This is a genomic window from Streptomyces sp. NBC_00690 (assembly GCF_036226685.1).
In the GTDB taxonomy this organism is placed as follows: Bacteria; Actinomycetota; Actinomycetes; order Streptomycetales; family Streptomycetaceae; genus Streptomyces.
This window is the reverse complement of sequence record NZ_CP109009.1, coordinates 8,728,017-8,783,990: the sequence shown is the minus strand read 5'-3', so window position 1 is coordinate 8,783,990 and position 55,974 is coordinate 8,728,017. Positions and strand designations below refer to the sequence as shown.

Sequence of the window (55,974 nt, the reverse complement as noted above, 5' to 3'; positions counted from 1 at the left end):
GTCGTCTGAGGGCCGGTGCTCCCTGCTTCGGGAGAACCCGGCTGGACGGCAGGGCCCGTCCGGGGCAGCCGTACGCTCCCAGCGCGGGCCGATCGGGGAAGAAGGGGTCAGGTCAGGTTGATGTTCTCCGCCTGGGGGCCTTTCTGGCCCTGGGTGATGTCGAACGTCACTGCCTGGCCTTCCTGGAGCTCACGGAAGCCCGTGGAGTTGATCGCCGAGTAGTGGGCGAAGACGTCCGGGCCGCCGCCGTCCTGAGCGAGGAAGCCGAAGCCCTTCTCCGCGTGGAACCACTTAACCGTTCCCGTAGCCATGTCTGATGCCTTCCAGTCGATGAACGCCTCCCGCAACGCGCGGGAGGCGGAGGTGATCGCCCTGGTTCCTACGGCAGAGCACAGCAAAACGCCCACGCCGAGGGCGTGGGCAAAAAATGGGGGGTCCGAACCACGACAGCTGCCTTGGACGCTACACGCCCACGCACCCCGTCACCACGAAAAGCCACCCGCACGCCACACCTCGGTATCCGTGCACAGGGGGACCGCGAAACCGTTCTGACAGACCCGCACAAAGGCGCGCGCCGCTAACCGGCGGACACGCGCCACCTTACGCCGCGGCCTGCGGGTTCACCGTTCCGAGTGCGTGGCGGTGGTGTTCGGCGTTGATGCGTTGCGCTTCTTCGAGTTGGTCTTCGAGGATGATGATGCGGCAGGCGGCTTCGACGGGGGTTCCCTGGTCGACGAGTTCCCGGGCTCGGGCGGCGATGCGCAGCTGGTAGCGGGAGTAGCGGCGGTGCCCACCCGCGGAGCGCAGCGGGGTGATGAGGCGGGCCTCCCCGATCGCGCGGAGGAAGCCCTGAGTGGTGCCGAGGATTTCGGCTGCCCGTCCCATGGTGTAGGCCGGGTAGTCATCATCATCGAGCCGGCCGAACGAGTCGTCCGCTGTCATCTGCACCTCTCATCATCGTGAACGCGTGGAGGGGCCCTGGCGCCATTGGCACCAGGGCCCCGAAGGAACTGCTACACCACCTACCGGCCCTGATACTGCGCCGGTCTACTTGTTCCGCACGGCCACCCGGGAGAGGGCTGGCACTGCGGGGATCGCGGTTGCTTGACCGGAGACCACCTCACTCACGATGTCCTGCGGTACCCGGACTCCAACTTCCGCCCGGGCGATCCTGATGGCGCCGAATCCCTCCGTTTCTTCCCTCTGGGATCCATCACTTACCTAACTACTACTGCTGGTACTGCTCTCCTGCGTACTGCTCTGTGACCTGACCAAGCGCCACTCTTCGGCAGCCAGCCCCGTCGCCCATCCTGCGTCTGCTCTGGCTTAGAACCCCACTGCCGAACCTCCTGATGCGCGCGCCCGCAGCCGACGCCTTCACCAAGGTGCTACTCACTGACTTCACTGCTGGTCCTACGAACAGCGCTCACGGGGTACCGCCACTGCGGTCCCGCTGACGGTGGCCCCTCATCACCGCGGGCCACCCGGTCCGGTCGTCAGTCCCGTCGCCGTCCTACAACCGCTCTGGCTTCGAAACTCCACCACCGCACCGTCCTGCGTACTGCAACTACCTGCACTGCTGCTCGGCAGTTCGTCTCTGCCGGGCCTTGCTGATCTCGGCTACGAGAGAAACCATAACCACACCACCACCCAATGTCTACTCCGGCCAAGATAGATTTCTGCGTGCCTGACAAAGAGGTAATCGACCTCGAACAGCAAGGGAGGCACTCCCCTCCCCCCGCCTAGCGCAGGAGATCCTCACCAGCGACCACACAGACGTCCGCCGATGCCTGCCAGCTGGATGCCGCGGCAGAACACAGATCTCCCAGCAGGTGCGCTACCGCTACGCACTGCCTTCCACCGGGCGGGCGCCAGCCGGCGAAGTGGGTACAGGTGAGGCCGTCGGACAACGCGCGGAGTATCTCGTGCGCTTCGTGCGCCGCCTCCGGGCCGGACGCGGCGCGTCATCGTCATCGACCGCGCACCCGCCGGGTGCCGCGTGGTCAGCCACCCGGTGGGCGTTCGTCCTCCGGGTCGTCCGGTGCCTGGCGCGCGACCATGGCGGGGTCGGTCTCCTCGCCCCGGGCCAGCAGACGCAGAGAGGCGACCAGCCCGGTGTCCCGCATGCTCGCGAGCTGCCACGCCCAGGCCATCCCGCAGATCAGGTCAGCGACGACCAAATAGCACAGGACCCGTACGGCACCGAGGTCCGACGGAGCGCGCACCAGACGGACTCCGGCCCAGATCTCGAAGACCACGATGCACAGCAGGCCGGCAGCCAGCCCGTACGGCCGTCCCGCGACGCCGTCCCGAACGCGTAGCGCGGCGAGCGCGAAGGCAAGAACGCAGACTCCCCCGGCGGCGGACCACCAGCCCAGATCGACCCCGGGCACCAGGGACGCCAGGGAGAGCACCAGGGCATCGGTGAAGACCAGCAGGGCCGCCGAGGCCAAGGTGCGGAAACCCGTGCGCCCCGTTGTCCCGGCCACCTGCTGCGCAGGCAGTGAGAGCGCGACGAAGAGCAATCCGGCCAAGGCACCCGTGGCCCCAGCCGCCGCGGTGAAGAAGTCGCGGTACTCCTCCGGCATCATGCGCGCACGCTATCGCCCGCCCTCCTGACCCGCCGGGTGACGCACCCAACAAACGCCCCCGACAAGCACCGCGCCAACACGCCCCACCCACGAACACGCCACACGTTCGATGCGGCAGCAGCCCAAAGAGAGACGCCGTGATCGTGGCCAGGCACCAACAGCCCCAGCTCGCCGTTCACGGGCCGACAGAGCACAGCCGGGACCGTCGCCGCAAGGGCGGTCCGTCCTGTGGAACGCCCGTGACCGGAAACAGTTACCCATCGTCCGGCGGTGGTATCTCTCGAAATTCTGGGCTGCGGTGCTACGCGGGAAGAAGGCCCGGAAGTACCGACCCGGTGTATGCGGCGAGCACGCTTCCCAGCGCTCCGCTGACGACTGGGGAGTTGAGGATGCCGACGATGGATCCGCCCCAGCGCTGGAGTCTGGCCGGGTCGGGAGATCCGTTGGCGGCCTCGGTTTCGAGACGTGTGGCGAGTTGCGTGAACTCAAGGGCGTCGTCTTCCGGCAGCTCCAGAACAGGTGCCGCCTAGCGCAGAGCGCGGGCGAGCATGACGACGGCTGCGGGGTCGCCAGTGGTACCGGCGGCCTGGATCGCGTCGGCGTCCGTTTGAAGGGCCCCTCCCGTCCGGTGGGTAACTGAGGCGGCGGGCCGGCCCGCCCCGGCGGCGACGGTCATCGCGGCAACGGCCACTCCCGTCATCTCCGAACGTCTGCTGAAAGAGCGCCCATTCATGCGCATGTTGCTCCTCGGAAGAAGTTGGCCCTGTCGGCTCGACGCTAGGGCCGGGAGCGGTGCAGGCCCATCCGCCAGCCCGTGGGTCCAGTTGGGGTTGTCCCCCGCATCGGGCCCGCCGCTGGCCGGGGCGGGTCTCCGGGGGGCCTTTGCCGGATCCGCACGCGGCTGGGCAGACTGGGGCGCATGACGACGACTTCCCTGGACAAGGGCGCGAACCTGCCCGTTGACTCCGCTGTGGTGCACGCCGTGCTCTCCTGGGCCGACCACCCCGGCATACCGGCCGCGGACGCCTCAGCGCTCCTGCTTGGCGGCGACGGACGGGTGCGCGACGACGGGGACTTCGTCTTCTACAACCAGCCGGAGCATCCCCGCGGCGCGGTGCGCCACCTGGGGAAGCAGCAGGTGTCCGGCACGGTGTCCGACACCCTCGAAGTGAACCTCGGGCGGTTGGAGCAGGGCATTGAGCGGGTCGTGCTGGCCGCGTCGGCGGACGGCGGGCCGTTCGGCCGGCTGTCCGGGCTGACGCTGCGACTGCTGGACGCCGGGACGCGGAGCGAGCTGGCGCGATTCGCGATGGAGGCGACGACCGAGACGGCTTTCATCGGCGGTGAACTGTATCTGCGGGGCGGGCGGTGGAAGTTCCGCGCGGTGGGGCAGGGGTACGCCTCCGGTCTCGCCGGACTCGCCACCGACTTCGGCATCAGCGTCGACGAAGAGCCCCAGCCCCCCGCCGAACCACCGGCCGCAACCCTCGCCGCTCCCCCTGCCGACGCACCCGTGCCGCCCGCGCCGGCCCCCGGCGCTCCCGGGCTGGGGCGGGTGAACGGAGAGGAGCGGCTGCCCGTCGATATGCGCAAGCGTCTGTCGCTGCGCAAGGAGCAGGTGGCCGTCAGCCTCCGCAAGCACCGCGCGGAAGGGGTGTCGGCCCGCGTCGTCCTGGTGCTCGACGCGTCCGGCTCCATGGCTGCCCTCTACACCAGGGGCACCGTGGCCGAGGTCGTGGAGCGCATGGCCGCCGTCGCCGCGAAGCTGGACGACGACGGCGATATGCAAGCGTGGACCTTCGCCTCGAATCCGGCCCGGCTGCCGGATCTGACGCTGGGAGAGCTGCCGGAGTGGCTGCGGCTCCATGTCCGCGTCGGGCAAATAAGCTTCTTCCGGAGGAAGTCGAGGAAGGGCCTGGAGCCCGGTCAGGTGGACATGCGCGACGTCGGCATCCAGAACGAGGAACAGAAGGTGATCGCCGAGGTCCGTGACTTCGTCCGGCGCAACCCGGTTCCCGTTCCCACCCTGGTGCTGTTCTTCTCCGACGGCGGCGTTCACCGCAACGCCGAGATCGAGCGGGAACTGCGGGAGGCGGCCGAAGAACCGGTGTTCTGGCAGTTCGTCGGGCTGGGACGGTCGGAGTACGGAATCCTGTCCCGATTGGACACCATGCAGGGCCGCCGGGTCGACAACGTCGGCTTCTTCGCGGTCGACCGTATCGAAGACATGCCCGACACCGAGCTCTACGACCGCTTGCTCTCCGAGTTCCCCTCCTGGATCACCGCCGCCGGCCAGGCCGGCGTCCTGTGACGGCCCGCCCGGACACACAACCCCTTCCGGCACAGCAGACCATCAGGTGAGAGCCGACCCGGGCACGGGGGCGGCGCCCGTCTCCCCAAGGTCCGGTACGCCGCCATCCGCAGGAGCCCGGTCGGTGCGGGTCCAGTACGCCACACCCCGACGTCTCCCCCGGGCCCGCCCGGGGCCCCAAAGCGTCATACCCAACACCGATGACCAGCCGGCGCCAACAGATCTCGGCAACGAGCCGGGCGACCACATCGCGGGAGAACCGCAGATGCACCAGCAGATCGACCCGTATCCCCGCGTCGTCGGAGAAAATCTTCGGGATGTGGAGGTAGCGGCGCGGGTCGGTCTGCTCCGCAATCCCCAAAGGCCGCGCGAGCTCCTGGTACAGCAACTCGATCCACTCGCGGCGGCTCCCAGGGCCAGCGTCCGAGAATTCCGTAGGCGATCTCACCCGCGGCGTGGCGGTGATGATGCCGCTCGTCTGAAGAGTTGCGAAGACTCTGGTCCCGCTTGTCCCCCCAGCTCGCGGACAGTCCGCTCTGTGGCGTCGAGGTCCTGGGTGGTCAGGTAGCCGCTTGCAACTGGTGCTCCCACGACCGCATACGGGAGGCCAGACGCTGCCACCCGGTCCGGTAAGAGCGGGGGTGCACCTTGCCCTCGGTCTTCGGCAGGACGCGGGTCCCGGCCCGCCAGAACGTCGCCTCCGTCCTGCGCACCCCGTCCAGATCGCCGGCCCGCCAGAATCCCGATCCCGACCACCAGCGAACCGGCCGTCTGCTTCAGTTCCCTGTCGAACCTGCTCTGCCCCATAGCCGTCGCAACCTCCGCCTGTCCGACGTGTTCCGAGCACACAACGCCAAGAAGCAGACACGACCGTAGAACAGGGCACCTGTGGATAGATCTCATCGACTTCCGGGGCGGTTGTGAATAGGGAATCCGTGTGACGACGCAGCACAGTTGGCAAATCAGCACGCTTATTGGCAAACGACGCCGACGTCACTCTGTGGTTACTTGAGCCGGGACGCGATAGTTGGAACCGGGCCACAGCGGTTGGAACCAAGATCAGGTTGTGGAGCGGTTGGGGCCTGGGATCTCGGGGTTCGCGGGCAGGCAGGATCGCGGCGTCGTGGGCGGCGAGATCTTCTCGGGTTCCGACGAGGGCAGGTCCGCAGTCGGGGGCGTCGGTCGACGACCATCGTGACAGCCTGCTGTGCCATCGCGGCCGGTAAGCCCAAGGTGCTGCGGCAGCCCCCCCCATTACCGTTTTGGTTGCCCCGCAATGGGGCGCCCGGCCTCCGGAGTTGGCATGACTTTCTCCCCCTGTCGATCGCATGTCTTGGGGGGTGGTGTCACCGGCCCCGGAGGCATCGACAGACCGCTGATTAGGGGCATGACCACCGGCCTTTCCGCAGGTCGGGAGGCTCTTCGTAATGTGGATGTGGCGATCGGTGCCGTGGGACGGCCGGGCGGCAGGGACGACCGGAGGACGCACGTGATCGACATCAGCGGCATCGGCGCCTTCCTCGGCCTGGACGTCGGTAAGGGCGAACACCACGCCACCGCCGTCACCCCGGCCGGGAAGAAAGCCTTCGACAAGCGGCTGCCCAACAGTGAGCCCAAGCTCCGCGAGGTGTTCGGGAAACTGCAGGCCAAGCACGGAACCGTGCTCGTCGTGGTCGACCAGCCGGCCTCCATCGGCGCACTGCCGCTGGCCGTCGCGAGAGACATGGGCTGCCCGGTCGCCTATCTGCCGGGGCTGACGATGCGGCGGATCGCCGATCTCTACCCGGGCGAGGCCAAGACCGATGCCCGCGACGCGTTCGTCATCGCGGACGCGGCCCGCGTCATGCCTCACACGCTCCGCTCGGTCGATCTCGAGGACGAGACCATCGCCGAGCTGGAGATGATCGTCGGCTTCGACGACGACCTGGCCGGTGAAGCGACGCGGATCAGCAACCGGCTTCGGGGCCTGCTGACGCAGATCCATCCGTCGCTGGAACGGGTTCTGGGGCCGCGAGTGCAGCACCCGGCCGTGCTCAGGCTGCTCGACCATTTCGGCTCGCCCGCCCAGATACGCAAGGCCGGACGGCGTCGGCTCGTGACGCTGATCCGTCCGAAGGCCCCGCGGATGGCCGAGCGTCTTGTCGATGACATCTTCACGGCACTGGATGAACAGACCGTCGTCGTTCCGGGCACCGACGCGGCTGCACTGATCGTTCCCAGCCTCGCCAACTCGCTCCAGGCAGTTCTTGACCAGCGCAAACTCCTCGCCGCCCGGATCGAGGAGCTGCTGGAGGACCACCCTCTTTCCAAGGTCCTGACGTCCATGCCGGGGATCGGCGTCAGGACCGGAGCACGCATCCTCATCGACGTCGGCGACGGCAGCTCGTTCCCGTCCGCCGCCCACCTCGCCGCCTACGCCGGCCTCGCCCCAGCGACCCGCAGCTCGGGCTCGTCAATCCGTGGTGAGCAACCGTCCAGGAGGGGAAACAAGCAGCTCAAACGGGCCTTCTTCCTCTCCGCGTTCGCCGCCCTGGCCGACCCGGTCTCCAGGGCCTACTACGACAAGAAGATCAGCCAGGGCAAACACCACACCCAAGCTCTCCTCTGCCTCGCCCGACGACGAGCCGACGTGCTCTTCGCCATGCCCTGCGACGGCACCTTCTACGAACCCCAACCCGCCCCATCAGCTTGACCAAACCCATAGGGGCACCCCCCGGCAGGGGGGCTGCCGCAGCCAGGAGTAGTGGGCACGCGCGAACCGACTAGCTGTGGAAAGTCGTGATCGCTTCGAGCGCAGCCCTCTCGGTCCTGATGTGGTTGACGGGTGCCGTTCCGTCGGCGTAGCCGAAGGAGATGCCCACGAGTAGTTGCCCTTCGCCGACTGCGAGTTCGGCGCGGACTGTGTCGGCATAGAAGCTCAGCAGCCCCTGCGGACAACTCGCCACGCCGTAGGCGGTCATTGCCAGGAGCAGGGTCTGCATGTAGGCACCGACGTCAGCGGCCAGCCGGGCCCCGCCGTCCCCGGTGACGAACAGGAACGCGGCGTGCGGCGCGCCGTAGAAGCGCAGGCTTTCCGCGTTGTAGGCCGCCCGCGCCTCGTGATTGTCGGCTGCGATGCCCAGCGCTCCGTACAGCTGGGTACCGAACGCCGCCCGGCGCGCCTGGAGGACCCTCCGGACGGAACGCGCGGGTCGAGTGACGGCCACGTATCAGCTTCTCCGCACAGTCACTCAGTTCGGTGGGGGCCAACAGGCTCACGAAAGACTCCTCGACAGCGCTCGATGTAAACGCAGCCGTTTACATTGCGTGAACCTAGCAGGCGTCACCTCTCGAAGTAAACGCTTCCGTATACTTGATGCATGAGTGCGACGACTACGGAATCCGCGAGGGGGCGGGGGCGGGGCGGACGGGAGCGCATCCTGGCCGCCGCCGCCGAGCTGTTCGCGACCCACGGCATCAACGCGACCGGAATGGAGCAGGTCGCGGAGGCGGCACCCGTGTCTAAACGCACGCTCTACGCGCATTTCCGGACCAAGAGCGACCTGGTGATCGCCCACCTCCAGGACCTCACCGCGTCGGGTGCCACTCTGGAAGACGTACTGAACCGCGAGGACATCCCCCCGCTGGAGCGGATCCTCGGGCTGTTCGACCCCGTGCCGGATGCAACACCGGTACGAGGATGCCCATTCATCGACGCCGCAGCGGAGTTCCCCGACCCCGAGAGCGCGGTCCACTCCTACGCCCGCGAACAGAAACTGCAGATGGTACGGCTGGTCACCGCGCTGGTGACGGAACTGGGCTGCTACGAACCCGCCGCGCTCGCCGAACAACTGGTCACCCTCGCGGACGGGGCGGCCAGTCGCGCCATGGTGCTCGGCGAAGCGGACTACGGCCGACACGCACGGACGGCAGCAAAGACCCTGCTCGCGCACGCCCTGCCGAGCACAGCCCGACGCGGAGGAGCCGACAAGGCCAGCAGCGACGTGGACTTCTGAGTGCGAGACGGTTCCGCCCCGGGCCCGCGCGCCTTCGATCCAGCCGGCGTCGACGTACTTCTCTTGCCCGAAGATGAGGCGGTGCCGGCCCTGGCGAAAATGCTGGCTTCAGCGCTTCCGGTTGATCAAGTGGCACCCACGACGTCGATCTTCTTGGCGAGTGGGTCACCTTGCTGAAAGGAGCTCTCGTAGAGCTGCGTAGTCGTTCACAGGGCCCGGGCGTAAGAGCTAGAACCAGCTGTCCGCCCGCCGCCGTCGCCACCGCCCCACCCGCGGCCCTGCGCACGCGCTCGCTCGGTTCCGTACCTCTCGGGAAAGCGACTACGGATGCTACATGCCTGCGATGCCCGGAACTGGTCCCAACATGACTGGCAATTCACCGAAGCTTGCAAGAAGTCTGACCCGATGGTTCCAACATGCTCGCCCCAGCAGGTCAAAACTGCCAGGTCACCTCGCCGCACCGATTCCAACTACCGCGTCCCGGCTCATTGCTCTGCGAAGTGATCAGTTGTGATCAACCGCTGCGGGGTGCCGTACGAGCTGGTGGTCTGGTGCGGTGAATCCGAAGGCTGTCCCCCAGGTCCGTTCCGATTCGTGCGTCCTGGACGGGCTGATGTCGTCGTACGGGAGCCTGGATGAGGCCCGTACGCGGCTGGTGATGCGGGACAACTGGGCGAGTCGCTGGACGGCCGCTTGGCAGATCAACGGGTCGGAGGTCGTCTGGCAGGTCCGGGATCTGGGTTCGGTGCCGGTGCTGTCGTCGAAGCCGGTCCATGGTTTCACTTGGAGGACGAAGCAGAGGCATCGTCCGCGGCTGGAGTTCCTGGTCTCGACGGGGCGGAAGCACGGCTTCGAATCGCTGGAGGAGAGGGCGCAGCGAGATCTCCCGCGGCACATAGGAGCGGACATCCTGCACGCCTGGATGGCGCAGCAGCCCGGTCAGGTGCGGAGTGGTGTACTGCGGATAGCCGAGCTCGGTGCCCAGTTGGTAGAAGTAGGGGGTAAGGGGGTCGAGGGACTGGTCGGTGTAGACCGGGAGCGCGGTCACCCGGTCGATCCAGCTGAACAGCGCGTCGTCATCGGTCGCCATCGTGGGCACGAAGTCGCAGCGGCCTGTCGGCTGGTGCATCCAGAACATCGCCGGCAGCCGCAGGACGGCGAGTTCGAAGGCGCGGTCCGTGCTGCCGATGGTGTGGAAGGTTTCCCCTCGGCCTCGGCCCAGCGGTCGTACCGCTCGGTCATCGCTGCGCGCCGGCTCAGCGCCGCACGCTGGACGGACTTGAGCGCGGCGCCGCCGGTGGAGATCCAGGGGGCGCGGTACACCTTCTTGAGAGCGGTGACGATCCGGTGATGATCGTCGGCCGCCTGCCGAATGGTGGGCCTGGACCAGTCCGGCTTCTGGGGCCGGGAGTTCCCGAAGTACCGGTGCTCGGTGGTGATCTGGTTGGCGTCCAGCAGTACGGCCGGTTCGGACCGGCGCTCCGGTGACGGGCCGAGGTCGTAGCCGCCGGAGTAGAGCACCATGGGACGCCAGGTCGACCAGTGCACCAGGGGCAGCCGCTGATCGAAGGAGCCCTGACGGGGGTGCCCGTGGTCGACCGGCTGCCGGTAGGCGAGATCGAGGACGATCTGCCCCGGGGCCGCGGGCCGTTCACCGAGTACCCGCATCCCGGGAATGGCCGCGATCCGGGCTCGGACGTCGTCTCCGGGAGCACCGGACCGGCTCGGAGCCGTACTCTCGCCCCGAGACTCGCGCCGGGCCCAGGAGGCCGAGGCGGACAGCCCGGACACCGCAAGCGCGGTCAGCAGAGCCGGTGCGAGCAGGCGCTTCATCGTGTCTTTCATACCTCCCAGAGAACTGCGGACACCCGAGCCGTACATCCCCCGGGCGCGGCAGGCACCTCCCCCACGGGAGGGAGAGGAAACCAACCGGCTCCCGCGCAGAGCAGGCAGATCGAACCGTGCCCGGCGCCGCGCGCAACCTCAGCGGCCGGTTGGCGCCGGAACAGATCCGGGTGCGCGGCGCAGGCCCCTCAGAAATGATCACTATATGTAGTGACATTGTCACTAAACTGACGAGCGGTCGGGCAGTCTCCTCGCGGCGTCTCAGGAGAGGCGTCAATTGTCCGGCACTGCGGGTGGGTTCAGGCCCGGACGCGGTGGCCGGTCTTCGAGAGGTGGATGACCATGAGTCTGATTCAGACGGGCAAGCTGCAGTTGAACTCCACGCACCCCGTCGCCGTCACGGGCGGCGACACGTCGACCTTCACCCAGGTCACCTTCCCCACCCCGTTCCCCGCCGGGTCCACGGTAATCGTCACCCCCTTCGTCCAGACGTTCAACGGGCCCGAGACACCCGGGCTGCGGATCGCGGACGTCACCGTCAGCGGATTCAAGATCCGCATCAACGAGCTCCACGCCGCCGGCAAGGTCACCTCCGACGGCACACACGCCGAGGAGACGATCGGCTGGATCGCCGCCACCGTCTGACCCTTCTCCGTGTCCGGGCTGTGGACGGAGGCCGTTCGCAGCCCGACCGGGACCCCTCTCGCACTCACGAGGCATGCGGGACGGCACCCTCGCCGTATCACCGGACGCCCGCAGTGGTGCCGTGCGACAAGGTCGTGCTTGCGGGTGAGGCGCCTTGTCATGAAGGTGGTGAAGGCCCAGTGCAGGTGGGCTTCGGCATGCTGGGCAGACGTGCTCGTAGTCGCGGACATTGCGGCGGGCCCACCTGATAGGCCCAGTTTCACTGACGGACAGTCCGGGCGGGGATTCGGGCTGAGCGGCAAGAATCGCAGCATAGGCGGCATGCCGTTGGGCGCGGCCAGGCTCTCAACGAGATCGCGCATGTCGTCTCAACTGCCGACGAAAAGATGGGCACGACCGGGAACGGCAGCCGCTGCGTGGCTATCCGCGAAGTCCGCCGACACGCCCCGGGCGGCCGTGGCTCTCCCTCGGGCCGTCGCGCCTGGTCGGGACAGGGACATCTCCCTCATCGGTATGGGTGGTATGCCGCACGTAGCGAACCCGGTCAAGGGACAACGCGCTCCTGGCCGAACCTGGACAAGTGGCGGCTGGTGCGCACCCGGACCGAACAGGTGCGCGCCGGGCGCGGTGCGCACATTGGGTGTTGAACTTCGTGGTGCGCACAAGAGTGCGCGACATCGTCGCCACAGTTCGGCGGTGAAGTGCCGCATCCGAAACAGGGCGCGCGCATCACGTCACGACGCAGGGCGGCACTACTGGTGCGGTTCCGCCGGGGACGGATGCCCGCCGGGTGGACCTGGCGAGGGGTTTGCTGCCCGCCCGGCGGGAGAACGGGCAAGGGTTGTGGTCTCCCTGCCTGTACGGGGCCAGCGGATCGGTGACGCTGCCGGGGAAGTCCCCCCTCAACGTTGGAGAGTGTGTGCCCGTGCTGGATCCCGAGTGGAGATGCTGGTCGAGTCGGACGCGTCGGCCTATCTACTGTGGCGGGCTGGGGCCGAGGCGGTCACCACCGATCCGCTCACCCCGCGGCCCGTACGGGAGGACACCGCGGTCGCGTTCCTGTCCGTCCAGGACGCCGGAGACGTCCTGTTCCGGGTCCGTGTCCCGATCCCCTGGGACTGGCCGAGCGAAGACCAGTTCGCACCGCCCAGGTCAGTCCACGCCGCAGTACCGGTCGCGTGCGGTCTCCTCGCCGGCTGGTGGTGGAGACCGGCCGGAACGTGACGGTCACGACCCTCCACCGTCTCCGGGACGCGCGTTGTGCGCTCGGCCGCCGGGGCAACCTCCCGGGCCCGCTCGCCCTCTCCTCTCCCGAAGGACCACCGGGCGGGACTCCGAGCGTCATCTCGTAGATTCGGTTCGCGGGTTCGGTTCGTCGGGGTTGTTGGCAGGTTCTATAGGTCGGTAGATGACATATGTCGCTGGTCGACCTATAGTGCTGTCATGACAGACCGACCGATGCAGGAACCGACCCTGCTGCTGCTCACCGCCCTGGCGGACCAGCCGCGGCACGGGTACGCCATCGTCAAGGAAGTCCTCGGCATTTCCGGCGGCCGGGTCCGGCTGCGCACCGGCACCCTCTACGGCGCCCTCGACCGGCTGGTGCAGCAGGAGTTGATCCAGGTGCACAGCGAGGAGATCGTCGACGGCCGGACGCGCATCAGCTACGCCCTCACCGCCGCTGGGCGCGACGTGCTCGGCGCCGAGGCGGCGCGGCTGCGCTCCACCGCAGCCGAAGCCGAACGCCGCCTCGGGCTACTCTCCCTCCGCCCCGGCCCGAACCCGAAGGGGGCACTCGCGTGACCCGGTTGCTGTCGTTCTACCCCGCCGGCTACCGGCGCGCCCACGGCGACGAGATCGCCGCGCTCTACGCAGAAGCCACCGCCGACGCCGACCGTCCAGCCCGACTGCGGGAGGGCGCCGACCTCGTCGCGCACGCCTTGCGGGTACGGCTGCGGACCACCTCGGCCGATCAGGGAGGCAGGGCGCTGGCCGCAGCCACGCCGTACATCCTGGCGGGGACGGCGGGGTACGCCCTGTTCATCCTGCTATTCCTGTTCCACTCCCGGAACATGGTGACCGAGCCCGTCTGGATACTCGCGGCGGCGGAGAGCGCGCTGATGGCGCTCGCCGCGCTGTGCGCCATGGCCGGCCGCTGGCGCACAGCGAAGGTCCTGGTCGCGGTCGCCGCGGTGGTGGTGGCAGCGGAGTTGCTGATGTTCGGCTTCGGCTGGACCCGGGGGCCGGCCGGTCTGCTCGTCGCTCTGGTCGTACTCGGCTGCCCGCCGGACCTGCCGCCCGTCTCGGCCAAGGACCGCAGCACGCTGACCTGGCTTGCGGCGCTCACCGCGGTTCCGCTGCTCGCCATGGATCTGCTGGGGGTCCAGCCGGAATTCGGCGGCGCGGTCGTATGGCCGTCCGTCGTCCTGGCAGGGGCGCTGTCCGTCGCCGTTGTCCGCGGCGGCCCGAAGGACGTACGGGTGGCAGGCGCGCTGATCGCGACGCTGCCCTGGCTGCTGGTGTACGAGTTCGCCATCCACGAGGCGCGTGAGCTGCTGCTGTTCACGGGGGTGCTGGACGCCGCGGTGTTCGCCGTCGCCTACGCGGTGCACCGCGTCCGGGGCAGGGCACCAGGCCAGGCCTGACCTGAGGGTCTGCGGGGCTGCCGCTTCGGCCAGTACCAGAGCGGTTCGTCCAGCAGGCCCTCGCGCCCCGCCACGCCGATCTCGCCGAGGTCCTTGGCCAGTTCGACGGTACGCAGATCGAGGCGCCGGTCACGGGCGCCGCGTCCCAGCACCTCGGGCGTCACGACGACCAGCCGGATGTTGACGCTCGCGGTAAGGATCCGACGTCATCCGCTGGTGCTCCCGTCGTACGGCGGGAGCACCAGGCGAAGTGGACCCGGACCCGCCGCAGGCCCGTCGTCCCGGCCCGGCTCGTGTCCGCGACGAGCCGGGCGTGCCGAAGGGGCCTCGAACCGGCGCACAGTTCGAGGCTCCTTCGGCACGGCGGACAATCACAGCTCGATGTCGAGCCGCTCCACGTCGGTGAACTCCACGCTCGTCGGTCGACGATGCCCGGCATCGTTTCCACAGCCAGGCGTTCGAGTGCCGCAGCCGGGATAGGGCGCGGGGCGCGGCCGCGTTGCCGATCCGGTTCTGCTGGGACCGACGGCCGGCGCGACTGCCCGGCGAAGAAGCGTCGCTGTCCTGCCATTTGGAGTCGCTTGCGTTGCCTGCCGGGCTCCGCCTTCTTCGCTGCTTTCGACTTCGGATTCCGGGTCCGCTTCCAGATCGGCTCCCAGAGCGACGCCGGACCGTATGTATCAGCGCGCTCCTGAAGGTCCTTCCTCAACCGGGCGGCGATGACTTCGATGCTCGAGTCCGGGGACCGCATGGTCATCCGACTCCTCCCGTAGGTGTCGCCCCACCGGACCGGGCAGGGGCGGGCCGCTGGGTATGCGTCGGGTCCGGTGGCGCCGTGAGCCACGAGCCGGAGCGGTGCGCGGCAGCTCGGTCTTTCACGCCCTTCTGGAGCTGGGCGGCCATCTCCGCAACGGCGGCCGCAAGCCGCCCGTGTGCCCCAGAGGAACGGCCCTAGCGGTGGAGAGCGATCAGTCGGGCCAGGTGCTTGCCAGCGATCTCCAGAGGCTCCTTGCTTCGCGACACCTGAGCTGCCAGTTCGGCGCCTTCCACCAGGCTGATCACCGTGTGGGCGAGGTCGTGTGCGTCGCGTTCGCTCATGCCTGAGGCGCGCAGCTTGTCGTGGACGAGACCCCGCCAGCGGGCGAACGCATGCGCGGCGGCTGCCTGGATGTCTGGGGCGCGGCCGGCCGTGCCAAGTGAGGTTGTGGTGATCGGGCAGCCATCGATCCAGTCGGAGGCGGACATGCCTTCGGCGAGGGTGCCGCAGAGGGTGGCGATGGCCTGAGCAGGGTCGTTCTCGTTGTCGAGTGTGGCCCGCAGCAGGTCGAAGAACTCCTGGTCGCCGTGGTGGATCGCGGCGACCGCCAGCTCCTGCTTCCCGCCCGGGAAGAAGTGGTAGACGGAGCCCAGCGTGGCCTGCGCCTCCTGGGCGATCTGCTTGATCCCTGTGCCGTCGTAGCCCTGCCGCTGCATCAATGATGAGGCCGCGTGAACGATGCGCGTGCGGGTGCCGGGGGTCGCCGCTGTTTTCGTCTTCGTGCTCACACGGATCATCTTACCGAATAGAGCGTTCGTTTCAGTGCCGTGCTACGTTGCCTCTGGCTCTAAATAGAGCGTTCATTCTAGTTCTATCTGAAGGGAATCCTCATGGGTGTGGGTGGACGGTCGGTGACGGTGGTTGGTCTGGGGCCGATGGGCCAGGCGATGGTGCGGGCGTTCCTGGCGCGCGGATTCGAGGTGACCGTGTGGAACCGAACTGCGAGCAAGGCGGACGGCCTCGTGGCAGGCGGTGCGGCGCTCGCTCCCTCGGTCGAAGAGGCCCTGGCCGCCAATGACCTGGTGATCCTGAGCCTGACGGATTACGACGCGATGTACGCCATCCTCGAACCGGCGACCACCGCGTTGCCGGGTAAGGTCATCGCCAATCTCAGCTCAGATACGCCGCAACGGGCGCGCGAAGCCTCGGCGTGGGCGGCCGGGCACGGGGCGCGTTTTCTCACCGCCGGGGTGGCGGTGTCACCGGCCCTGGTGGGAACGCCGGAAGGCTATGCGTACTACAGCGGTCCCCAGGACCTGATCGAGGCGTACCGGGACACGTTCGAGGTGATCAGCAGGGTCGAGTACCGGGGCGAGGACCCGGGACTCGCGGCCCTGTACTACCAGATCCAGATGGATCTGTTCTGGACGAGCATGACCGCCTGGCTCCACTCGATGGCGCTGGCCGAGGCAAACGGCGTCACCGTCGAGGAGATCCTGCCGTACTCGGTGGATGTGGCTGACTCGCTGTCGGACTTCTTCCGCTTCTACGCACCGCGGCTCGCGGCCGGGAACGACACCGGCGATGTGGACCGACTGGCCATGGGGCTGGCCAGCATGGAGCACGTGGTAGACACAGTGCGGGCCGCCGGGGTGGACCCCGCGCTACCCGAAGCGGTGCTCGACATGTTCCGGCACGGTGTGGCGGCGGGACACGCGGACCGCAGTCTCACCAGTCTGCGGAAAGTCATCCACGTAGGCGGTGCGCGAAGTTGAACCGGCCTCCCGAACGGACCGCAAGGGCGCCGGGGCCGCAGTCGCGGAGTGTGCGCTGCCGCCGCTCCGACCGGAGCCCGACCAGCACAGCCGGCCCCCCTCCCGCTCTCCCTGGTGGAGAGGAGCAGGAAGAGCAGTGCGCGCAGGCGGCCGTGCGGCGGCACGTCCGGAGCAGTACCTTTACGGAGGCGGAGGATGTCCTCTCGTTCGCGTCTCCGACCCGCAGGTGCAGCAGCCGCGAGCACAGGCCGAGGCGCCGGCGGAGACGCAGATCGGCATGAAGCTGTGCGCCCGCCTCCAGCCCTTCCAGGACCCGTACGACCGGGCCCGCGCGCCGCCGAGGCGGCGGCTCCCCGGGGTCTGTGCGGGCAAGCACGGCCGTTGGGGACGGAGCTGCGCCCTGGACGACAGCAACGAGACCTCTACGGAGGAACCGCACTGGGGCCGCAACAGCGAGGGCCATCCGATCGCGTGGGTGGGCAGCGCACCCGACGACTGGTGAGAGAACACGATCGTGGTGTCGCTTCCGGACTGGTGTGGGCGGCCTCGTGAACACTGTGCGGACGGCCCAGGGCGCGCTGTGCGCCGGGGCGGTCGGCGACAGGGCCAAGGCATCCAGCTCGTCCAGGCGGTCCGCGTCGAGCGCGGACCGGTCGGCGCGCTCCGTCTGGGCAAGCGGGTCGGCATCCGAGTCGTAGGTGTCGACCCCGGATGAAGCGCTCGACCACAAGCAGGGTGTTCGGGGTACGGCCCCTGCTAGAGGTCGAATTCGAGGTGTTCGATGTCCGTGAACCGGACCTCTTCCAGGCTTCCGGCGCGGCGGCCCCCATCTTGGAAGTAGACCTCTTTGAGGGCTTCGGCAGCGATCTCCTGGAGTCGGGCGTCGCTGACGCCGGCCTCCTGGGCGTCGAAGAGGCGGGCGGCGTAGTGGGGTGGCAGGGCGATGGTGAGGTGGCGGATGCGGTCTTGGTCGGTGGTTCCGATGGGGGCTGTGTAGCCCATGCGGGCGCGGGTGTCGATGACGATGCCGCCCGTGCTGGCCGCCTTCTCCTTAGCTTTGGCGCGGATTTGGGGCTGCCACCGCTTCTTGACCTCGTGTTCCATGCGCGCGGCGAGGTTCTTGCGGGGTGTTTTGATCTGGTCCTTGACGTACCGCTCGACGGTGCGCTGGGAGATGCCGAGTAGTTCGGCGACGGCCTTCGTACCCTTGTACTGCTTGACCAGGTACCGCATCTGCGGGCCCGCGGTCTTGGGTGCCGGGCGGGTGAACGCCTTCTGCACCGCTTTGTTGAGGCCGTCCCCGATCAGACTCATCGCCTGCCCTATTCTCCGTTGTCGACGTCGGTGACGGTGCCGTCCTTGATGTACCGGGCGAGGTTGAGCTCCGGTGCGTTGAACCGCTCGCGGACCTCCTCACCCCACAGGACGCTCTGGGTGCCCTCGTGTTTGACCAGACCCGGGTTGATGCCGAGCTTGAACCCACCGGGCAGTGGCTTACCCTCGCGGTAGGGGAGGAAGTCGAGGGGGCTTTCGCCGTCGGCGGCGTAGACGACGCAGTCGGAGAGGATCGCGACCGGGTACTGCCCGGTGAACGCCGCGTGCTTGACGATCTTGCGGTGGAGGTTGATCCGGGTGCGGGAGATGACCGCCGCTCGAATGTCGGGCCGCCACGTCGGGCGGGACAGCGCGCGCCACGGCTCGCCCGGCCGCCAGCCCTCACCCCGGGGCCGTTCGCGGAGCTTGCCGAGGCCGCCCTTCACCGTCGCCTTGACCGCCGCGACGACGATCGCGAGCTCCGGGTCACGGCTCTTGTAGCCGTTCATCGCGGCCAGGAAGTCCGTCGGCTCTGTGTCGGTGTGGACGCCGAGGTCGGCCATCGTGGCGAGGTAGGCATCGCGCAGCCGCTGGTACCAGCCGTCGAGATAGCGGCCGTTCTCGTACCGCGCCCATGCCTCGGTCGGCGTCACGTCGTAGCCGAGCTCCACCGCGTACGCCACCGTCGGGGTCGCGTACCAGGCCGGGCCGGTCGGACGCTCGCCCTTCGGCGTGAACGGGGAAGGCAACAGACTGCCGTCCAGGTCCGCCCACTTGTCCTTGCCGACCTTCACCCGGGACAGATCGACATGCGAGAGGTCGACCAGCCACGAGCCGGGGAGCTTCGGGTCGAACACCGGGGCCTTGACGTGCGTGGGGGCTCCCAGACCGACGTACAGGCCGTTCGCTCCGGCAGCGAACGCCATATTCACGTCCAGACCCACGAGGTGGCGGCGCATGCATTCGGCATCGGTCATCGGCCGAGCCCAGTCGTACGCCTCCTCGAACAGCTTCTCCCCCGGGCCGCGGACATGGAAGCGCGGCAGATCCTTGAGAAGGGGGTGCCCGTCGGGGGCCTCGCACGGGGCGCAGTCGACCGGGTCCTTGCCCAGACTGCCGGGGTTGTGCTCCGAGGTGCGCTTGCCGTCCGCGTCCGGCTCGGAAGCCCGAGTCGCCGGGTGCAACGCGGTCATCAACTCCAGCCCCGTGACGGCCGTGGAACCGCGTGGCGTCATCACCCGGGACGCGTACACACCCAGGACACGAGCGAGTTCCGCCGGCGGAAGCTGCGCGGCGGTGTCCCAGTGACGGATGTCCAGTGCGTGCCAGGACGGGATGCACAGCTGCACACAGGCCCGCTCCGAACCGGTTGCGGGACGGTAGATCCGCGCCCACGGCCCGAAGCCCCTTTTCGTGAGCTTCCACTCCGCGCGGACCAGCTGCTTGACGACCTTGTGGCCCTCCGGCAACCTGCCAGCGAGCCGCTCCTCCTCAGAGAGTGCGATTGGGAGGCCATAGCGCTCCAACGCGGCCTCGGTGAACACCAGCAACGGATCAGCCGTACCAAACACGTACGGATGGCGTAAATCGCGGTTGGTGGGTTCACGGTTGCTTCGGGAAGGAAGTTCTCGAGCTTGGGCTACTACTGGCTCTCTAGCCGAGGACCGCAGTGGATATCTTGGCCATGCGTGAACTGGCCGGGGAGAGCGGCTTGGTGTGAGAAATCCTGGAGAGCAGAGGGCCGCCTTGCACCAACCATCGCGGTGGCAGAACGCTCGGGGGCGAACATGGTGGGATCGTCAAAGGGCTCGGGCCGGCGTTGCTGACCCGTCCCGTACCTACGAGCGACGCCGCTGTGCGTTGGCTGGCGGGCGACTGCGGCGGGCGAAGCCTTGCTACCTCCGCCATGCGCACCAGGTGCGTGCGGTCGTGGGGCCGGCCAGCAGATGCTGGTCCGGGCCGGGCGAAACACACGGCAGCCTCCAGAAAGAGGCGTGCCCACGGACGGAAGTTGCCACAGTCGGTCTACTCGTCCGCCCGCACCAGAGCGGCCACGCAGCCCGGCGAGTGCCACAATTGCCGCCGGTAGTCCAGAATCGGCGGCGACAGACGCTGCGCGTTGTCGAGGAAGAGCACACCCGGCTCGGCCAGCGCCCCCGCCAATGCCTGGTCAGCCGGCCGGCCCGGTGAGTAGGTGATCCGAACGGCAGCCCCAGCGCCTCGCACAACGCGGCCCGCACCTGCGACAGTCCGGTCCTGACACCCACCACCGCCCGCGACACCGGCACCCGGCCGGGCAGCAGGTGGTACAGGGCCTACTGGGTCGCGACCGTCTTCTCTAGCTCCGCGTCCCCGTACACACAGCCGATCCCCCGCGCGGCAACCGTGTGACCCACCGCCTCCAGTCACCCCGGCCTCCAGTCACCCCGGCCACCTGCCCTCTGGACACCAGACGGCCCCTGCGCGTACAACCTCACCCTGCCGGGTACCCGGGGTACGCGCCGCAATCCTCGTCGCGTCGGGCTATTCCTCACGCCCGGCCCGGACGGCATGGCATCCGGGCCGTCCACGACCGGCGGACCGTTCGCCCCTTTCGCAAAACCGAGTTCGGCCGGTGCCCGGTCGTACCGGCTCGGTTCCACCTGGCCCGCCGCTGCGGGGGCGACCAGGAGTACTCGGCCTGCCCGCAACTCGTCGTTCACCGCACACGGTGCGGCGTCGCAGTCGACGGCACAAACTCCGCTCCCGTTCCTCCAGCACGCCCTCGTCCTGCGCCTGCCGCGTCCTGCGGAACAGCTCGGCGACGTTCCCGCAACGACGACAGATCACCCTCGCCCCGGTCCACCACCAGCAGCCGGTGCACCACCGCCACCACCACACGCGTAGCAACAGCACACCCTCGACCGACCCCACAGCAGCCGATCATCCTGACCCGGCCTCACCCGCCGAAACACCGCGAACCGTCATACAGCCCAGCCCACCCGACCCCGCCAGCCCCGCCCACACCCCCTACCAAAGCGTCCACACCACGATCCCGCTGACACCCACCCACCGCCACCCACTCACATCTCCAAAGGGATCAGGAACGGATTCGCCAGCGCCATTGCCCCACTCCTAGATCAGCCCACCGATCCGCAGATCGTGAGAGTCCAGCCGGTGATCCGGGCGGAGTGTCCCCGGCATGATGGGAGCCATGGCGATCCAGGACACAGCGCAGGCCCAAGCACTGCAACAACGCCTTGCCAAGCGGGCCGGGCGCTGGCCGCCCATCGCCGAGCTCACCGTCCGCTACCGTGCAGGGTTCGCCTACCTCGACGCGCTGCTCGACAACGGCGAAGAGCTCCCGCTGTGTCGCCTACGCGACACCGGCGACCCCGACCGGTGGGGTTTCGCCCTCTACACCGACAGCACCGGCCGCTATGAGGACACCGTGCTGCCGACCGGTCACCCTGCCGGAACCCCCGAGGAAGCTCTTGACCAGTCCTGCGGCCTGCGTCTCGGCGCCCCGCTCACAGCACGCCTCGCACGCGGGGAGGATTTGGCCGCCGTGGTGGGCATCTGGCAACAAGCCAACATCGCCCGTGGGCGGCCGCCCACCGAGCAGCGCGTCGCCCGGGTAGAAGACAAGCTCACCGATCCCGACGCCCTCGTCCTGGTGGCCTCAATCGGCGATGAGGTGGTCGGCATGACCTTGGCCGAACCGGGACGCAACCAGGACGGCCACGGAGCGCGGCTGGAAGACCTGTGCCACATCTCCATGGTTTTTGTCCACCCCGACCACTGGGGACGGCGCATAGGTCTGCTCCTCCTCGAAGGCATCTCCGGACACGCTAACAAGCAGGGGTACACACACATCCAGGTATGGACCGGCGAGAGCAACGACCGGGCGCAACACCTCTACCGCCGTGCAGGCTTCACTCCCAGCGGACGCACCCTCCTGCTCGACAGCGGGGAACCAGTACTCCATTTCGTCCGCCCCACCTCGTACCCCTTAAAGATCAACGCGGTGCCGCACTAGGTCAGAGGAGGAGTCTGTCGGAGGAGTGGGCGTAGTGATGGAGGCCCCCGTAGGGGAATCCGTTGGTGACGACGAGGGGCCGGCCGCGCGGATAGAGGCGCAGCAGCGTCTGGCCTGGGCCGCGGTTTCGGTTGCAGTGCTCAGGTAGCACCAGATGTGCCTGCCAAGGAAGCTGAGCCAGGTGAGCTGCGGGTGCACCAGGAGTCGGGGATGAGGACGGCGCGGGCCAGGCGGTCCAGTCGTCGGCCCGATATACGGCGGGGCCAGGAGAAGCGCAGGAGCGGATCGCTTCAAGGCCCCGGCCAATCCCTTGTGCGATGTGTGCCGTCAGGATTTTCTATGGTGCCGCGTGGACGCTAGCGGGGTCGTTGGAGTTTACGGGTAGAGCGGCTGTGCGATTTCCTCGCTTGGAGTTTCATCCCTGCGGGGGTCGGACACGCTGAGTGCTGGCTTCACTGTGATCACTTTGGGCGCAGGGCGTCGAGGAGTTCGGCGGCGGGAGCGGTGGGGGTGCGGGGGTGAAGAAGTTCGGTGCGGTGCACGATGCGGGGCTCGGTGATGGGTATGGCCGCGATGCCGGGGATGCCTTCGGCGGCGGGCAGGGCGGCAGTGGTGAGGCCGGCTCCGGCGGCGACCAGGAGGGCCAACCCGCGGATGTCGCATCCGGTGTAGGTGAGTTGATGGCCGAAGCCGTCGGACTGGGTGGCGGACCGGAGTTGGGCCAGGGGTACGGCAGCGTCGGGTGCGTCGATCCAGCGGGCGGCGGCGAGGTCGGCCAGCTGTAGCGCCGAACGGCCAGCGAGCGGATGGGTGTCGGGCATGAGTACCGCGAGAGGTTCCTCGCTCACGGGAAAGGCGGGCAGAGGGGCGGCGTCGGAGAGCGGCAGCGGATCGCTTGGCGCCACCGCGCCATCGACCAGCGCCAGATCCGCCGTGCCGGTCAGCACGGCCTGGACGGCCTCGGCTCGGCCGCACATCCGCACCGAGGCCACGAGTTGCGGGGTCGCGGTGCGGGCGCGTACCAGCGCGAGCGCGGTGGCGGGCGTCAGCGCACCCGGCGTGCAGGCCAACGCGAGTCGCCCCGGGCGCACCTGCCGCAGGCGCGCAATGTCGGCCCGCGCCGCGTGCAGGCGCAGCAGCAGCGGCCGGGCGTGCTCCAGCAGACGCTCGCCGGCCTCGGTCGGCGCTACCGGGCGGCGGGAGAGTAGCGGCGCCTCCAGATCGGCTTCGAGGGCGGCAATGTGCTGCGAAATCGCGGACTGGGTGTATCCAAGGGCCTGGGCTGCGGCGGAGAAGGAGCGGTGGTCGACCACGGCGACAAAAGTACGCAGCTGCTGCGGATCCATGAGTATGAGTATCTCTGATAGTGGATGCATAAATCATCGTTGGACGTGATGCAGACGGGCGGCTGAGGATGGCTGCATGACACACACCGCCCGCGTCGCTTTGGTCGGCGACCGCTCGCTCCAGATTCGCTCCCACGCTCGCATCCCGGGTCTACTCGACGGGCTGCGTGAGCGTGACGGTCTGGACCTGGACGCCTACTGGATCCCCACCCAGGATGTTGCGGACCACACAACTCTGGCCGGGTTTGACGCGATCTGGGTACTGCCCGGCAGTCCCTACCGCAGCGAGGCCGGCGCGCTCGCGGCCATCCGCACCGCCCGCGAGGACCGCATCCCCCTGCTCGGCACCTGCGCCGGCTTCCAGCATGTCCTGCTCGAATACGCCCGCAACGTGGCCGGGCTCGCAACGGCCAGTCACGCGGAGAACGCGCCGGACACATCAGCGGCCGACGCCGTGGTGGTACCGCTTGCGTGCTCCCTGCTCGGTCACGAGGGCACGATCGAGCTAACCGCAGGCTCCCTCGCCGAAGCGCTCATCGGCGCCGAGCGATCCACCGAGCGCTACCACTGCAACTTTGGCGCCAGCCCCCACCACGTTCAACTGCTGCGCAACCACGGGCTGCACTTCACCGGCACCGACACCGATGGCGAAGTGCGGATCGCCGAACTGCCGGGGCACCCGTTCTTCCTCGCCACTCTCTTCCAGCCGGAACTCGCCGGCGACGGCACCCGCCCACACCCCCTCATCCGCGGCCTAGCAGCAGCCGCCGTCGCCCAGTCCGTAGGCGTCTATTGAGCACCTGCCTTCACTTGTGCACGGTCCCAGGCGCCCACAGCTCCAGGCGCGCTTCCCTCGACCCGCGACACAGGTTCCCGAGCCACCCGAGGGCGCAGACCACGCATCCGTCAACTCAAGTGCTTTGCTCCGCCACCCACTACGCCCATCCGCCATAGCGCGGTGAGGCCAACTCCAGGCGCCAGTAAGGGTCCGTCTGAGCCTCCGGTGACCTGTGCCATAACAGACGGGGCATGTGTCACTGGAGTTGAACCAAGGATCTTTGTGCCATCGAAGATCGGAAATATTCCCCTCGGACCCTGCCCAGTCGTCGGCGATGTAAGGGCAAGCGAGTCCTGCGCGGCCATCGCACTTTCCAGCGACTGCCGCTTCAACATGCTCGGTTACCGAGAGGCTGACTCCCCCCGTTCTGTTGCTCCACGGCGCGGGGCGTTCGCTCGCCGTCGATCTCCCCGGCCACGGCTGCTCCCCCGAGCTCTCCCCCTGGAACTTCGACGGTGTGTCCTGCGGGACATCGAAGAGACCCTCGACGAGCACGCGATACCCGGCGCAGCCGTCGTCGGCCACTCCCTGGGCGGAGGGATCGCTGCCCTCTAGCGGCGGCGTACCCTGGAATCACCCCCGCCGCGGTGAACCTGGACGGCTTTGGCTGGGGCGTGCCCGGCCGGTACGCAGCGGCGGATCGAGTGCGGGAGCTGGGTAGGACCGGAGCCGTGGTAGCGCACGAATACCTTCAACAGCAGGTCGAGTACGCCGGGCAGTTCAGCATTCCCGCCGAACGAGCGCGGGCTGCGATACACCCGCGGGACAACGGGCGGTGGCAGACGCTGCCCGAGCGGACAGCGGCGCTGGAGATGCTGGAAGCGCTGGATGCCCTGGACGTCTTCGCGCTGCTGCGCCGGGTGCCGTGCCCGCTGTTGGTGGTCCGGGCAGGGTGGGCGCTACCTCCAGTGCCCCGGTATGGAGTGGCTCGACGAGCTGCTCGTCGAGTACGGGAAGGGGCTGGACGAGGACCTGGCCGCGCTCACCGCCGCCCGAGGGGTGGAACGGGTGCGGGTCGTGGAACTCGACGCAACGCATGCCATGCTGCTGGAGGAACCGTTGGAGGTGGCGGAGCTGGTGGCAGGATTCCTGGCCTGAGCCGAACGGGTTCCTGGCGGGCAGGCCACCACCGACCGGCTCCAACCCGTCGAGGAAGAGCGACGCGTCACGGCAGTGGGGATCCGGACCAAGATCTGGCTCACCACCAACACCAGCCGCCGGATGCGAGCCCTATGTGGCAACGCCGAGACCACACCCGAGCAACTCCTGACCCAACTCGCCAACACACCCAGCTCGACAACGACAGCACGGTGAGCATCACCCCGCTCGTCCCCCGCTGAGTACTTGATGGTGCCGGGGCTCGTTCTCCGACCCGCCCGGATTTAGGACGTGGTTGTTGGGGAGAGGTCGTCGGGCAGTTGCGGTGGAGTGCCCTGGGTCCATGTCACGCGCAGCGAAGAGGACGAGACCCGCCAGCCGTCAGCGGTTCTGACCAGTTCGGTGTCGGTGTGGCCAGCGGAGGTGAAGACGCTGCCTGAGCCATCTGCCAGCACATGGGTGCTCAGTTGGGCGCCGCGGGCGGTGGCTTGGTCGCCGTTGATCTCGATGACGGCGTTGGTCCCCAAATGTACGGTCCGATCGAACAGTGCCATCCCGCGCCGGACGCGCGCCAGCAGGGCATCCCGGCCGTGGACGGTGCCGATAGGCATCGCCGCGGTGACGTTCTCGGTATGAAAAGCGCGGGCCCACTCCTCGTCGAAGACCCCCTCATCCAAGGAAAGCAGATAGCGGTCCAACAAGTCGCCGATCGCGGCGCGGTCGATCAGGTCACGCAGCTGGCGTTGCATCGCTTCATCATCCATGTCCGCAAGCCTGCTACCTCAAGTGCACTTCAGGTCAACCCAAATCCCATCTCCACACCCACCGGTACCCCAGGCCCGCAGCAGCCCTCTAGCCTCCTGGGCGTCAGACCCTAGGAGTTGGCGAGCCGAGGGAAACCGAGACCGAGAGACCACAGTTGCGGAAACGTGCAGATCAGCGTAGCCGTTGAGCCACCTGATCCAGACCTTTCTTGATCATCTGTCCGTACTCGTCATCGCCGAGCGCGTCGATCGTCGCCTGCGCACGCTCAAGGTGATCACGAGCACGATCGAGGTCGCCCAGCTTGCGATGGCACTCGCTCAGGTTCAGGTGCAACGAGGGGTACAGACCGGCCGCCGAAACCGACACCCCGGCCTCCTCGACTCGCGCCTCGGTGATCATGCCTGCGGCCACCAACGCTCGCTGGTCCCAGAGCAGTTCCTGGCGTACGTCGTCCTGGACATCGGCCATCGCGTGCGCCAGCTGGCAACGCTGCAGGGGGTCCCCCTTGCTCACCCCCGATCTCCTCCCACATCTCTTCAAGCTGAAGGCGAGCGGCCTCCCGCTCGCCCTGGTGGCTGAGCTGCACAGCCTGACCAATCCGGATGATGATCGGATCCGTGATCATCTTGTGGCTCCCTTCCCACGCCGCCCGGTGGCAGCGGCGGTCCTACCACTCCTGGGCCCGAAAAACGGTGCCAACGAGCTTGCGGTGGATCTCCATGCCCCCGTGGGCGGATCCCGCTTCCCGCCACGCAGCTGAACCGACAAGCTCGAAGATTCGGCTGGATGACGGGCCACGTCTCCCGTTCAACCCCCGACCCAGCAACGTCACCGGAGGCTCAGAAGCAACCGCTTACGGCGAAGCAAGCCTCGACGGCACCTCGCTGCGGCCCCTTGTCCTCGGCCTCGTACATCGGTGGGACGCCCGGCAGTTGCCTGGTGAGACAGGCACGTACCGATAGGGGCCCGCCAAAGTGATGGTTACCTGCGGTTTGCGTGGTCAGCTGGAGCTTCTGCGGCGTCGAGCGCCTCTTCCGGGCGGTGCCTCTTCCCTAGCAGGGTGCCTATGAGGACAGCGCCGAGCGTGAGGAGAGCGGCGGCGACGGCGAGCGCGAGTGAGAAGCCTTCCGTCGCGGCGTGCAGGGGGTCGTCCTGTGCCGCCACGGCATCGCTGCGGCGCGAAGCCAGAGCGACAAGCACCGCCACCCCCACGGCGCCGCCGACTTGTTGAACGGAGCTCAGGACGGCCGAGCCGACCCCGGCGTTCTCCTCGGTGGTGCCTGTGAGCGCGGCGACGGTCAGAGCGGGCAGACTCAGTCCGCATCCGAGGCTCGTGACGAGCATGCCGGGCAGCACCCCGGAGGCGTAGCCGTCGCTCGGGGCCACGCCGGACAGCAGGAGCAGTCCTGCCGCGGTGATCAGGAACGCCATGACGAGGGCCGGGCGCACGCCGAGCCTTGCCACCGCTCGGGAGGAAAGCCACATGCCAGCAAGGATGCCGGCGCCGAAGGGCAGGTAGGCGACGCCAGCCGCGAGCGGGCGGTAGCCCAGCACGGTCTGTAGGTGCACCATCAGCAGGAAGGCCATCGCGTACATGGCGGCAGAGAAGAGCAGAGTCGCCCCGTTGGCTACGGCGCGGATGCGATAGGACAGGAACGACAACGACACCAGTGGCTCGGCGGCCCGTGTCTCGGCCACGACGAAGGCGACGGCCAGGAGCATGGACAGAGCCAACGGCCCGACGGCGGCCGTGTCACTCCAGCCGGACTCCCCGGCCCGGAGCAGTCCATAGACCAGGGACACCAGGGCACCGGTTCCGAGTACTGCACCGGGTACGTCGAGGCGCACCGCGTGTCCGGCCCGACTCTCGGGGACCAAGCGCGGGAGCAGCACCACGGCCGCGAGGGCAACGGGGAGGTTGATCAGGAAGATCCAGCGCCAGGACGCCAGGCCGGTCAGCGCGCCGGAGATCACTAGGCCCATCGTCCCGCCCAGGCCCGCGATGCCACCCCAGATGCCAAACGCCTTGGCGCGTTCCTTGTCGCCGGGGAACAGCAGTGTGATCAGTGCCAGCGCGGCCGGGCTGGCCATGGCCGCGCCCGCGCCCTGGACGAATCGTCCGGTCACGAGGTGCCAGGGTTCTTGCGCAAGCCCGCAGACCAGGCTCGCCCCGCCGAACAGCGCCACACCGGTCAGGAAGACGCGCCTGCGGCCCAGCAGGTCGGCCATGCGGCCGAACAGCAACAACAGCCCGCCGAAGGCGAGGAAGTAGGCGTTGACGACCCAGGCAAGGCCCGCGGTGGAGAAGCCGAGATCCTCCCGCATGCTGGGGAGCGCCACGCTCACCACGTTGTCATCCAGGACCAGCATGAACTGCACGAAACACAGCACTACCAGGGCCGGTCCACGTCGCCCAACGGCTTTAGCAGTGAGGGTGGTTGGTACCGGCTTCATGACGGACGCCCCGTACTCGTGAACGGCCATGGTGAACTGGGGTAGCGCCCATGGCGCGGTGGGTGACTCTTCAACATGCAAATGACGCTATGCACCGGCTACGACGACCGCGATGCGTTACCAGGCCATGCTGTATCGCGTTGGGGACATAGGCTAGGGATCATGAACGAGGCCGTTGTGGGAGCCGTCCCGCCCGGAGTGGGCGCAATCGTTGTCGGAAACTTTCCGTTGGCGTACGGGCAGTGGTTCATCCCGCACAGCCACCCACAGCACCAGTTGGTCTGGGCGCGGCGCGGTGTGCTCGGCGTCGCCGTCGACGACGCCTACTGGGTCCTGCCACCGTCGCGTGCGCTATGGCTGCCCGCGGGGGTGGTCCACCGGACCGGCGCGACCCGTGAAGCGGAGCTGTGCAGCCTCTACTTCGAACCAGACAGGTGCAATCTGGACTGGGCGGACCCCACTCCGGTCGGCGTCGACGGGCTGCTGGCCCACCTCATCGCCTACCTCGGCCGCAACGACCTTCGCGATGACCTACGGCTGTGTGCCGAGACGGTCGTCCTGGATCTGCTGCGCCCCTTGCCGACCGCCCCCATCATCGTCCCGCACTCCACCGACGACCGGGTGCGCACCGTGGCCGCCGCGCTGCTCCTCAACCCCGCGGACCCACGGAGCCTTGAGGCGCACGCCCGGGCGATCGGGGTCAGCCGACGCACCCTGACCCGGCTGTTCGTCCACGACACCGGCATGCACTTTGACCGCTGGCGCACCCATGTGCGACTGCGTGCCGCGCTTCCCCTGCTGGCCGAAGGTCAGCCTGTTTCCCGGGTCGCACACACCGTGGGATACGCAACGTCGAGCGCCTTCCTCGCGGCGTTCCGGCGAACCGTCGGCACTTCCCCGGGACGCTACCTCAATGGCGACACCTCGTTCGAGGCATCAGCCATGAGCGCCGCCCCATCCATGGCTACTGGAGGGTTCGGACCCGAGGGCACGGGGGGCCCGGCTTCTTTTGCCACGACAACGGCGTACCGAACCCCGCTCCCGTCGACATGACGGCAGCGGAATGTTCGTGCAACCGTCGCCGTCGTCTGGCCCGCCATCGCTGTCGAAGTTCGGCTTGCTCAGCGCGGAGACCCCTGCGTGCTCCGGCAGCGGCAGTCGGGCCTCCTTGTGGCCCTGGTCGGTGAGCACCCGCAACTGATGTCCCGACTCCAACCCGTGTCCCCACCTGGACCAAGCCCGAGCCCTTGTGACTGTCAGACGTCGACTAGGTCCAGGAGGTCCTGGAAACACCGGGCAACGTGCTCATTTCTCAGCACCGGGTGCACCGGGGCTGCGGCCTGCTGTGTGGTTGAGGCCCAAAAGCTCACTAACGCACCAGAAGAAGGGCACGAGGGGCCGGCAATGGCAGTGTCATGTGCGGGTACCTCGGTGTGCGCGAGTGGTCCCGGTCAGCGGCGGCCGGTGGCCAGGATGACGAGGAACTGGCCGCCGCCCGCCTCGATGCCGGCGGTCACCGGAAGTCCTGGTACGAGTCGGGAGAACCGGTCCACCAGCCAATCCGCCGCTTCTTGGGCGTCCTTCCTGGTCGGACAACGGCCCACCATCTCGCGGCCTCCCTTGCGCTCCAGCCTGTCGGCAACGGCGATCAGCGGCGCAGGTTCGACTACGTACAGGCGCTCCGGCCAGGCGATGACCACCTTGACCGCGCCCTTGCGGGTATTGCACCCGCGGTGCGCGAGCCGCTCGGCGACTTTGGCCTTCCGGTCGGCGGTCCGGCTGTCGACACTGGGGCCCCGCGGGTCGTTGACCGACTCGTCAGGGTCGACGGGTTCGTCACACACCCAGCACCGCCAGCCGTCACGCTCGGCTACATCATCAAGAAGACTCATCCAAGCAAACTAGCCTGCCCAGCCGCCACCCGCGTACCAGGGCCCGGCATCGTCTCAACACCGGCGGCTGGGATGAGCGCGGCCGGAGTGGGTGCGATCTCGCGAAGGTGGAGCGGTACCGGCCGAAGCCGTGGCGGAGGCCCGACGGTCGTGGGCGGGGCGGCCGTCGTTCATGCTGGACCCCGGCGTCGAAGCGGCCGACTCCGTGTCCCGGGTCTTCGATTGGCGCCGGGTGGCCGCCCGAGGGAAAGGCGGCGGCCCGACCGCAGCGCGCTCGAAACGCTATGCCGACCGGACCGACTCATCAGCTCCCAGCGCACATCGAACAGATCACCTGAATACGGACACCGCTCAGACATTTTTCCGCCGTACCGCCCAGAACCGGGCGCGCCCAGACGTGCGACGTCGACGGCGGAAGCCCGCAGCCGTACGCGCGGACATCCTGGGATGAGACAGGAGTAGCCCCTATCCTGGCCCACTTGTCACCCCACCCGGCCAACGACGGCGCCGGTGTGGCCGTTGAGGGTGGCCAGCGCTTGGGGGCGGTGGAGGTCAGCGCAATCCCCGAGGCGGGTGGTGTGGTCGGTACTGACAGTGGCCAGGGTGCGACCGTCAGGGCTGAAGACAGCCGAGTAGACGCTGTTGATGGTGCGGTCAGTGTTGCCCGAGCCTGCGGACGGCGGGGGTCCCTGACGTCCCAGTGACGGACTGTGCTGCCGTTACCAGCGGTTGTCAGGGTGTCCCCGTCGGGATGGAAGCTGACGGACTCAAGCCGCCAGGCGCCTCGGTGGACTGTCGTTGGCGTTGGTGAGCCGAAACATGATAGCTCTCAATAGGGCGGGAGGTCTGCCATCAGGACTTCCGGGCAGGCGCGGCTGGAAGCTGTAGGCGTACGACCCCTTTGACGGACGGCTGCCGACTATTCGGGAGGGCACGTGGCGAAGAAGGACCGGACAACGGACGCGGCGGAGGACCGCGAGAAGTGGCTGGCTCGATTCCAGGTACGGCTGGCCAGGCAGCCGGGCGTGGATCGTGCAGTGGTGCTCCAGGCGGTGAAAGAAGTCACGGCGCACTGCACGGATATGGACGTGGACCCGCGGACTGCGTTCGGCGACCCGGACGCCTATGCCGTGCAGACTGCCGCGCGGCTAGTACCGGCGGACCGGGCGGCGCGCGAGAAGCGGCACGGCGCCGCGGTGGACACACTCGGCTCCGTGCTGAAAAGGGCTCGGGACATCACCGGTCTATGACCGGTTAAGCCACGCCCCCCACGGCTCAGCGCACAGGTTCTGCACGCGTGCGGCGGGGTTGCCCGGGCGCCCAGTTGTGGGTGGGCCTCAGATTGTCAGTGAGCGGCACTACGGTGCCGCCATGACAGCAGAATCCCGAAAAACCCCTGAAGCCTCCCTATCCGACTGGGACCGCCAACTGGTCCACGCCTTCGGCGTCCTGGTCGGCCGCCCACTGGACGAGTTCGACCCCGCCGCGGTCTACGCAGTCGGCCTCCAGGGCAATGCGCTGAACGAGAGCGGGTTCCTGCGGGAGCCCGACTGGGTGCACCCAAAGGCCCTGAGCGGCGCCAGGCCGATCCCCTGCCCCTTCGGTCTGAGCGGCGAGCCCGACCGGCAGCCGCTGTTCGACCCGAGTACCTCGATCTTCGACTTCGGGCGGTGCGACAGCCCGCAATCACCGCTCCCTAAGGACTTCACAACGGCCCTGAAGTCGGTCTGTTTCGCGGGGAGCCTGGTCAGAGGCGCCGACATAGCACCTCTGCTGGACCGGTTCGGCGTCGATCTCACCACCCCCGCCCTCAAGGACACCTGGGAGATCTACTTTCCCCGCCTGGTCTGCGACGGCACCCTTCTCGACGCCCTCCGTGTCGCCCTGGACACCGGCCGCACCCCTGAGGAACTGGTCCCCCTCACCCTCACCGTCCCCACGGAGCCGGAGGAGGAGTGGGAGCAGGACCTGGCCACGATCGAGCACCCCGCGCTGCGCACGCACCTCGCCTACTTCTGCACGGACGGCGCGGAGGGCCTGATGCCGCTCTATCAGGATGAGACGACGACCGTCCTGGAGGACGAGGGCTGCGAGCCGATCGCGGGATGGGAAGACGGCCACGGGCAGATCGAGATCACAGTGATGAGGCTGAGCCCCCTGGTCTCAGGCCCGGCCCAAGGGTGACGACGCGGGAGCGGGCGGAGTCGGTCAGAGCTCTGGCGCCCTGCCCTCCCTTGTCGGTGGCGACTGACGCCATCGAGACAGTCGACTCAGGCGCCAAGAGGGATTGTTAGTGGCTGCCACCATCAGGCTATGTCCATCTGCTGGGAGTACGCGCGCTTCCTCTTCACAGCCCTCAAACCCACGGTCACTCACTGGGGCCTGCCCACTTTCGGACAGACAGCTGGACGTCCAAGCACGCCCCGATGTGTCCCCCAGAATCTGGCAGCCGGGGCCCTCCCACCATGGCGGGCCGAGAATCTACGACCGTGCGAGGTGATTGGCGATCAGCAGGGCGACATCGGCGGCGCGGAAGCCCAGGCGGCGGTAGATTCGAGCGACGTGGTCCTCCGCATAGGCGAGAAAGATGGTGTGCACTCCGCGCCGCGGGCGTGGATGGCCAGGGCCGCCGTGACGGCTGCGGCCCGACCCTGGCGGCGGGCGGTGGGGAGTGTGCCAACACCACCGATCTCGGTGGTGCCGTCGGCAGGGTTCGCCAACAAGTACCCGCCGGGGCCTACTCGCTACGGAGTTCCATCAGCCTCAATCTGACGAGCGGCCACATGAAGATCGCGCGAATCCTCAACCGCCATCAGGGCAAAACGGATCATCTCCGCGAGATCTCCCTGAGCGCACGTCAAGATGTCGTCGACGATCTCCTCAGGCGGCGTGACCTCGCCGTAGCAGTCATGCCAGGCGTACTCCACCAATTCCAGGAGATCGAGAGCCGCGTCGGCAGCTTCCTTGCCGACAGCCGACTCCACCCTCGCCTCACGCTCCGCTCTCCGGGCATCCCTTCCTATCGCCACGCAAGCCTCAATTCCAGGAACCTTCGCCGATACAACACAGACATGGAATGTTACTCATCATCCCGTCTGCCGAGCCGCGGGTATGACGACCGGGTGCCCTGCGCTGACCCTCCGCCTGGGGTGCGGCCAATCCCCTGGGGACGCCGGTTACGCCGTATCAGCGAGACCCGTACCCCGCACACATCACGCTAACGCAAAAGACCACCCGAAATCAGAGAGCCTTGCGCAAAGCTGCTCCCCTTAGATAAAGCCCCCGAGCAAGGCGGGCACTTGGCCGCCGATCGACCACCAGGGAGCTGCCGGCATGCGCATCATCGAAGGGTCGCCACAGCGGGCTCTCAAGTGATCAATACACCGGCCGGCCCCGGTCAGCTTCCGCAGCCACAGCCCGCCGCGGACTTCACCTCGGCAGGAGTGGCCGTGGAGTCGGTGGACTGCTCGGCGGGGGTGCAGCAGGCGGTGACACCGCAGCACTCGGCCGACGCAGTCGCGTCATCCGCCGCGATGACGGCGGTGTCCTGAGGCTTGACGGCTCGGACGATGGCGGAGTGCATCCCGTCCGCGACCGCGTGAGTCGGAGTGACTTCGACGCCGGTGAAGCCGGCCGCTTCGAGCCCCGCACGGTATTCGGTGAAAGACAGGGCGCCCGCGATGCATCCGACGTAGTCGCCGCGCTCGGCCCGCTGGGCGGGGGTGAGGGTGTCGTCGGCGACGACATCTGAGACGCCGATCCGACCGCCGGGGACGAGGACGCGATGCATCTCGGCGAAGACCGCCTGCTTGTCGGTCGACAGGTTGATCACACAGTTGGAGATCACCACGTCGATCGTCGCGGCGGGGAGGGGGATGGCCTCGATGGTGCCCTTGAGGAACTCGACGTTGGTCGCCCGGGCCTTCTTCTGGTTCGCGAGGGCCAGAGCAAGCATCTCCTCCGTCATGTCCAGGCCGTACGCCTTCCCCATCGGGCCGACGCGGCGGGCGGAGAGCAGGACGTCGATACCGCCGCCGGAGCCGAGGTCCAGGACGCGGTCGCCCTCGTGCAGGTCGGCGACGGCGGTGGGGTTGCCGCAACCAAGGGAGGCGGCGACGGCCTCGGCGGGCAGTTCGTCGCGCTCGGCGCCGGTGTAGAGGCCGGAGCCGAAGTTGTCGTCGATCTCGATCGCGGCCGGCCCGCAGCACGTGGTGCCGCCTTCGGTGACCTGGACCGCGGCGGCGGCGTACCGTTGGCGGACGGTCTCGCGCAGGTTGTTGGACTGCTCGGTCATGACTGGCTCCTTGATGACGGGGCCTCACTCGGCCCGGACCTGCTGACATTCACATTCTTCGATTCAACCTTGCGACTTGGATCGAAAAATGTCAACATAGAAGTATGTCGAAACAAGAACTCGCGCTCCGCGGACAGGACAGCCCCGACGGCTGCTGCCCGACCCTGCTGACCGCACCCCTGGATGCACAGTCAGCGGCCGATCTGGCACAGGTGTTCAAGGCGCTCGGGGACCCGGTACGGCTGCGGCTGCTGTCGATGATCGCCTCAGGGGACGGCGGGGAGACCTGCGTGTGCGACCTCACTCCCGCGTTCGAGCTCTCCCAGCCGACGATCTCCCACCACCTGAAGCTGCTCAAGCAGGCCGGGCTGATCGACTCCGAACGCCGCGGGACGTGGGTGTACTACCGGCTGCTGCCAGCGATGACCGACCGCCTCGCGGCCGTCCTGACCCGCCCCGCCGTCCCGGCCGAGACCCTGGAGGGCATTTCGTGAACGAGACGGCCGCCCCGGCGACCGGCCCTATCGCGGGCCGCCTGTCCTTCCTGGACCGCTACCTCGCTGTGTGGATTCTGGCCGCGATGGCCGCCGGCCTCGGGCTGGGACGGCTTATGCCCGGCCTGGGCGACGCGCTCGCGAAGGTCACCGTCACCGGCGTCTCGCTGCCGATCGCGCTCGGCCTGCTCGTGATGATGTATCCGGTCCTCGCCAAGGTCCGCTACGACCGTCTCGACGCCGTCACCCGCGACCGCCGCCTGCTCATCTCGTCCCTGGTCCTGAACTGGATCGTCGGCCCGGCCCTGATGTTCGCCCTGGCGTGGATCTTTCTGCCGGACCTGCCCGAGTACCGCACTGGCCTGATCATCGTCGGCCTGGCCCGCTGCATCGCCATGGTCATCATCTGGAACGACCTCGCCTGCGGCGACCGCGAGGCCGCCGCCGTTCTCGTCGCCCTCAACTCGGTGTTCCAGGTGATCGCGTTCGCCGGACTCGGCTGGTTCTACCTGAACGTGCTGCCCGGCTGGCTCGGTCTGGAACAGACCGCGCTGGACGTGTCGGTGTGGGAGATCGCCCGCTCCGTCCTCGTCTTCCTCGGCATCCCGCTGCTGGCCGGGTTCCTCACCCGCCGCCTGGGAGAGAGGGCCAAGGGCCGCACCTGGTACGAGACGAAGCTGATCCCGCGGCTCGGCCCGTTCGCCCTATATGGGCTGCTGTTCACCATCGTGGTGCTCTTCGCCCTCCAGGGCGACGCCATCACCTCCAAGCCCCTGGACGTCGCCCGGATCGCGCTGCCCCTACTCGTGTACTTCGCGATCATGTGGGCCGGGTCCCTGGCCGCCGGCCGCGCGGTCGGCCTCGACTACGCGAAGGCGACGACGCTCGCCTTCACCGCGGCGGGCAACAATTTCGAACTCGCCATCGCGGTCGCCATCGCCACGTTCGGCGCCACCTCCGGCCAGGCCCTCGCCGGAGTCGTAGGCCCCCTCATCGAGGTCCCCGTCCTCATCGGCCTCGTCTACGTCGCCCTCGCTGTCCGCCGCTACTTCCCCCAGCCCAAAGCGGCGACCGCCCCCGCCCTCTCCCCGGAAAGCCCCGCCCGTGTCTGACCTCCAGCCCAAGCCGTCGGTGCTGTTCGTGTGCGTCCACAACGCGGGCCGCTCGCAAATGGCCGGTGCCTTCCTCACCCACCTCTCCCAAGGCCGGGTCGAGGTCCGCTCCGCCGGATCGGCGCCGGCCGACGCCGTGAACCCCGCCGCCGTCGAAGCGATGGCCGAGGTCGGCATCGATATGTCCACCGAGACCCCGAAGATCCTGACGATGGAAGCCGTACAAGCGTCCGACGTGGTGATCACGATGGGTTGCGGCGACACCTGCCCCATCTTCCCCGGCAAGCGCTACCTCGACTGGAAGCTCGACGATCCCGCCGGACAGGGCGTCGAAGCGGTCCGACCGATCCGTGACGAGATCGAGCAGCGCGTCCACGACCTGCTCTCCGAACTCCTGCTCCACTGACACTTCGCGTGGCAGAACTACTGACGTGAGCGCGGCAAGCGACACGAACCCTGAGTGCACCGAGCGGGTTGTCGCTTGCCATTGGGAAAGTCAGTGATCTTTGGATAGGGCGGGTTCGGGTTCGTTGGCGCGGCCGGGGCCTACAAGTCCGCCCTGCCTGCAGGTGGGCCGGTCGGATCACGCGGTCTTGACGGGGAGTTGCAGGTAGGAGGCGTGGCCGCCGTCGGTGTGGTTGATGCACTGTCCGCGGTTGGCAGGGGTGTACTCGCGGATTCCTGGCATCATCGTTCCCAGGATGGACCGGCGCCACTGATGACGAGGCCGCACCCTCGACGGTGGGACCAGCGGCTCCGCGATCTCCCACAACCCGTCCGGATCCAACTCCACGTACCCCGCCCCATGCCGAGGACCAGGACGCCTCACCACTTACGAGCTGGTGCGTGATTGCGCGTGAGGTGTTCTTGCTGGTGGGTGGCATGATCCGGATGTGGCGATCATGGTCAGTCGGACGGTTCTCGCGCATCAGGTGTTCACAGGTGTCTCTCGGGGGCATCTCGCTTACCTGATTGAGGAGTTGGCCGACCCTTGGCAGGCGGTGGTCGAGGGGCGTCGTCACAGAGCCCGCGGCGGGGCCAGGCGACGTGAAGCAGGAGCCGGTGTCCGGCATCGGCTGGTGTTCGTCGACCGGCTCGTGGCCACGCTGATTCATCTGCGGCACGATTTGCCGCATGCGGCGTTGGGGCTGCTGTTCGGCGTCGATCGCTCCACCATCACCCGTGCGATCGGCGAGATGCGAGGGCTGCTGGCCGAGCGGGGATGTGCGGTCCCGGACCGGCCCGGCCTGCGGCTGCGGACCTTGGCGGATGTGTTCGCATACGCCCAGGCCGAAGGCATCGAGCTGCGGCTGGACGCCACCGAAGTCCAGGTCCGTCGGCCCCCGGCCGGCCGCGGCGGACGCCGTGCCTTCGTCTCGGGGAAGAAGAAGCAGAACACGATGAAGGCCACCGTCGTCGCCGACCATGAGGGCCGCACGCTCTGGACCGACGCCCTGCGACCAGGGCGGATGCATGACGCGACCGCTGCACGCAACGAGGGCATCGGTACCTGTTTCCAGCGCTTCTCCGACGTTGAAGTCCTTCTGGACGACGGCTACCTCGGACTCCGCCGCGACCATCCCGGCCAAGCGGTGACGCCGCCGAGGAAGGGAAACAAGATCAGCCCTCCCGAGGTCCTCGAAGCCCGCCTACGAGCCCGGCACCGGCACTCCTCGAAGCGCATCACCGTCGAACACGCCCTCGCCGATCACAAACGCTGGAAGCAATTGGTCCGCTGGACCCACCGCCGGGAGAATCTGCCCGCCACCTACCGGGCCATCGCCGGCCTCGTCTCCGACCGCAACACCACCGACTGACAAAAACCCCCCGGTCAGGCATCCACGTCTCAAACGCAATCACGCACCAGCTCGTTAGAACACGGTCTGAGTACGCGGTCTCTCGTCACGAAACCGTCGCCCTGTCGGGCCGTCCGGACCGGGTCCGGTCCCACGGGCGGCGCGCGCAGACCAACGGCACAGCCAGGCAGCGGAGTCCGGCCGAGAGAAGGGTTCGTCGGCTCCTGGAAGCCTGCCGCCCCCACTCCCGCACCTGCGCCATGCGCCGAGGTCGACGCCGTGCGATGAGTCGTGGTCCACCTGGTGCCGACAGATCAGGCAGTCGCCCGTCACCGTCCCTGTCTGCCGCGTTGTCGCAGATTGGGGGCGGCCTTCTGGGACAGCCCCCAACCATCCCGCAACCCGCTACGAGCCGGCCGCCCGGTGGAACCGACGTACCGGTCTGCGAAGTCCTACCGGAATGTCAGGCGTCGACTCCCACTCCGCTCGGCTTCCAGGCGACGAGGGACGAGCGGAACCAGGTCCAGCCGCGGCGGTCCCAAGCCGTGGACTGAGTGGGGAGGCGGTCCGCGTAGTCGTCCCATGTGGACGATCCCGACGCGGTGCTCCTCCTGCTGCACCTGATCATCGACGGCCTGCGGATGCGTGCGCTGCGCGACCCGGACCGAACCGAGTTCACCGCGGAATGGCCTGCCGCACGCGCCGCGCTGTCGGCGTTCCTCGCCCCGCACGAACGCGCCAAGCGCACCGAGGAGAAGAAGCGCCCTTGAACAGCGGTCCGGATGCGCAGGCCACCGTGGCGAGCAAACCAGGTTCCTCCGGGCCGCCACCTGTTGGTGGAGCGAAGAGGCCGCTCGTCCTGCACGTCGTGTGGGCGTTCAGTCTGGAACGATCCTCAGCCCTGAAGGCCCCTGAGTCCGGAGATGGGTGGCCGTTGCGCGACGGTGTCTGCCGCCCCACTGCCCTTCTCTCGGGCTTGGGGATCGCGTGAACGCCGGCGGCACCATGTTCTTCCTGGTCGGTGGCATGAACAGTCCGGTGTCCGGTGTGCGACAGGTGTCCTGGCGGATGGAGGCTTCTCCGAGCGGGTCATCGCTCCGGCTTGCAGAAGTCGTCTCGGCCGGTTGCTCCGCGTTCCGTTCGTGCTGCCGCGAGTGCGGCCCTTGACCCTCACGTGGCGTCAGGCTGCATAGTCGGTGCCGTGGAGGATCACTGGACAGTGGGACGCGTGGCCGAGCTGGCCGGGGTGAGCGTCCGCACACTGCATCACTATGACGAGATCGGGCTCGTACGTCCTTCAGCGCGGACCGGGGCCGGATACCGGGCCTACTCGGCAGTCGATGTGGAGCGGCTGCGGGAGGTGCTGGCCTATCGGCGGTTGGGCTTCGGGCTACGGGAAGTTGCAGAACTGGTCGACGACTCGTCCACCGACGCGGTCGCGCACCTACGCCGACTGCGCGGCCTGCTGCGGGAGCGGCGTGATCGCGCTGACGCCATGGTGGCGGCCATCGACAGGGAACTTAAGACACGGGCGAAGGGACTGATGGTGACACCGGAGGAACAACTGGGGATGCTCGGCGCACGGCTGTACGACGCGATCGGCAGCGCTTACCGTGCGACACGGCGTACCGAGCCGCGGATCGCCACGCAGATCTGGGACGCGCTCGGCGACGCCCAGACGGTGCTGAACGTCGGGGCCGGCACCGGCTCCTACGAGCCTGCTGATCGCGATGTGACCGCGGTAGAGCCATCAGCGGTCATGCGGGGGCAGCGCCCTCCCGGCTCGGCACCGTGCCTCGCCGCCGCTGCGGAGAGCCTGCCGTTCGAAGACCACTCCTTCGACGTCGCCATGGCCGTCTCCACCGTTCACCATTGGGGGGACCCGATAGCGGGGCTGCGCGAGATGCGCCGCGTGGCCCGCCGCGTGGTGGTGCTGACATTCGACACCGACGAGCCCGGATGGCAGGACCGGTTCTGGCTTACCCGCGACTACCTGCCCGAGTTCGCCGGCGTCCTCGCAGAATTTCCCTCACTCGCGGGGATGACCGACGCGATCGGCGCCAGGGCTGAGCCGGTGCCCATCCCGTGGGACTGCGCTGACGGGCTGTTCGAGGCGTACTGGCGCCGACCGGGAGCCTATCTGGAGGACCACGTCCGCCGTGCGATGTCGGTGTGGACGAGGGTCGGGCCGGAGGCCGAGCAGCGGGCGGTGCGAAGCCTCAGCGACGACCTCGACTCCGGCCGGTGGGCCGAACTCAACAGCGACCTCGCCGACCGCGACACGGCAGATCTCGGCCTCCGCCTGCTCGTAGCCTGAACCACGTCGCAGTGTCAGTGTTCTGGCGGCTCTTGGGCAGCTGGCGTCAGCACTAGTTCACGCTGCTACGGCGTGTGTACGGATCCGGTGGCACGGCCTTGGCGGACAAGACGGGAGATCGTGGAGAGCTGCGGCAGGTGATGTACCGGATGGTGTCGTGGTCACCCCGGCACCCTGTCGCGCGGTGCTCACCCGCCGGGCCTCGTTCGGCCCACCGGCCCGCTCGGACGGGCTTGACCTCAACCGAGGTTGATGTCCGAAGGTGACGCCATGACGACCTCATCGGAACAGCGTGCGGCGGTTCAGAACTGGATCAGGGAGACGGCACACCCGCTGACCACCGTGGACGCATCGGAGCCACTGGACGACCTGCGACCGCTGCTCGGCATGCTCCGCGAGCGGACGGTTGTGGTGGGCTACGGTGCCGGGACGCGTGGTGCACACCAGCTTTTCGCTCTCCAGACGCGCGTTGCCCGACTGCTGGTCGGGGAGGCAGGCTTCCGCGCTGTCGCACTCGACCAGGACTGGACGCTCGTCGCCCGGCTCGACGCCCATGTCCGCACCGGCACCGGGGACCCCGTGGCACTGCTGGAGGCCGCCGAGCCGTTCTCCCGCACTGAGGAGATCCTCGCCCTCGTCCAGTGGATGCGTGCCTTCAATGAGACTCACCCAAGTGATCCGGTCCGCTTGATCGGGGTCAGCCCTCATGAGACGGGGGTACTGGCATACGACACGGTGGCTCGCTATGTGCGCACGGCTCAACCCGGGCTGATGGACGAACTGGAGCGCTGCTACGCCGGCCTTCGGCCCGAAGGCGAGGTGTCCGCGCACACAAGCCGATTCCGAGCCCTGTCCGACAGGCGGTCCTGCCGCGACCGCGCGCAGGCGGCACACGACCTGGTGGCGGGAGCGCCGGGCCGCGCCGGACATGCGTGGGCGCTCCAGAACGCACGGCTGATTGTCCAGTACTACGAGCTGCACGACCACGATGACGATCCATTGGACCCGCACAACATGACGGCCTACGAGCGGTTGTTCGCCGAGAACGTCCTGTGGTGGCAGCAGCACACCGGCCACAAGGTGCTGTTCTGGTCGTCCAGCTCCCACACCGCCCATGCGCGCACCAGGGTCGTCAGCTTTCCGCCGGACCCGGCCGCCACTCCGTCCCGAAACGCGGGGAGCTATCTGCGAGAACACCTGGGCGCCCGGTACCTGTCGATCGGTCTCACCTTCGGTGCGGGGGAACTGGCCACCTACACCGGCGCCCCGGCCTACCGGGTGCCCCGACCCGTACCACCCTTGGTGGAGTCAGTGCTGGACGACGAGGCCCTGGGCGACTACCTGCTGAACCTCCGCACGGACACGCCGCAGCAGGTTGCCGATTGGCTCGCCCGGACCACCCATTCCAGGCTTGTCGGACCAGGCCACGACCCGCGACGCGACACCGATCACCACATGACGGGCGGTTCTCTGGCCGAGTGGTTCGACGTACTCGTCCATCTGCGGCAGGTGACTCCGGCCCGCCCCTTCCGCAAGGTGAAGCCTCCGGTGAAGAGGCAACCGTGACCCCTCGGCAGGTGGAGCCCTGGGAGAACGTACTCACCAGCGGTTCATCCTTTGCCAGCGGTGGCGCGAAGACCGACGGCATGATGGCCAGCCGGCCGGCGTTGCCGACCCGTGGTCGTCAAGCGAGCTGGGCGCAGAGCTCAGAGACGGTCACGAACGGGGTCGTCACCCGGTACGCGGCGTGCGCACGGTCGGCTCTTTCCCACCGAGTGGGGGCGGGGTCGGTGGGCAAGGTCACGCGGCCCCCGCCGCTGCCAGCGCCGCGACCGGCAGGAGCAGAATCCACTGGGGCAGGCGGAGCAGGGGTCTGGGCCAGCCGACGGACAGGGTGATGACCAGGAAGGCTGCCGCGTACGCGATGAAGTGCGCGGCCACGAACCACGCCACCAGGCTTGCACCCGGCGTACCGTCCGTCAGGGAGAGGTGGAGCAGGGCCAGTCCGGAGAGCACCAAGTCGACGCTCACCATGTGCCACACCGCATGCAGGACACGCCTGGGTTCGTCCGCGAGCTTGCAGGACAGCAGCGGGCGCACCACGTCCCGGTGCCCGCCGACGGTGTGCACCGCGGCCACGCCGAGCGCGGTGATGCCGGCCGCGAGAAGCCAGCCGTTCATCGGACCTCGATTCCCTTGGCCACAACAGCGGCCAGCAGCGCAGCCAGATGCTGGTCAGGGTGCTCCCCGACCAGCCCTACGTGGAAGAACACGGCTCCCGCCAGTGTGTCCAGGATCAGGTCCACTGGGGTTTCGGCCGCGATCTCCCCGCGCAGCACTGCGCGTTCGAAGACCGACAACAGCCGCTGCTTCGACGGGGCCAGGAAGTCGCCGCGGATGCGTGCCTTCAGTTCCGGATCGGCGGCGAAGTCGGCGAGCAGCCCCGGGAGTGCCGCCGCGGCGGCAGGCGCACGAAATTCGTCGACCAGGCCCTGCAGCAGCACGGTCAGATCCCCGGCCAGCGTTCCGGTGTCGGGGGGTGGAGCATCGTCGGTGGTCGTGAAGGCGGCCTCGAAGACCAACTCAGGTTTGCCCGACCACCGCCGGTAGATCGTGTCCTTGCCGACGCCGGCCCGCGCGGCCACCGCTCCGATCGATGTCGCGGCGTAGCCGACCTCGACCACCAGCTCTGTTGTCGCGCCGATGATCGCCTCATGCGATCGCGGGTCCCTGGGACGCCCCCTGGAGGGCAGAGAGGAGCTCATAGCATTTACCTTACGGGTCGTCCCGTAAGGTAAACAAGAGCGGGCCGGCCCTCAGACCCAGAGCCAAGCCCCCGGGCTACACAACAACCGGCCCCGGAACTCACCGCGTTCGGATAGAACCCCGAACACACCCCCACTCACGCAGTGCACACAAGACCTTCCGAGAACGCAAGACGAACGAGAGCACCGGACACGACGGCCCCACCACCTGGAGTACCGCCGCCACGAGGGGTGAAAGCCTCACGCACACTCCGATACAGCACAGAAGGGGGACGGACTGCAGGTCCATAGCCCTGGTGATGATCAGTGCCGAGCGGGGCCGTTGGGGCCGGCGACAGCTCCGAGTTGAGCGAGACCATCCAGTATGTCCGTGCAGGTCCAGTACTCGACGAACTTGCCATCGGCTACGCGCAGGATGTCGTGGCCGCTGAAGGCGATCCTCGTTCCGATGGGCGCGGTGGCGTGTGGGATACCGCCGGTGTAGGCAGCGCGCATGGTCCAGCGGGCGGCAATCAGGTCGCCGTCGACGATCGGACCAAGGTCGACCGTGATGGTGATGTCACCGAAGGCGGCCATGGTCTGCTCAATCTCGGGCAGTATGCGCGCCGGGCCGGTGATTGCCTCGGAATCGCTGCCGTCGGGGCGCGCCTGGTGGACGAGGAAGTCGGGAGCGAGGATGGCTCGGGCGTGACTGAAGTCGCCGCGCCACATCTCGCTCCAGCGGCCGTAGAGGGAACTCAGTTGCTCGGAGTGGTCGGTGGACATGAAGCTCTCCGTATGTCGTGGTAGGAATCATCTGCATCAGACAGTATCTGCGCGACGCAGATAATGATTCTCGCAAGGGTTGATTCATGTCAGACCGAACCCGCACGGAAGCCCTCGCAGGGGTCACTGCGGCAGCTCGGCGGCACCACGCCGTCTACACGTTGTTCAATCAGGCCATGGCCGAGCAACTGGGCCTACACCCGACCGATCTGCAATGCGTGAGCCTTCTCAGGCTGGAGACCAGGCCGCGAACCACCGGTGAAATCGCGAAGTTGACCGGCCTGACCTCCGGATCCGCCACCCGCCTGGTGGACCGGCTTGAGCGGGCCGGCCTGGTGGAGCGCACATCCGACTCGCGCGACCGGCGCAGAACGCTCGTCTCCCTCACCATTCACCGTTCGCCGGACATCGAGGCTGCTTGGGCGACTCCCGCCCGTGCCTTCGACCAGGCCCTGAACGACTTCACCGACGAGGAACTCACGGTGGTCGAGCGGTACCTGGAACGCATCACCGAGGTCGGCAGCGAACAGACCACACTCATGTCCGGCGGTTGACCCGACGAGCGGCACCGGGGGCCGCGGTGACCTCGCTGTGCAGAACGCGGTCGCGGCTACGGAAAGCGCCGGCCTGGTGCCATCCGTACCCGTGGGACCGGTTCAGGAGTGTGGATGGCCGAATCCAGCTTCGCCCCAGGCACAGCTCGGCCGCTCGGCAGGTGACACCGGCGCGGATCAGCGGGTCCGGTAGCGCGCATAGATCAGTCCGCTGTCGAAGGAACGCTCCTCAACCAGTTCGAGATCGAGGCGCACGCCGTCGGGGAAGAACCGCTTGCCGCCGCCGACCACGCTCGTCGTGATGAAGAGGTGGTACTCGTCCACCAGACCGGCCGCGATCGCCTGGGCCGCGAGGTTCGGGCCGTCGACGGTGAGGTCGTGTTCGGCCTCGGCCTTGAGCTTGCGCACGGCGTCCGGGTCGAAGGTGCGCTCGATCCGGGTCTTCGCACTGGACACCGACTCAAGTGTGGTGGAGTACACGACCTTCTCCGCGGTCTGCCAGTCGAGGGCGTACTGCAGGATGTGCGGCGGTTGGTCGGGCTCGGTGTGCGCGGTCTCCCAGTAGACCATCGTCTCGTACATCCGTCGGCCATAGAGATAAGTGCCGACGGGACGGAAGAGATCGTTGATGAAGGTATGGACCTCTTGGTCATCGGCCCCGGTGCCCAGGTCGCCCTCCAACGCCTCGGCGTAGCCGTCGAGCGAGGTGACCATCGAGTAGATGAGCTTGGCCATGAGACTCCTTCAGGAACGTTGTATGTCCGCCGGCCGGCGGTCCTCTAAGTTATGGACCGCCCCACGACCCGGAACTCATCGAAGACTGGCCGATCGGTTCCGGCCACCGCGGGCAGACGCCGGTTAGAGCACGCCCCGCCAGCGGGTTGCCCACACAGCTCCGGCCCGGCCGCTCCCTTGCGAAGCGAGTCTGCACCGGCTGAGAGGCCGTCCGTAGGTCTGCTCCACCGATCACCCCTTCGGTATCGGGGGTGAAGTCCCTGGTCCCGGGGCGCGGGCGGTGTTCTTCATGTCGATGCCGAAGTTGGAGGCATGCTCAATGAGGCCAGGTGGACCCCGATCCGACGAGAGAGAAATGGCCGCAGACAGCACGAAGACGCAAGATGAACTGCTGGCTGGATCGTTCGGCGGTGCGTGACGAGCACTCACCGCACTGTGCGATGGGTGAGGGCGACTGATGCCTACCCGGTGGCGCCACTCACGGGTCGCCGCTGACCACCTGCACGAGCCCCCAGCGACCCCGCACCTTCACCGCGGACAACAAGATCCGCCAACCGGTCTGCGCTTGAACGGCGATACCGGGTCGTACCGTGACCGGGCCCACCACCCTGCCATCGTCGCCGTGGAGGGTGATCGATCTCGTGCTCACTTCGTCGATCGTCAGATACTCGCAGTCGACATGTTCTTCGATCAGGGAGTTCTCCGGCCAGGGCACGAGATCGTCACTCTCGAACGCGCTGACGAACGCTGCGATGGGTGCCAGCTCATCCACGCCGGTGTCGATGTCCTCGACGGCGCTCCGGGCTGCGCCAGCGTCGAGGTGGCCTTTCACAACGAGCCATTCCAGCAGGTCGGATACCACCTTGCCGGCAGTACGGATCTCGTGCGGCGACGCATGCTGCTTATGGGGCAGCGTCGTGTGGAAGAAGGTGGACAGATGCTCGACGATCTCGGCGGGCGCCATCTCGGCGGACGGCTTGTCGCCGTACCAACCGATACTGAAGCGCAGCGTCCCGATGGCGGCGTCGGCCTCCTTGAACGCATCCATGTCATCCCACTGCTCGACAAGATAGGACGACAGCACGGCGGCCAGTGTGGCTTCCACGCCGTCCTCCGCCGGCCCGGTGAGCGAGGCGCCGCGGACCTGGTGGTGGGCCAGTTCCGCGGCCAACTCGCACACCGCCTCGTCCCACCGTTCGGACTCGTCATCCCCTTCGTCCCATATGACATGGTGCTGGGCGAGCAGCGGACGCAGTCGTCGCCGTAGATCGGGCTCATCGGGAAGAGTGCGCATGGCGCGGTGCTCACGCAGGGTCTCGTCCTCCACGCAGATCCGCACCCGACAGGGTCGGGTCAGAGCCTCAAGCCCTTCGACGACCGCCTTCAACGCCATCTGACCGGGCGTCACACCTGTATCCATGCCGACGATCGTGCGCTGGCGGGAGTTGTGGACCAGGACCGCCGCCCACCCGCCGAACCCGTCCTCGCACATGCCCTCCGCATGTAAGGTGACCTCGCCTGAGGCAGACTCCATATGCTCTCCCGACATACCGACACGTCATGGTGATCGGACCGCCACATAGTAGGGGCATCCGATACGGCCTGTCGGGCTTCGAGAGTCTGCGGTGGCCGGGCCTGTGTGGTGGAGGGACGGCGAGGCCCCAGTCATGAACACATGGGTGCCGTGGTACCCGCTATGGGGTCGGCGCCCAGGAGTGAAACTGGTAAAACCGACCACGCGTCTTCGGTGCGGCACCAGGATCTGTTTTTGACGCGGGGGTCATCACGGACCGGGCCACGTGCCAGACACCGTCCGCGGCGATGTTCGTCAGCTCGTCCAAGGTGATCATCGGCTCGGCAGCCGCCTTGCCGGACTTGGGCGAAGTGGCGTTGTAGGCGGAGACCGAGATCGACATGTAGTCGGGCCACTGGGCGTCGGCCCGCAATTGGACCACGCCAGGCTCCCTGCCGGGCAGTTCCTGTGTGCCCACCTTGACCCCGTGCGGCAGATTCCTCACCTGCCCCTCCAGGACGGCAGCGGTACGGGTCGCCTCGATATACGTACGCTCGGGGCTGTTCCCTTCCTTCACGACGACGTGGCCTGAGGCGTCCCCGTCGCCCTGGGAGACCACCTGGAAGCGCTTGGGGAGCAGGTACTTGATCATGGCCACGAAGTCTCCCGATTTGCTCTCGGAGCCGTACAACGTGGTCCCGAATTTGTTGGGTGCGCCCTCACGGGTGAACGACGACTCCACGAACGCGGCCATGAGTCGCAGTTTCTGTGCACCGAGCCGTGGATTGCGGTTCTGGGGTGCCTCGCCCTTCCGGTCGCCCGGCGACGCCTTCACATTGTTGGTGGCGATCTCGATCAGATAGCCCTTCGTCGAGACCATGGTGACCACCCACTTCTTGACACCGCCCGCCCTGCCAGCATCCGTGTACCCCTTCACGACCCGGTCACCGGGTCTGGTCGTGCACTCCTCATACGGTGAGGAACCCTCCGGTGGGCAGGTGATCAGATCGGTGAGACTCGGGTCCGTGGCATCGACACGGCGCACTGTGAGCACGGTGGACGCACGGCCCCAGCCGTCGTCGTAGTTGACGGAAGCCCTGGCGGGGGTGAGCGCGGTGGAGCTGCCACGGCCGGAGAGCCTCCGGTCGTCGACCGCGAGCCCCATTCGTTGGATAGCGTTGTCGAGGATGTTCTCGATCTGTGGAGCACTGACCTTGAAGGGCTTCGCCGCCGTGTCCGTCCGCCGCTCCTTCGAGCCGACGTACAGCCCCCCACCGGTCGTCAGAGCCACAGCAAGTACACCGGCGGTCACAGCGACCCGCCGGCGAGCGACCCGCCGGTGTCCGCGGGTCAACCCTCCCTCCACCAGGGTTCCCGCGTTTCTCAGGCGGAACTCCTCGCCGGTGCGGCGGAACGCATCACTCATCTCGTCTTCGAAAGACATGGGGAAAACCACCACTTCTGGATCATGGAACGGCTGCGGGGGAGTTCACACGGAGGTGAAGTCGACGATGCTGCCGCCGAGTTGGTCACGCAGCCTCGCGAGTGCCCGCGTCGATCTGGTGCGTACAGCTGCGGAGCTGACGTTCATGGCGTGAGCGGTCTCCTCAACGCTGCGGTCATCCCAGTACCGGAGCACCAGCACGGCCCTGTCCTTCGGTGCGAGCATTCTGAGCGCGGCCAGCAGGGTGACACGCAGCGTGAGATCCTCACGCGGGGTCAGGGCGTTGTCGGGGACTTCATCAACCGGGCACTCGCCGGCGGACCTACGTCGTCTGTAGGTGAGGTACGTACGTACCAGCATCGTCTGCGCATAGGCAGCCGGATTGTCAGCCGCCGAGACCCGCGCCCACTTCGCGTACATCCTGCCCAGCGTTTCCTGCACGAGGTCTTCTGCGAGATGCGTATCGCCACCCGTGAGCAGGCACGCGGAGCGAAACATGTGGCCGACCCGACCCTCTGTGAATGCCAAAAACTCGTCCGCCCGGCACTGTCTCATCCTTCCCCGTTCATTCGCCGTAGTCGACCAGGGCTCTCGTCCCTGTTCTCTTCATCGACGCGGTGACCGAAGAAGAATGTTTCAGCCCGCCTGCAGAATTTTTCATCGATGCGACGGGCGCGGTGCGGGCCTGCGGGGATGCCGTACTCGACCATGGCCAAAGGCTGTGGTGGCAGCCATGGGGCGAAGCTGGCCGCGCCCCCGGGAACGGAGACGCCTTGGATGAAGCCTTTTCGTGCATGACCGTCTCGGACCGGCACGTGGCCGTCAGTGGCAGCGCTGTGGTTGTTGCAGGTGTTCGCGCTCGGGACGGCTCAGGCCAGGTGTCGAGCGAGGAAGCGATCAGCCGCGCGGAACAGGTCGATGTTGTTGTCCGGGTTGAGGAAGCCGTGGCCTTCGTTGTCCTTCACCATGTACTCAACGTCGACGCCTCGTGCGCGCAGGGCGTCAACAATTCGGTCGGACTCGGCCTTCACGACGCGGATGTCATTGGCGCCCTGGGCCACCATCAGCGGGGTGCGGATCTGGTCCACCCTGCTGATGGGTGAGCGCGCCAGCAGGTCCGCCGCCTGTTCCGGGTCGTCCGGGTCTCCGGCGTAGAGAGTCCAGTTGTTGGCTAGTTGTGGCTTAACAAAATCGGGCAAGGACCCCAAATAGGTCACCAGGTTCGACGGGCCGCACACATCGATCGCGGCGGCGAAGACGTCGGGGGTGAAGGACACGCCGACCAGCGCGGCGTAGCCACCGTAGGACGCGCCGAAGACGGCTACTCGGTCTCGGTCCGAATAGCCTTCGCCGACGGCCCAGTCAACGGCGTCAATGAGGTCGTCGTGCATCTTGCGGGCGAGTTCCCCGATGCCCGCCTTGAGGAACGCCTTGCCGTAGCCCATCGAGCCGCGGAAGTTGACCTGGAGTACCGCGTAACCCCGGTTGGCCAGCAGTTGCACGGCGGGGTGGAAACCCCAACTGTCGCGCATCCACGGACCGCCGTGAACCAGTAGGACGGTTGGCAGCCCGGTGGGCTCGACCCCGACGGGCAGGGTCAGATAGGCGGGCAGGCGCAGACCGTCGCGCGCCGGGATGGTAGCCGGGCTCATCGGGGCCAGGACCTCGGGGGCCAGATGCGGATAGGGCCGGTGGAGCAGCCGACTCCGGCCGGTGATGTGGTCGTAGTGGTAGGTCGCATGGGGGTCGCGGTCGTGGTTGAACGCGGCGACCCAGTGTCGCCCCCGCGCGTCGCAGGAGACGGCAGCCAGATCGCCGTCGGACAGTTTCTCCAGATTCTTCAGGACCGCGGCGAAGTGCGGGTCCAGAGGGTGGATCACCTGGCGCTCACCGAGGTAGCGCGCCCCGAGCAGCGCTCCGGTGTGCTCATTGCGGATGAGGGGCGACGGCAGCGTGGGGAAGACGGCGCATCGCGTGTCGAGGTCGAAGACCGGATGGCTGTCGACGCCGATCTCCTCACCGGTGGCAAGATCGAGCCGGACCAGTCGGGTCCGGTCGCTGTTGCGGTTGGAGCCCAGCCAGACGCCGGTGCCGTCCGGGGTGAGCGCGAACGGATGGACGAACAGTGGGTAGTCGGTGCCGTCGAACGTGGTGACTGTACGCAGCTTCCCTGCCTCGCGGTCCCACTGCGCCAGTTCGATGTCGTCGTCGTCTGTCGCGGTCAGGGCGTACAGGGCGCCATCGGGCGTGTACAGCCAACCGGCGACATGGCCGGGGTTCTGCGCGAGCATCGTCAGCTCACCGGTGCTGACGTCGAGTTCGTAGAGGTCGAACTCGACGGGGTTGCGGTGGTTCAGGTGGAGGAATGCCTTGCCCGGCCGGGTGACCATCGTCTCGAAACCGATGGCCGTGGCACCGGGAAAGGGCGTGAGATCGACTGCGTCCGCGTCCGGGTCGTCCAGGTCGACCCGGTAGATGTGCCACTGCTCGTTGCCGTCTCCGTCCTGCTCGTACAGAAGCCAGCGTGGATTCGCAGTCCAGTGGTAGGTGAGCACACTGCGGTTACCGTCCGCGGTCACGCACCGCGCTTGGGCATCGGGATCGAGGCTCTGCACCCAGACGTTGAGCCGGTCCCGCCACGGTGCGAGGTAGGCGATCCGGGTACCGTCCGGCGAGATCGAGGCGCCGATGCGGGCGGGCGAGCTGAACAGTTCCTCGACATCGAGCTGTGGGATGTCATGGGAGCGGGCAGGCATGGGGTACTCCTTACTGTAGTGATCGCCGACCGGCCGGCAGGGGCAATGCCGCCCTCAGTCAGTGGGGTCGCCGACGGCTCCGCCGGTGGCGGCGCGGATCGCATGGGCGTAGCGCCGAGCGGCAGCTGGGACATCCATGAACTCGCCAAGATCGTCGCCGGCGAGAATGGCCGCACCCAAGTGCTCGTCGAGCACTCGCAACACGGACGCCGCCGTGGCGGCATGCAATCGCACGTCCAGGTCCGTGGCCGGCCGTCTGAGCCGGGCGGCAATGATCATGCCCAGCTCGTGTTCCGTGTGGTCGCAGGCCATCAACCACGCCGTGCGGATCGCCGGCTCGGTGTCGGCCAGCCGAATCATCTTCATGGCGAGCATCTCGTCGGCCGGATCGACGGGCGGCACTTTGTGGCCGAGCCTGAGTTTCGTCAGCTCCTCGGTCAGGTGCTCTTCGAGGGAGCTCTCCTGCGGCCAGTCGCGCAGCACTCCCAGCAAGGTGACGACGCCCTGCATGACGATCGGCTCCGCGCAGCTCTCCTTGCTGCGAAAGTGTCGCCAGATGGTACGCGTGGACAGTCCCACGGCCTCTGCGATCTGATCACCGCTCGTCCCGGCCACGCCCTGTTCCCAGAACAGGCGAGCCGCCTCCCGGGAGATCTCAAGCCGCAACCGGGCACGCCGCTGCTCGCTCATGCCTCCGCCCTTGCTTCCTTCGGCCGTCATCACACCTCTCACCACGCTCCAGCGAACGTCACCAAGAGACATTGTGTCACTAAGTGACATCATCGCGCAATGGAGAAGGTTCTCCGCAGGCGCTGAGGGCGTCGACCGGGCGACACCGGCTGGAGCGTGGGCCGCCGCTCTCGTGCGCTACGCCCAGACCCAACGAACGAACGCGATAAAGCCGATCACCCAGATGGCGAAGAACCCCACGACCATCAGGACCATGCCCAAGCCGCCCAGCCAAGCGGCCGCCGAGTTCTCAGTGGCCTCCAGGGTGTCTTCGCGGTCCAGGGGGATCTCGGTCCACGCGACCGTTCGTCCGACCTGGGTCGAGCCGGCCTCTCGTAGAGCCGCCAACTGTCGGGCCGCGAATGCGGTGCTCGCAAGGGACTCGGGCGCACGCCAGGACAACGCCCGCATCCGCGCCAGCGGAGTGGAGTACCTCTTCTCAAATGCTGCGGTCTCCAGCGGGTCCCGATCCTCTTCGAGATACGACCAGCGCCCCGCCTCCGCCGGTTCGCCGTACAGGCGGTACACCTCGCCCAATCGCCGCCGAAGTGTCAAGTCCTGCGGGAATGAGCCCACCAGGCCGCGCAAACGCTGTCTCGCCATCGGGACCCGGCAGGCGGCAAGGTCCGCTTCCACACGAGCGAGCGTGTCCATGAGTGCCATGCATGCATGATCCTCCACACTCAGGTGTGTTCGGGGCCGGGCCTGGGCGGCCAACCGCAAGAAGTAGCAGGAATGGCAACGGAGTTGCCCAGAACGCCTCGCCGGAACCGACGAGGCGCCGCTGTTCCTATGTACGTGGCAAGCCGGCCCGCAGTCTTCCCTCAGACTCGAAACGCTGCTCAGTACCCTTCATGGGCAGCCTCAAGCTCCGCAATCAGATCCGCGTCGCGCATCCCCGGCAGGGAGTATCCCTCCACCTCGTCCCACGCAACGTCGAGATCATCCATGTGTACGCGCCACTCGGCACCCGGTATGGCCCGGCGCAGCTCCGTCACGGCATCGAGCACATGAGCGATCACAGGCATCAGACGCCCCGGATTGAACGGCATCTTGGTGGACCCGTTGATGATGCTCTCGGGCTCGTCCGCATCTTGGTCGTACAGGTACAGGCTTTCCTCGTCCTCGTAGGGAAAGGACGCCCTGTGCGCGGCAACGGCGCGTGCGACAGAGGCCGACTCGGTTTCGGTCAGAGGTGTCGCGCGGTGCGCGCTGTAGTAGAGAGAGACGCTCATGACAGAAGCGTAGGACGGGGGTGTGACAATGCGGCCACTGGCGGAGAGTCGAGCCCGCACGGCCCGCCTTGGCCTCCCTGCCCTGGCTGTCAGGGCGCCAAGGGGGTTGTGAGCAGTTCCAGGACGGGGTTGGCCAGGACACCGAGTGCGATGGAGGCGGCAGCCGCCCCGCACGCTACGCCGGTAGCCGTCCTGGGGCCGGTGAAGGCGGATCGGTGGGATCGTTGCGAGACCGTCGGGGCGATCCAGCGCAGATAGTAGAAGAGCGAGGCGACCGTGTTGACGGCGGCCAGGACCGTCAGCCAGGCGTACCCGCCGTCGAACGCGGCACTGAACACCTGGACCTTGCCGAGGAACACGGCGGTGGGTGGCGTACCGACCAGGCCGAGCAGACAGACGACGAGGGATGCGGTGAGGACCGGCCGTTCTCGGGCCAGACCCCGGTAGTCCTCGATGTTCCGTGCGTGGGGGACGGCGCAGACGACGGCGAACGCTCCGATGTTGGTGATGGTGTACCCGGCCAGGTAGAAGAGCAACGCCCGCTGGTCGAGGTCCGTGGCGCCGACGACCGCGATGGGCATCAGCAGATAGCCGACCTGGCTGATGGTCGAGTACGCGAGCAGGCGTGTGACGTCCTGTTGGAAGAAGGCCGCCAGGTTTCCCAGGGTCATCGAGGCGGCTGCGATCACCGCCACGAGGTCCGGCCACGGGATCGAGGTGTCGGCGAGGGGCACCGCGACGAGTCGGTAGAGAGCGGCGAGCGCACCGATCTTCGGGACGGTCGTCAAAAAGGCCGCCACAGGGGCGGTGCTGCCCTGCACCGCATCCGGAACCCAGAAGTGCGCCGGTACTCCCCCGATCTTGAAGAGGACGCCGGCCACCAGTGCGACCGTCCCGACCATCACCAGTCCGACGGATGCCGCCGGGAGTTCGGTCCGCAGCATCGGGTACATGGTCGCCCGTCCGGCAGCGAGCAGCACGGTGATTCCCCCGAGCATCACCACCCCGAGCAGTGCGCCCATGACGTAGTACTTGAGGGCCGCTTCGGTCCCCGCGGAGTCCTTGCGGAATCCGGCGAGCGTGTAGGCGGGAACACTGGCCAGTAGGTACGCGGCGGCAAGCAGCAGCAGGTCCTGGGCTCCGGCGAGCATCAGGGTGCCGAGGGTGGCGAGTTGGATGAGGACGTAGAACTCGCCTTCGCGGGGGTTCGCCTTGAGCGGGCCGATGGCCAGGCCGAGGACGAGGAGGGTCCCGGCGAGGATGATGATCCTGCTCGCGCCGGTGACGGGGTCGACGGTGAAGGACTCCCCGAACGCGGTGGTGACCGGACCGGCCGCGGCCACCGCGGCTGCCGCGATGCCCGCCGCGCAGGCCGCGACGGCGAGGGCTCCGACCATCCACTGTCGGTGTCGGGGCAGCCAGGCGCCGAGGAGCAGGCCGATGACGGCGGACGCGGCGAGCATCACCTCGGGGAGGATGTCGAGGGGGTTCTCGTTCATTTCGTTCATCGCGCGAGCAGCTCCAGCAGGGTGCGGGAGGTGGGTTCGACCACGTCGAGGACGAAACGGGGCAGGAGACCCAGGACGGTGCCCAGGGCGAGGAGGGGCACGATGGCGGCGCTCTCGTGCGGACGGAGGTCGGGGAACGCCTTCGCCGCACCGGGGGCCAGGGCGGGAAGTCGTGTCGGACCCAGGAAGACCTGTTGCATCGCGCGCAGCAGGAGTGCGGCGGTGATCAGGATGCCCAGCAGCGCCAGTCCGGTCGCCACGGGCTGGGGGCCGAGGCTCCCGGCGAGGATCTGGAACTCGGCGATGAAGCCCGAGAAGCCGGGTAGTCCCAGGGAGGCGAAGGCTGCCACCCCGGTCAGTGCCGCGAAGACGGGGGCGCGATCGGCGACTCCTGAGTACCGGGTCATCTCGTAGGTGCGCCCGCGTTCGTACAGGACTCCCGAGAGCAGGAAGAGCGCTCCCGTGAGCAGCCCGTGGCTGACCATCTGGAACACTGCGCCGGACATGGCGAGTTGGCGGGACTGCGCACTGGCGTCCACCGCCGCTGCCGCACCGATCGCCAGCAGGATGTAGCCCATGTGGTTGACCGAGGTGTAGGCGATCATCCGTTTGAAGTCGGTCTGGGCCATGGCGACCAGTGCCCCGTACAGCACGGAGACCACGCCGACGACGACGAAGACCAGGGCGTACTCCCGCCAGGCACCGGGAAGTACGGGCATCGCGATACGGAGGAAGCCGTAGGTGCCCATTTTCAGCAGGACGCCGGCGAGGACGACCGATCCGATGGTGGGCGCCTCGGTGTGAGCGGGGGGCAGCCAGGTGTGGAAGGGGATGGTGGGGGTCTTCACCGCCAGGCCCACACCGATGGCGAGCAGCACCAACGCGCCGTACAACGACCGTCCGCTGAGGGGGTTCTCCTCGGTGAGCTCGACGATGTCGAAGGTGTGCGGATCCGCGGCGAGGTAGAGGCCGATGAAGCCGAGCAGCAGGGCGAGGGAGCCGAGGAAGGTGTAGAGGAAGAACTTCAGGGCGGCCCTGTGTGCTGCGGTGTGCCCCCAGCCGGCGATGATGAAGTACATCGCCACGATGGAGAGGTCGAAGAAGAGGAAGAAGAGGATCAGGTCGAGGGCGGCGAAGAGCCCGAGGCAGGTCGTCTGGAGGAAGAGGAAGAGCGCGGCGAACTCCCGTACCCGCCGGGTCTCCCGCAGTGCGTAGACGGCGCATGCGAGGAACAGCACGCAGGTCATGGCCATCAGCGGGAGCGAGAGCCCGTCGATGCCGATGTGGTAGCTCACCCCAGCGCTGGGGATCCACTCGACGTGTGTTTCGTACTGCATCGCGCCGTCGGGTTGGTAGCCGGCCCACACGGTCATCGTGAGGGCGAGTTCGACGGCCGTCGTCGCCGTCCACAGGGCGAGGATGAGACGGCGCGGAGTGGTGCGCGGTAGGCACAGCAGCAGCGTGGCGACGGCGGTGGGCAGCAGGATCAGAGCCGTGAGCAATGCGGTTACCTCACGAAGACGAGTGCGATGGCGAGGGCGGTGAACGCGGCGACGGCCTGGGCGAGGTACTGGTGGAGTTGTCCGCCCTGTGGTCTGCGGGCCCATCGGCCCAGCGTGCGGGTGGCCGACGCGACGCCCTCGACTGCCGCGTCGACGTCCTTTTCGA

Annotated in this window: 56 protein-coding genes and 3 pseudogenes (1 of these 59 cut by a window edge); 24 read left to right on the top strand and 35 right to left on the bottom strand. The window is 67.8% G+C overall.

Going from position 1 to position 55,974, the window contains the following annotated elements; translation table 11 throughout:
* Positions 1–107: 107 nt before the first annotated feature.
* From OID54_RS37330 to OID54_RS37315, 4 genes are all read right to left on the bottom strand, one after another.
* Complete coding sequence (locus OID54_RS37330) at positions 108–311, bottom strand: cold-shock protein (RefSeq protein WP_329028017.1); 204 nt, start codon at positions 309–311, stop codon at positions 108–110.
* A 289-nt stretch (positions 312–600) separates the two neighbouring features.
* Positions 601–942, bottom strand: a complete 342-nt coding sequence (locus tag OID54_RS37325; protein ID WP_329027099.1) for a helix-turn-helix domain-containing protein — start codon at positions 940–942, stop codon at positions 601–603.
* Positions 943–2,003: 1,061 nt separating this feature from the next.
* On the bottom strand, positions 2,004–2,591 hold the full coding sequence (locus OID54_RS37320; protein WP_329027096.1) for a hypothetical protein: 588 nt from the start codon (positions 2,589–2,591) through the stop codon (positions 2,004–2,006).
* 526 nt (positions 2,592–3,117) lie between these two features.
* A complete protein-coding gene (locus tag OID54_RS37315) occupies positions 3,118–3,324 on the bottom strand; it encodes a hypothetical protein (RefSeq protein ID WP_329027094.1) in 207 nt (68 codons plus the stop codon).
* 186 nt (positions 3,325–3,510) lie between these two features.
* Here OID54_RS37315 and OID54_RS37310 point away from each other — a divergent pair, with 186 nt between their 5' ends.
* The gene (locus OID54_RS37310; protein ID WP_329027091.1) at positions 3,511–4,902 is read left to right on the top strand and encodes a VWA domain-containing protein; all 1,392 of its coding nucleotides are present in this window, start codon (positions 3,511–3,513) and stop codon (positions 4,900–4,902) included.
* A gap of 1,489 nt (positions 4,903–6,391) precedes the next feature.
* Positions 6,392–7,594 (top strand): IS110 family transposase, encoded by a 1,203-nt coding sequence (locus OID54_RS37305; protein WP_329028015.1) that lies wholly within the window; start codon positions 6,392–6,394, stop codon positions 7,592–7,594.
* Positions 7,595–7,664: 70 nt separating this feature from the next.
* On the opposite strand, the gene OID54_RS37300 is transcribed toward OID54_RS37305, so the two are convergent.
* Entirely contained in the window at positions 7,665–8,108 is a 444-nt protein-coding gene (locus OID54_RS37300; protein ID WP_329027089.1) for a nitroreductase family protein, read from the bottom strand.
* A 153-nt stretch (positions 8,109–8,261) separates the two neighbouring features.
* Between OID54_RS37300 and OID54_RS37295 the strand changes: the two genes are divergently transcribed.
* Positions 8,262–8,897, top strand: coding sequence for a TetR/AcrR family transcriptional regulator (locus tag OID54_RS37295; protein ID WP_329027087.1), 636 nt, complete (start codon positions 8,262–8,264; stop codon positions 8,895–8,897).
* 514 nt (positions 8,898–9,411) lie between these two features.
* Here the strand turns inward: OID54_RS37295 and OID54_RS37290 are convergent.
* Together OID54_RS37290 and OID54_RS37285 are read right to left on the bottom strand one after the other, a co-directional pair.
* Entirely contained in the window at positions 9,412–10,050 is a 639-nt protein-coding gene (locus OID54_RS37290) for a hypothetical protein (protein WP_329028013.1), read from the bottom strand.
* Complete coding sequence (locus OID54_RS37285; RefSeq protein ID WP_329027085.1) at positions 9,942–10,730, bottom strand: hypothetical protein; 789 nt, start codon at positions 10,728–10,730, stop codon at positions 9,942–9,944. The genes OID54_RS37290 and OID54_RS37285 overlap by 109 nt, the downstream gene beginning before the upstream one ends.
* Before the next feature lie 354 nt (positions 10,731–11,084).
* Here OID54_RS37285 and OID54_RS37280 point away from each other — a divergent pair, with 354 nt between their 5' ends.
* The 4 genes from OID54_RS37280 to OID54_RS37265 all read left to right on the top strand — a co-directional run bounded on the left by OID54_RS37280 (position 11,085) and on the right by OID54_RS37265 (position 14,032).
* Positions 11,085–11,387, top strand: a complete 303-nt coding sequence (locus OID54_RS37280) for a hypothetical protein (RefSeq protein WP_329027081.1) — start codon at positions 11,085–11,087, stop codon at positions 11,385–11,387.
* Between the two features lie 939 nt (positions 11,388–12,326).
* Entirely contained in the window at positions 12,327–12,611 is a 285-nt protein-coding gene (locus OID54_RS37275) for a hypothetical protein (protein WP_329027079.1), read from the top strand.
* 219 nt (positions 12,612–12,830) lie between these two features.
* The gene (locus tag OID54_RS37270) at positions 12,831–13,190 is read left to right on the top strand and encodes a PadR family transcriptional regulator (protein ID WP_329027077.1); all 360 of its coding nucleotides are present in this window, start codon (positions 12,831–12,833) and stop codon (positions 13,188–13,190) included.
* Positions 13,187–14,032, top strand: a complete 846-nt coding sequence (locus OID54_RS37265; protein WP_329027075.1) for a hypothetical protein — start codon at positions 13,187–13,189, stop codon at positions 14,030–14,032. The genes OID54_RS37270 and OID54_RS37265 overlap by 4 nt, the downstream gene beginning before the upstream one ends.
* On the opposite strand, the gene OID54_RS37260 is transcribed toward OID54_RS37265, so the two are convergent.
* The gene (locus tag OID54_RS37260) at positions 13,987–14,196 is read right to left on the bottom strand and encodes a hypothetical protein (RefSeq protein WP_329028045.1); all 210 of its coding nucleotides are present in this window, start codon (positions 14,194–14,196) and stop codon (positions 13,987–13,989) included. The genes OID54_RS37265 and OID54_RS37260 overlap by 46 nt on opposite strands.
* A 787-nt stretch (positions 14,197–14,983) precedes the next feature.
* Positions 14,984–15,577, bottom strand: a complete 594-nt coding sequence (locus OID54_RS37250; protein WP_329027073.1) for a TetR/AcrR family transcriptional regulator — start codon at positions 15,575–15,577, stop codon at positions 14,984–14,986.
* 102 nt (positions 15,578–15,679) lie between these two features.
* Between OID54_RS37250 and OID54_RS37245 the strand changes: the two genes are divergently transcribed.
* A complete protein-coding gene (locus tag OID54_RS37245) occupies positions 15,680–16,564 on the top strand; it encodes an NAD(P)-dependent oxidoreductase (RefSeq protein WP_329027071.1) in 885 nt (294 codons plus the stop codon).
* 226 nt (positions 16,565–16,790) lie between these two features.
* Positions 16,791–17,066 carry a hypothetical protein gene (locus OID54_RS37240; protein ID WP_329027069.1) on the top strand — a complete coding sequence of 92 codons (276 nt, stop codon included), beginning with the start codon at positions 16,791–16,793 and terminating at the stop codon, positions 17,064–17,066.
* A gap of 254 nt (positions 17,067–17,320) precedes the next feature.
* Here OID54_RS37240 and tpg read toward each other — a convergent pair whose 3' ends face one another.
* The 3 genes and pseudogenes from tpg to OID54_RS37225 form a co-directional block, all read right to left on the bottom strand.
* Positions 17,321–17,878 (bottom strand): telomere-protecting terminal protein Tpg, encoded by a 558-nt coding sequence (gene tpg, locus OID54_RS37235; RefSeq protein ID WP_329027066.1) that lies wholly within the window; start codon positions 17,876–17,878, stop codon positions 17,321–17,323.
* Positions 17,879–17,886: 8 nt separating this feature from the next.
* Positions 17,887–19,437: pseudogene (tap, locus tag OID54_RS37230) on the bottom strand (telomere-associated protein Tap); the annotation flags it as partial.
* A 466-nt stretch (positions 19,438–19,903) separates the two neighbouring features.
* Positions 19,904–20,104, bottom strand: a complete 201-nt coding sequence (locus OID54_RS37225) for a hypothetical protein (RefSeq protein WP_329027064.1) — start codon at positions 20,102–20,104, stop codon at positions 19,904–19,906.
* Between the two features lie 967 nt (positions 20,105–21,071).
* Between OID54_RS37225 and OID54_RS37220 the strand changes: the two genes are divergently transcribed.
* Complete coding sequence (locus OID54_RS37220) at positions 21,072–21,896, top strand: GNAT family N-acetyltransferase (protein WP_329027061.1); 825 nt, start codon at positions 21,072–21,074, stop codon at positions 21,894–21,896.
* 461 nt (positions 21,897–22,357) lie between these two features.
* On the opposite strand, the gene OID54_RS37215 is transcribed toward OID54_RS37220, so the two are convergent.
* Positions 22,358–23,242, bottom strand: coding sequence for a LysR family transcriptional regulator (locus OID54_RS37215; RefSeq protein WP_329027059.1), 885 nt, complete (start codon positions 23,240–23,242; stop codon positions 22,358–22,360).
* A 76-nt stretch (positions 23,243–23,318) separates the two neighbouring features.
* Between OID54_RS37215 and OID54_RS37210 the strand changes: the two genes are divergently transcribed.
* The 3 genes from OID54_RS37210 to OID54_RS37200 all read left to right on the top strand — a co-directional run bounded on the left by OID54_RS37210 (position 23,319) and on the right by OID54_RS37200 (position 25,394).
* Positions 23,319–24,038: a CTP synthase C-terminal region-related (seleno)protein gene (locus OID54_RS37210; protein ID WP_329027055.1), complete on the top strand. Its 720-nt coding sequence runs from the start codon at positions 23,319–23,321 to the stop codon at positions 24,036–24,038.
* A 960-nt stretch (positions 24,039–24,998) separates the two neighbouring features.
* On the top strand, positions 24,999–25,178 hold the full coding sequence (locus OID54_RS37205) for a hypothetical protein (protein ID WP_329027053.1): 180 nt from the start codon (positions 24,999–25,001) through the stop codon (positions 25,176–25,178).
* 75 nt (positions 25,179–25,253) lie between these two features.
* A complete protein-coding gene (locus OID54_RS37200) occupies positions 25,254–25,394 on the top strand; it encodes a hypothetical protein (RefSeq protein ID WP_329027052.1) in 141 nt (46 codons plus the stop codon).
* A gap of 68 nt (positions 25,395–25,462) precedes the next feature.
* Here the strand turns inward: OID54_RS37200 and OID54_RS37195 are convergent, their stop codons facing one another.
* From OID54_RS37195 to OID54_RS37185, 3 genes are all read right to left on the bottom strand, one after another.
* Positions 25,463–25,942 (bottom strand): nuclear transport factor 2 family protein, encoded by a 480-nt coding sequence (locus OID54_RS37195; protein WP_329027050.1) that lies wholly within the window; start codon positions 25,940–25,942, stop codon positions 25,463–25,465.
* A 172-nt stretch (positions 25,943–26,114) separates the two neighbouring features.
* Positions 26,115–26,456 (bottom strand): hypothetical protein, encoded by a 342-nt coding sequence (locus OID54_RS37190; RefSeq protein WP_329027048.1) that lies wholly within the window; start codon positions 26,454–26,456, stop codon positions 26,115–26,117.
* Between the two features lie 468 nt (positions 26,457–26,924).
* Entirely contained in the window at positions 26,925–28,397 is a 1,473-nt protein-coding gene (locus OID54_RS37185; protein WP_329027045.1) for a DHA2 family efflux MFS transporter permease subunit, read from the bottom strand.
* 162 nt (positions 28,398–28,559) lie between these two features.
* Between OID54_RS37185 and OID54_RS37180 the strand changes: the two are divergent.
* Positions 28,560–29,321 (top strand): annotated as a pseudogene (locus OID54_RS37180) (AraC family transcriptional regulator); the annotation flags it as partial.
* 527 nt (positions 29,322–29,848) lie between these two features.
* Here OID54_RS37180 and OID54_RS37175 read toward each other — a convergent pair.
* Both OID54_RS37175 and OID54_RS39330 read right to left on the bottom strand, forming a co-directional pair.
* Positions 29,849–30,289 (bottom strand): hypothetical protein, encoded by a 441-nt coding sequence (locus OID54_RS37175; RefSeq protein WP_328304434.1) that lies wholly within the window; start codon positions 30,287–30,289, stop codon positions 29,849–29,851.
* Positions 30,290–30,771: 482 nt separating this feature from the next.
* Positions 30,772–30,936 (bottom strand): hypothetical protein, encoded by a 165-nt coding sequence (locus OID54_RS39330; RefSeq protein WP_443055825.1) that lies wholly within the window; start codon positions 30,934–30,936, stop codon positions 30,772–30,774.
* 288 nt (positions 30,937–31,224) lie between these two features.
* On the opposite strand from OID54_RS39330, the gene OID54_RS37170 reads away from it, so the two are divergent.
* Together OID54_RS37170 and OID54_RS37165 are read left to right on the top strand one after the other, a co-directional pair.
* Positions 31,225–31,539, top strand: coding sequence for a hypothetical protein (locus tag OID54_RS37170; RefSeq protein WP_329027043.1), 315 nt, complete (start codon positions 31,225–31,227; stop codon positions 31,537–31,539).
* Positions 31,540–31,660: 121 nt separating this feature from the next.
* Positions 31,661–32,473: a hypothetical protein gene (locus tag OID54_RS37165; RefSeq protein WP_329027040.1), complete on the top strand. Its 813-nt coding sequence runs from the start codon at positions 31,661–31,663 to the stop codon at positions 32,471–32,473.
* 560 nt (positions 32,474–33,033) lie between these two features.
* Here OID54_RS37165 and OID54_RS37160 read toward each other — a convergent pair.
* Together OID54_RS37160 and arsM are read right to left on the bottom strand one after the other, a co-directional pair.
* A complete protein-coding gene (locus OID54_RS37160; protein WP_329027038.1) occupies positions 33,034–33,273 on the bottom strand; it encodes a hypothetical protein in 240 nt (79 codons plus the stop codon).
* A gap of 413 nt (positions 33,274–33,686) precedes the next feature.
* Positions 33,687–34,583 carry an arsenite methyltransferase gene (gene arsM / locus OID54_RS37155; RefSeq protein ID WP_329027036.1) on the bottom strand — a complete coding sequence of 299 codons (897 nt, stop codon included), beginning with the start codon at positions 34,581–34,583 and terminating at the stop codon, positions 33,687–33,689.
* A 104-nt stretch (positions 34,584–34,687) separates the two neighbouring features.
* On the opposite strand from arsM, the gene OID54_RS37150 reads away from it, so the two are divergent.
* Genes OID54_RS37150 through OID54_RS37140 form a run of 3 tightly spaced genes read left to right on the top strand, consistent with a single transcriptional unit; the run spans position 34,688 to position 36,595 of the window.
* A complete protein-coding gene (locus OID54_RS37150) occupies positions 34,688–35,077 on the top strand; it encodes an ArsR/SmtB family transcription factor (RefSeq protein ID WP_329027034.1) in 390 nt (129 codons plus the stop codon).
* The gene (gene arsB, locus OID54_RS37145; RefSeq protein WP_329027032.1) at positions 35,074–36,189 is read left to right on the top strand and encodes an ACR3 family arsenite efflux transporter; all 1,116 of its coding nucleotides are present in this window, start codon (positions 35,074–35,076) and stop codon (positions 36,187–36,189) included. Before OID54_RS37150 ends, arsB begins: the two co-directional genes overlap by 4 nt.
* Entirely contained in the window at positions 36,182–36,595 is a 414-nt protein-coding gene (locus tag OID54_RS37140) for an arsenate reductase ArsC (RefSeq protein ID WP_443055742.1), read from the top strand. Before arsB ends, OID54_RS37140 begins: the two co-directional genes overlap by 8 nt.
* 315 nt (positions 36,596–36,910) lie before the next feature.
* Here OID54_RS37140 and OID54_RS37135 read toward each other — a convergent pair.
* A pseudogene (locus OID54_RS37135) lies at positions 36,911–36,996 on the bottom strand (IS5/IS1182 family transposase); the annotation flags it as partial.
* A 95-nt stretch (positions 36,997–37,091) separates the two neighbouring features.
* Between OID54_RS37135 and OID54_RS37130 the strand changes: the two are divergent.
* The 4 genes from OID54_RS37130 (at position 37,092) to OID54_RS37115 (ending at position 41,868) form a co-directional block, all read left to right on the top strand.
* On the top strand, positions 37,092–38,006 hold the full coding sequence (locus OID54_RS37130; RefSeq protein ID WP_329027195.1) for a transposase family protein: 915 nt from the start codon (positions 37,092–37,094) through the stop codon (positions 38,004–38,006).
* Positions 38,007–38,569: 563 nt separating this feature from the next.
* The gene (locus OID54_RS37125) at positions 38,570–38,755 is read left to right on the top strand and encodes a hypothetical protein (protein ID WP_329027030.1); all 186 of its coding nucleotides are present in this window, start codon (positions 38,570–38,572) and stop codon (positions 38,753–38,755) included.
* Between the two features lie 449 nt (positions 38,756–39,204).
* Positions 39,205–40,302 (top strand): MerR family transcriptional regulator, encoded by a 1,098-nt coding sequence (locus tag OID54_RS37120; protein WP_329028009.1) that lies wholly within the window; start codon positions 39,205–39,207, stop codon positions 40,300–40,302.
* A 270-nt stretch (positions 40,303–40,572) separates the two neighbouring features.
* A complete protein-coding gene (locus OID54_RS37115; protein WP_329027028.1) occupies positions 40,573–41,868 on the top strand; it encodes an erythromycin esterase family protein in 1,296 nt (431 codons plus the stop codon).
* A 234-nt stretch (positions 41,869–42,102) separates the two neighbouring features.
* Here OID54_RS37115 and OID54_RS37110 read toward each other — a convergent pair whose 3' ends face one another.
* From OID54_RS37110 to OID54_RS37100, 3 genes are all read right to left on the bottom strand, one after another.
* Entirely contained in the window at positions 42,103–42,483 is a 381-nt protein-coding gene (locus OID54_RS37110) for a hypothetical protein (protein WP_329027026.1), read from the bottom strand.
* Positions 42,480–43,067, bottom strand: a complete 588-nt coding sequence (locus OID54_RS37105) for a TetR/AcrR family transcriptional regulator (RefSeq protein ID WP_329027025.1) — start codon at positions 43,065–43,067, stop codon at positions 42,480–42,482. Before OID54_RS37105 ends, OID54_RS37110 begins: the two co-directional genes overlap by 4 nt.
* Positions 43,068–43,370: 303 nt before the next feature.
* The gene (locus OID54_RS37100) at positions 43,371–43,832 is read right to left on the bottom strand and encodes an ester cyclase (RefSeq protein WP_329027023.1); all 462 of its coding nucleotides are present in this window, start codon (positions 43,830–43,832) and stop codon (positions 43,371–43,373) included.
* An 86-nt stretch (positions 43,833–43,918) separates the two neighbouring features.
* On the opposite strand from OID54_RS37100, the gene OID54_RS37095 reads away from it, so the two are divergent.
* Positions 43,919–44,386 carry a MarR family winged helix-turn-helix transcriptional regulator gene (locus OID54_RS37095; protein WP_329027021.1) on the top strand — a complete coding sequence of 156 codons (468 nt, stop codon included), beginning with the start codon at positions 43,919–43,921 and terminating at the stop codon, positions 44,384–44,386.
* A gap of 177 nt (positions 44,387–44,563) precedes the next feature.
* Here the strand turns inward: OID54_RS37095 and OID54_RS37090 are convergent, their stop codons facing one another.
* The 11 genes from OID54_RS37090 to OID54_RS37040 all read right to left on the bottom strand — a co-directional run.
* On the bottom strand, positions 44,564–45,121 hold the full coding sequence (locus OID54_RS37090; protein ID WP_329027018.1) for a dihydrofolate reductase family protein: 558 nt from the start codon (positions 45,119–45,121) through the stop codon (positions 44,564–44,566).
* 478 nt (positions 45,122–45,599) lie between these two features.
* The gene (locus tag OID54_RS37085; protein ID WP_329027017.1) at positions 45,600–46,655 is read right to left on the bottom strand and encodes a hypothetical protein; all 1,056 of its coding nucleotides are present in this window, start codon (positions 46,653–46,655) and stop codon (positions 45,600–45,602) included.
* A gap of 160 nt (positions 46,656–46,815) precedes the next feature.
* Positions 46,816–48,078 carry a hypothetical protein gene (locus OID54_RS37080; protein ID WP_329027015.1) on the bottom strand — a complete coding sequence of 421 codons (1,263 nt, stop codon included), beginning with the start codon at positions 48,076–48,078 and terminating at the stop codon, positions 46,816–46,818.
* Positions 48,079–48,123: 45 nt separating this feature from the next.
* Positions 48,124–48,633, bottom strand: a complete 510-nt coding sequence (locus OID54_RS37075; protein WP_329027013.1) for a SigE family RNA polymerase sigma factor — start codon at positions 48,631–48,633, stop codon at positions 48,124–48,126.
* Positions 48,634–48,947: 314 nt separating this feature from the next.
* Positions 48,948–50,834 carry a S9 family peptidase gene (locus tag OID54_RS37070; RefSeq protein ID WP_329027012.1) on the bottom strand — a complete coding sequence of 629 codons (1,887 nt, stop codon included), beginning with the start codon at positions 50,832–50,834 and terminating at the stop codon, positions 48,948–48,950.
* A gap of 54 nt (positions 50,835–50,888) precedes the next feature.
* Positions 50,889–51,554, bottom strand: coding sequence for a TetR/AcrR family transcriptional regulator (locus tag OID54_RS37065; protein ID WP_329027010.1), 666 nt, complete (start codon positions 51,552–51,554; stop codon positions 50,889–50,891).
* Between the two features lie 147 nt (positions 51,555–51,701).
* The gene (locus OID54_RS37060) at positions 51,702–52,226 is read right to left on the bottom strand and encodes a DUF6584 family protein (protein WP_329027008.1); all 525 of its coding nucleotides are present in this window, start codon (positions 52,224–52,226) and stop codon (positions 51,702–51,704) included.
* Positions 52,227–52,405: 179 nt separating this feature from the next.
* Positions 52,406–52,798: a hypothetical protein gene (locus OID54_RS37055; protein WP_329027006.1), complete on the bottom strand. Its 393-nt coding sequence runs from the start codon at positions 52,796–52,798 to the stop codon at positions 52,406–52,408.
* A gap of 89 nt (positions 52,799–52,887) precedes the next feature.
* A complete protein-coding gene (locus OID54_RS37050) occupies positions 52,888–54,306 on the bottom strand; it encodes an NADH-quinone oxidoreductase subunit N (RefSeq protein ID WP_329027004.1) in 1,419 nt (472 codons plus the stop codon).
* Positions 54,303–55,808, bottom strand: a complete 1,506-nt coding sequence (locus OID54_RS37045) for a complex I subunit 4 family protein (protein WP_329027001.1) — start codon at positions 55,806–55,808, stop codon at positions 54,303–54,305. Before OID54_RS37045 ends, OID54_RS37050 begins: the two co-directional genes overlap by 4 nt.
* A 5-nt stretch (positions 55,809–55,813) precedes the next feature.
* A protein-coding gene (locus OID54_RS37040; protein WP_329026999.1) for an NADH-quinone oxidoreductase subunit 5 family protein crosses the window boundary here: on the bottom strand, positions 55,814–55,974 show its final stretch. It continues 1,666 nt past the right edge of the window; only the last 161 of its 1,827 coding nucleotides appear in the window; the start codon falls outside the window, past its right edge; it ends in the stop codon at positions 55,814–55,816.

Coding starts and splice junctions, on each gene's coding strand:
- OID54_RS37095 (WP_329027021.1), top strand. CDS start 43,919: ATGTCAGACCGAACCCGCACGGAAGCCCTCGCAGGGGTCACTGCGGCA.
- OID54_RS37245 (WP_329027071.1), top strand. CDS start 15,680: ATGGGTGTGGGTGGACGGTCGGTGACGGTGGTTGGTCTGGGGCCGATG.
- OID54_RS37315 (WP_329027094.1), bottom strand. CDS start 3,324: ATGAATGGGCGCTCTTTCAGCAGACGTTCGGAGATGACGGGAGTGGCC.
- OID54_RS37150 (WP_329027034.1), top strand. CDS start 34,688: ATGTCGAAACAAGAACTCGCGCTCCGCGGACAGGACAGCCCCGACGGC.
- OID54_RS37130 (WP_329027195.1), top strand. CDS start 37,092: ATGGTCAGTCGGACGGTTCTCGCGCATCAGGTGTTCACAGGTGTCTCT.
- OID54_RS37085 (WP_329027017.1), bottom strand. CDS start 46,655: ATGGAGTCTGCCTCAGGCGAGGTCACCTTACATGCGGAGGGCATGTGC.
- OID54_RS37280 (WP_329027081.1), top strand. CDS start 11,085: ATGAGTCTGATTCAGACGGGCAAGCTGCAGTTGAACTCCACGCACCCC.
- OID54_RS37220 (WP_329027061.1), top strand. CDS start 21,072: ATGGCGATCCAGGACACAGCGCAGGCCCAAGCACTGCAACAACGCCTT.
- OID54_RS37210 (WP_329027055.1), top strand. CDS start 23,319: ATGACACACACCGCCCGCGTCGCTTTGGTCGGCGACCGCTCGCTCCAG.
- OID54_RS37185 (WP_329027045.1), bottom strand. CDS start 28,397: ATGAAGCCGGTACCAACCACCCTCACTGCTAAAGCCGTTGGGCGACGT.
- OID54_RS37070 (WP_329027012.1), bottom strand. CDS start 50,834: ATGCCTGCCCGCTCCCATGACATCCCACAGCTCGATGTCGAGGAACTG.
- OID54_RS37195 (WP_329027050.1), bottom strand. CDS start 25,942: ATGGATGATGAAGCGATGCAACGCCAGCTGCGTGACCTGATCGACCGC.
- OID54_RS37205 (WP_329027053.1), top strand. CDS start 24,999: ATGGAGTGGCTCGACGAGCTGCTCGTCGAGTACGGGAAGGGGCTGGAC.
- OID54_RS37270 (WP_329027077.1), top strand. CDS start 12,831: ATGACAGACCGACCGATGCAGGAACCGACCCTGCTGCTGCTCACCGCC.
- OID54_RS37080 (WP_329027015.1), bottom strand. CDS start 48,078: ATGTCTTTCGAAGACGAGATGAGTGATGCGTTCCGCCGCACCGGCGAG.
- OID54_RS37060 (WP_329027008.1), bottom strand. CDS start 52,226: ATGGCACTCATGGACACGCTCGCTCGTGTGGAAGCGGACCTTGCCGCC.
- arsM (WP_329027036.1), bottom strand. CDS start 34,583: ATGACCGAGCAGTCCAACAACCTGCGCGAGACCGTCCGCCAACGGTAC.
- OID54_RS37295 (WP_329027087.1), top strand. CDS start 8,262: ATGAGTGCGACGACTACGGAATCCGCGAGGGGGCGGGGGCGGGGCGGA.
- OID54_RS37105 (WP_329027025.1), bottom strand. CDS start 43,067: ATGAGCTCCTCTCTGCCCTCCAGGGGGCGTCCCAGGGACCCGCGATCG.
- OID54_RS37115 (WP_329027028.1), top strand. CDS start 40,573: ATGACGACCTCATCGGAACAGCGTGCGGCGGTTCAGAACTGGATCAGG.
- OID54_RS37050 (WP_329027004.1), bottom strand. CDS start 54,306: ATGAACGAAATGAACGAGAACCCCCTCGACATCCTCCCCGAGGTGATG.
- OID54_RS37175 (WP_328304434.1), bottom strand. CDS start 30,289: ATGAGTCTTCTTGATGATGTAGCCGAGCGTGACGGCTGGCGGTGCTGG.
- OID54_RS37065 (WP_329027010.1), bottom strand. CDS start 51,554: ATGACGGCCGAAGGAAGCAAGGGCGGAGGCATGAGCGAGCAGCGGCGT.
- OID54_RS37330 (WP_329028017.1), bottom strand. CDS start 311: ATGGCTACGGGAACGGTTAAGTGGTTCCACGCGGAGAAGGGCTTCGGC.
- OID54_RS37320 (WP_329027096.1), bottom strand. CDS start 2,591: ATGATGCCGGAGGAGTACCGCGACTTCTTCACCGCGGCGGCTGGGGCC.
- OID54_RS37075 (WP_329027013.1), bottom strand. CDS start 48,633: ATGAGACAGTGCCGGGCGGACGAGTTTTTGGCATTCACAGAGGGTCGG.
- OID54_RS37110 (WP_329027026.1), bottom strand. CDS start 42,483: ATGAACGGCTGGCTTCTCGCGGCCGGCATCACCGCGCTCGGCGTGGCC.
- tpg (WP_329027066.1), bottom strand. CDS start 17,878: ATGAGTCTGATCGGGGACGGCCTCAACAAAGCGGTGCAGAAGGCGTTC.
- OID54_RS37215 (WP_329027059.1), bottom strand. CDS start 23,242: ATGGATCCGCAGCAGCTGCGTACTTTTGTCGCCGTGGTCGACCACCGC.
- OID54_RS37310 (WP_329027091.1), top strand. CDS start 3,511: ATGACGACGACTTCCCTGGACAAGGGCGCGAACCTGCCCGTTGACTCC.
- OID54_RS37325 (WP_329027099.1), bottom strand. CDS start 942: ATGACAGCGGACGACTCGTTCGGCCGGCTCGATGATGATGACTACCCG.
- OID54_RS37285 (WP_329027085.1), bottom strand. CDS start 10,730: ATGAAGCGCCTGCTCGCACCGGCTCTGCTGACCGCGCTTGCGGTGTCC.
- OID54_RS37165 (WP_329027040.1), top strand. CDS start 31,661: ATGACAGCAGAATCCCGAAAAACCCCTGAAGCCTCCCTATCCGACTGG.
- OID54_RS37090 (WP_329027018.1), bottom strand. CDS start 45,121: ATGGCCAAGCTCATCTACTCGATGGTCACCTCGCTCGACGGCTACGCC.
- OID54_RS37100 (WP_329027023.1), bottom strand. CDS start 43,832: ATGTCCACCGACCACTCCGAGCAACTGAGTTCCCTCTACGGCCGCTGG.
- OID54_RS37055 (WP_329027006.1), bottom strand. CDS start 52,798: ATGAGCGTCTCTCTCTACTACAGCGCGCACCGCGCGACACCTCTGACC.